Genomic DNA, 57,671 nt, shown 5'->3' on the forward strand with positions numbered 1-57,671 from the left:
CCGGATCAAGGAGCTCAGCGCCTCGCGGCTGGGCCCGACGCGGACCCTGACCGCGGCGATGGGCCGGATGGACAACCCGCCGCCGGTCTTCCTGAGCCAGTCCGCCTCCGGTTACTACGGAAATGCCGGCCAGGCGGTGCTGCGCGAGAACGCGCCGGCCGGCAGCGGCGTGCTGGCCCGGATCTGCGCCGACTGGGAGGCCGCGGCCCAGGAGGCGCCGGCCGGGGTCCGCGTTGTTACCGCGCGCACCGGCGTCGTCCTGAGCCGCAGCGGCGGCGCCCTCGGCCGGCTCCTGCCGCTGCTGCGCCTGGGCGTGGGCGGCCCGCTGGGTAACGGCCGGCAGTACTGGCCGTGGATCACGCTTCCGGACGTGGCCGGCGCTTTCAACTTCCTGCTCACCGCGCCGCTGGCCGGACCGGTGAACGTCTGCGCCCCGGAGAGCGCGGACGTGAACTCGTTGATCTCCCGGCTGGCCGAATCACTCCACCGGCCGGCTCTGTTGCGGGTGCCGGCGCCCGTACTGCGCCTCGTGATGGGCCAACTGGCCAATGAGTTGCTGCTCGCCAGCCAGCGGATGGAACCGGCTGCCCTGGCCGGCGCCGGGTTCCAGTGGCAGCACCCCTCGCTGGCCCAGGCCGCGGCCTGGGTGGCGGCCCGCGGCTGACCGGGCGGCGCCGGAGGCGCCCGTCCTAGCCCCCGGCGGCGCGGAGGACCTCCTGGATCCGCCATTTGCCGTCCACCGGCACCAGCACCAGGCGAAGCCGCTGTTGCGGGACGGCCGCCGCCTCGGCCACCACCGTCCCCGCGGCGTCGCGCTCCCGGTACGACGGCGAGGCCACGCTGAGCGACACCACGGCCCGCGCGGCTGTGCTCTCCGGCTGCCGCTTGACCAGGCTCAGGCGGGCTTCGAAGCCGTCGAGGACGTGGCCGGACACCGCCAGCCGGGAGCCGACGCCGGCGTCTGCTGCCGCGGCAGGGGACGCGGGCGCATTGACCTGTTCCAGAAGCCCGAGGTTCCCCGTGCTCAAGGCGTAGGAACGGAGGCCAGCGAGGCCGCGCACCGCGTCTTCGGGCCGTGGCGCGGCGAGCAGCTTCTGCAGAGCGGCCGGCACGGCTCCGGCCGTCGCGACCTGCGGATCGGTGGCAGCCCCGGTCACCGGTACCGCTGCCGGTCCGGACAGCGGCCGGACCTCAGGGGCCCATTCCCCCACCGCCAGCCTCCCGGCGAGCAGCAACGTCCCGAAGACGCCTGCCGCCGTGAAGAGCACCGCCGTCATGAGGACCGCCAGGCCACGCCGAACGCTCACGCGCCTAATTCCCGGCCGGACGCCCGGCCGAGCTCCCGGCTGGCGGCGCACCGGCGGGGACGCGTGCCGCGCACTTGGTCCGACCGGGGGGTGCAGCGCCACCCGGCGCCGCCAGCGCCACAGCCGCGACGCCCGCCTTTCCCGCGCGCCGGCCGGAAGGGAGCGCCGGGTCAGCAGTTGCGGCAGCACGGTCGAATGCACCGACACGGAAAGATCCACGGGCGCCGCCGGGGCGCCGCGGAAAATCGCCTCGGCCAGCTCCGCGGCCGACGGCCGCCGGCGTCGGTCACTGCACAGTCCCGCCTCGAGCGCGTCCGCGAGCTCCGCCGGAACGGCGGGAACCAGCAGCGGCAGCGGCGGACGCTGGGGTTCCGGCTCCGGCGCCCGGCCGGTGAGGCAAAACCAGCCCAGCGCCGCCACGGAGTAGACATCCCTTTCAGGCTGGAGCCCGGCCCGGACGGCATCCACCGGGGCCGGGTCCCGGAACCCGTCCGTGCCGGCGCCGGAGGCATCCTGCGGCTCCGCCAGCATCCGCCCCACCCCGAGGTCGGCCAGCAGCGGCTTTCCCTGCGCAGTGAACAGCACGTTGCCCGGTGAGACGTCGCCATGGGTAAATCCGGTCCGGTGCAGGTACGCCAGCGCCTGGGCGATCGGGGTCAGCACCGTGACGGTCTCCCCCGGCGCCAGGATGCCCCGGGCCCCAAGGAGTTCGGCCAGCGAGCCGCCGGCGGCGTAGTCGAGCACAAGCCCCAGCCCGGGGCCGCCGCTGGTCCCGTAAGCCACCCGCACCACGGCATGCGCCTTGACGAGGTGCTCATGGTCAAGGGCGGAGAGGATCCGCACCTCACGCCGCACGGCTTCCTCGGCATCCACCGCCCGTCGTCGTTCCCGCTGCGGCTCTCCCGCTGGACCGACGGCGTTGAAGCACTTCAGCGCCACGTCACGCCGCGTCAGGTGGTCAGTGGCGAGCCAGACGGCGGCGCTGCCGCCGCGGCCCAGCAGCCGCCCGACGTCGTATCCGGAAACCTCCGGGGCCGGGGCGGGGTCGGAAGCGGAAGCAGGGGACGCGGACCGTTCGTAATCATCCATGGTTTAGGAATAGCGGATCTTCGATTTCCCTGCAGGAGTTATCCACAGGCATGAGAGCTTCACCACAGAATCGGTGGGCGCGACAGCCGAGGACTAAGCTGGATGCCATGACTCTTGAGTTCTCCCAGCTGGGTCTCGCCCCTGAATTCGTCGACTACACCCGCGGCTGGGACATCCAGCGCGAACTCCACGAGAAAGTCGTCGCCGGAACCGCACCCAGCACCGTTCTGCTGCTCGAACATTCCCCGGTCTACACCGCAGGTAAACGCACCGAGGACCACGAACGCCCTTTCGACGGGACCCCCGTGGTGCCCGTGGACCGCGGCGGCAAGCTGACCTGGCATGGCCCGGGCCAGCTGGTGGGCTATCCCATCATCAAGCTGAAGAACCCGGCCGGCATCCGTGACTACGTCGAACGGCTCGAAGCCGTCATCATCGCTGTCCTGGCCGACTACGGCATCGACGCCGTCCGGATCAAGGGCCGTGCCGGCGTCTGGATCGAGCAGGACGAGAAGGGCCCGGCGCGTAAAATTGCCGCGATCGGCATCCGGGTCCACGAGGGCGTCACCATGCACGGCTTCGCCATCAACTGCAACAATGACCTCGCCCCCTACGGCCAGATCATCGCCTGCGGCATCACCGACGCCGGCGTCACCACGATCGCGCAGGAGACCGGCCGGGATGTCGCCCCGGCAGACCTCGTGTCGCGGATCACCGAGGAACTGCGCAACAATGAAGAAGCCCTAGTTGCAACCCACGAAGGAGCTCTACTGTGACACTGGCACCAGAAGGCCGGAAGATGCTGCGTATTGAGCAGCGCAATGCGGCCACCCCGGTGGAACGGAAGCCCGAGTGGATCAAGGCCAAGGTCCAGATGGGCCCGGAGTTCGTCCAGCTCAAGAACCTCGTCAAGAAGGAAGGCCTCCACACCGTCTGTGAAGAGGCCGGCTGCCCCAACATCTTCGAATGCTGGGAAGACAAGGAAGCGACCTTCCTGATCGGCGGCTCCGAGTGCACCCGGCGCTGCGACTTCTGCCAGATCGACACCGGCAAGCCCTCCCCCGTGGACATGTTCGAGCCCACCAAGGTGGCCCGCTCGGTCCAGTCCATGCAGCTGCGCTACGCCACCGTCACCGGAGTGGCCCGCGACGACCTCGCCGACGAGGGCGTCTGGCTCTACGCCGAGACGGTCCGCAAGATCCACGAGCTGAACCCGGGCACCGGCGTCGAACTCCTGATCCCCGATTTCTCCGGCAAGCCCGAGCACATCGAGGCGATCTGCGACTCCAAGCCCGAGGTGTTCGCGCACAACGTCGAGACTGTCCCCCGGATCTTCAAGCGGATCCGTCCCGCGTTCCGTTACGAGCGGTCCCTGGACGTCATCACGCAGGGCCGCAAGCTGGGCATGGTCACGAAATCCAACCTGATCCTGGGCATGGGAGAGACCCGCGAGGAGATCTCCGAGGCACTGCGCGACCTGCACGAGGCCGGCTGCGACCTGATCACCATTACCCAGTACCTGCGCCCGTCCGAACGCCACCTTCCGGTAGACCGCTGGGTCAAGCCGCAGGAGTTTGTGGACCTGCAGCAGGAGGCCGACGAGATCGGTTTCCTCGGCGTGATGAGCGGCCCGCTGGTGCGTTCCTCCTACCGTGCCGGCCGGCTCTGGGCCACCGCGATGCGCAAGAAGGGCTGGGAAATCCCGGCCGAGCTGGCGCACATCGAAAGCTCCGGCAGCACCCGCCAGGAAGCCAGTTCGCTGCTCGCGGCGCACTCCTGACAGACACCGCACACCATTGCCGCCCAGGGCCGGCACCGGAGCAATCCGGTGTCCGGCCCTGAGCCGTGCATCACGTAGAATTAAGGCACTATGGCGAATTTCCCTGACTCCAGCACGTCCACTTCTTCAGCCGATGAGCCGAAGCGTGGCCTTTTTTCCCGCAAGCCCAAGGAAGCCAAGGCCAAGAAGCCGAGCCGGCTGAAGCAGATCAGGGAAGTCTTCCAGATGACCCGCCGCCACGATCCGATGGTCCCGTGGCTCATGCTGCTGGCGTTCCTCGGCGTCGTCGCGGTCAGCTTCCTGGTCGGGTTCCTGCTGGATAACTGGATCACGGGCCTGATCATCGGCATTCCGCTGGGCATTCTGGCCGCCACCCTGATCCTGTCCCGCCGCGCCGAGCGCGCCGCGTTCGCCCAGATTGAGAACCAGCCGGGGGCCTCGGGCGCCGCACTGGGCACCCTGCGCCGCGGCTGGATCACCGAGGACCAGCCGGTCGCCGTCAACCCGCGCACCCAGGACGCCGTCTTCCGCGCCATCGGTCGCCCCGGCGTCGTACTGGTCAGCGAGGGCCCCAGCCACCGGGTCAAGCCACTGCTCGACGGCGAACGCAAGCGCCTCGCCCGCATCCTGCCCAACGTCACCATCCACGTGATCGAGAGCGGCCGGGGCGAGGGCCAGGTGCCGATCAGCCAGGTCGCCAAGAAGATGGGCAAGATGAAGAACGAACTGACCAAGACCGAGGTCAGCACCGTTTCGAAGCGCATCTCCTCGCTCGGCAACCGCCTGCCGATCCCCAAGGGAATCGACCCCTACAAGGCCCGCCCCGACCGCAAGGCGGCCCGCGGCCGCTAGGGACGCCCGTTGGCCACAGCTTTCCCGGGGCGCCCCGGTTGCCGGCATCTTGCCGGGAGCCGGGGCGGTCCACTTTAACCCCTGCGTTATCCCTGACGACCGACCGTACGACGCCGGGCGCCGGCCCCAGCGCGCGGAACCGCCACGACCGAATCCGGAGACTGCCCCATGAAACTTCCCGCCAAGACCGCCGTGATCAGGATCTTCCGGATCCTGGCCGTCGCCGAAGCCTTCAGCTGGGCAGCACTGCTGGTGGGAATGTTCCTCAAGTGGGTGCTCCGGACCACCGAACTGGGCGTCGAACTGGCGGGGCCGGTCCACGGGGCGTTCTTCATCGGCTACGGCCTGTCCGCCCTGGCGCTGTGGCGGCTGCAGCGCTGGCCGTTCCGGGTGGCGCTGTTCGCAGGGCTCTCCGCGGTCCTGCCGTTCACCACCATCTGGTTCGAACGCTGGGCCGGCTGGCGCGGCTATCTGGCTGAAGGTCCGCACGGAGTCACATCGATCCCGGCCGAGGAAACAACCCGGGTCTAGAGTCAGCAGGGTCCGGTGGGATCACCTTGCGGCACCACGCCCGTCCATTCACCACAAACGGCCGCTTAGTCGGGTGCCATAGCGGCCATTTTCGGCAATTCGCAGCCGCTTTCGGCACAGAACAGCGGCGGATTCGTCCCCGACGCCCAACCCCGCGGCGGCTACATCCGGACGAGCACCGTGTTCATGGCCTTGTCGTGCAGGCCGCGGTGGTCCGGGTCGAAGATGACGGCGGGAATCACCAGGCAAAGCAGCACGCTCCGGACCAGGGCCGGGAGCGGACCCGCCGGACCGCCGCCAAGCCGGATGACGTGGATCCCCATGATCCGGTGCCCGATGCTGTAGCCCAGGGTTCCGACCAGCAGGGCCTGTTCGACGGCGAACACCGCCAGCGTGGCCCAGGAGTTCCCGCCAAAAGCGAAGTTGCTGATCAACAGGGCGATCCCCCAGTCGATGCAGATGGCCAGGATCCGCCGGCCCGCGCGGGCAATCGAGCCGGGGCCGGACTCGGGCAGGCCCAGCCGCTCCCCCGGATACTTGGAGATGCCGGACGTGTCCGGTCCGCTGAGCCACGAGCCTATGTCTTTACGATCAACCACCCCCCAAGCCTATCGTCTCCCGGGCGGCCCTCGGGGGTGTTCACCATCTGGACGCTGGGCGGTCACAGATCAGACCCGGATAGGCCACACTGTGGACAGCGACTAGCTTTAACACGTCAGCGCATTCTGTAACCTGCCCGAAACAAAGCGGACACCGTGGGGAAATCCCGTGTCCTTAGGGTGGTAACAGTTGCTAGCGGCACCGTAGGCGGGGTGAACACTGCGTTTTCCCCGCCGTCGGACTGCGCTGGACCACACGGCCTCACGGCCAGATCTTTCATATGCGTAAGGAGCATAGATGTTCAAGACTGCGGACGAAGTCCTCAAGTTCATCAAAGACGAAGACATCAAATTCGTTGATATCCGCTTCACCGACCTCCCGGGCGTTCAGCAGCACTTTAACGTCCCCGCCAAGAGTGTTGACGCGGACTTCTTCGTCAACGGCCAGCTTTTCGACGGATCGTCGATCCGCGGTTTCCAGGGCATCGCCGAGTCGGACATGCAGCTCATCCCGGACGTCACGACGGCGTTCGTTGACACCTTCCGCATCGAGAAGACCCTCGCGCTGAACTTCTCCATCGTGAACCCGCGCACGGGCGACCCGTACCACCGCGATCCCCGCGGCGTGGCCGAGAAGGCCGAGGCCTACCTGGCCTCCACCGGCATTGCCGACACCGCGTTCTTCGCCCCCGAGGCCGAGTTCTTCGTCTTCGACAACGTTCAGTACCAGTCCTCCCCGCAGGGCAGCTTCTACAAGATCGACTCCGAGGAAGCCCACTGGAACACTGGCCGCGAAGAAGAAGGCGGAAACCTCGGTTACAAGACCCCCGTCAAGGGCGGTTACTTCCCGGTCTCCCCGACCGACAAGCAGGCCGACCTGCGCGACGCCATGTGCATCGCGCTGGATGAGGCCGGCCTTGAGGTCGAGCGCAGCCACCACGAGGTCGGTTCCGCCGGCCAGGCTGAGATCAACTACAAGTTCACCACCCTGACCCACGCGGCCGATGACCTGCAGAAGTTCAAGTACGTCATCAAGAACACCGCCGATGCCTGGGGCAAGTCGGTTACCTTCATGCCGAAGCCGGTCTTCGGTGACAACGGCTCGGGCATGCACTGCCACCAGTCGCTGTGGAACGGCGGCGAGCCGCTCTTCTACGACGAGAAGGGCTACGCGGGCCTGTCCGACACCGCCCGCTGGTACATCGGCGGCCTGCTGAAGCACTCCTCCGCCGTCCTGGCCTTCACCAACCCGACGGTGAACTCCTACCGCCGCCTGGTCAAGGGCTTCGAAGCTCCGGTCAACATGGTGTACTCGCAGGGCAACCGCTCCGCCGGTATCCGCATCCCGATCACGGGCTCGAACCCGAAGGCCAAGCGCATCGAGTTCCGCGCTCCGGACCCCTCCTCCAACCCGTACCTGGCCTTCGCGGCCCAGCTGATGGCCGGTATTGACGGCATCCGCAACCGCATCGAACCGCCGGCGCCGATCGACAAGGACCTCTACGAGCTCCCCGCCGAGGAAGCCAAGGACATCCCCAAGGCCCCGGGCACGCTCGAGGAAGCCCTGGAAGCCCTGGCCGAGGACAACGAGTTCCTGCAGGCCGGCGGCGTCTTCACCCAGGACCTGATCGACACCTGGATCGAGTACAAGTACGAGAACGAGATCCGCCCGCTCTCGCTGCGCCCGAACCCGTACGAGTTCGAGCTCTACTACGGCGTCTAGCCCGCAGACAAAAGGCCGGTCCGGAGGTTCGCGAAACCTCTGGGCCGGCCTTTTTTGTGTCATGTGCCGCTTAGCCGGGCTGTCCAGGCCGGGGTCAAGCCGCTTTGTGCCGCACCCGGAGATAATTAGCCGTCCGTCTCCGCCAATTCGAGGCTACGCTTGGTCCCAGGAACTACATCGAGGAGCGGTGATGTCCCGGTTCCGAAGCTTTATACGCCAACACCTCGTGGCCGACGACCCGGCACCCGGCTACTCCCGCCTGGACCGCCGCGATGGCCTCGGGGAATCGGCGGCGGTTGCGGCAACGCCGGGCGAGCCAGCAGGATCCCCGACGGCGCCCACCCCCGCACCCGCCCCGGCAGACTCCCCGGACGCGGCTCTCGCCGCAATTGAGGAAAGACTCACGGCAGACGAGAACGAATTTGTCGGCGGCGTGGCCGACCAGTCCGCCCGGGACAGGCGCTACCTGCTAGCCCTCGTTGAGGAGCGGCGGACCGTGATTGAGCGGGTGGAGGAATTGGCTGCGCACCTGGACCGCCTCGCTCCCCATGACCGGCACTACTCCCGGCTCATCCGGGCAGCCCTCACCTCAGCGGATGACAACCGGCCCGACGGCGGCGAAACCTCCCACCCGGCGTAGTGGCGTGGCACAATCCGTGGTGTGGATATTGTGGAGTTTCTAGAAGCTCGAATCGATGAAGAAGAAGCAGAGCTCCGGCACGCCCCCGTTCCGGACCACTCGGCGTCTCCCCCGCTCGCCGCGCCAATGCGCGCCGAGTGTGCCCAGAAGCGGGAGATCCTGGCGCGCTGGAAGCGGGCCTCGGCGGACCTCTTCGACAGCACGGACGCCCAGGGCGAACTGGCCATGGCCCGCCGCGCCATGCTCAACATCCTCGCCGCAGGTTACGAGGACCACCCGGATTTCGACCCGGAGTGGGCCGCGACCCACGAATGAGTGCGGCGCGTTCCGCACGTAACATCACAATCAGCAGCCCGGGCGGACTGTCTCGTGGGCCGTTCAAAACCCCCGGTACATGATCCGCTGCGGGCCGGCGTCGCCGCCCAGGTATTGCCCGCGGTCCTCGAATCCGGCCTTGCGGTAGGCGGCCTGACCCGCCGGGTTGGCCTCGTTGACGGACAGGACGACGCCGCGCTGCTCCCCGCCCAGCGCGGACGTGAGCCTGGCGGCTTCACGCACGGCCGCGGCTGCCGCGGCCGCACCGAATCCCCTGCCCTGCTGCCGCCGGTCCACGAGGAAACCGCGCAGCAGCCAGGCGGAATCGTCGTCGGCCCAGCCGGCGGCGCGTGCGGCCCCGGCCTGCAGGGTTGCCACGCCGACGGCCGAGCCGTTGGAATCCATGACATAGGGAAAGCGGCTACCCTCTTCGAGTCCCATCAGCATCATCCGCAGCGGATCCCCGACGAACTTCCGTTGCCCCTCGCCCAGCTCCAGTCCGGCGACCTCCCCGAGCTTGATGGCCCGGGCGTCGTCGTCGAGGTTCTTCAAGGCGATCAGCCACACGTGTTCAGACATATCAGAAGCGTATCCAAAGCCGGGCTGCCCCGCCGTCGGGCAGCCCGGCGGACAACGCCTAGAGGACCTTGGAGAGGAATTCCCGGGTCCGCGGCTGCTGCGGGTTGCCGAACAACTCCTCCGGAGCGCCCTGCTCGCAGATGACGCCGTCGGCCATGAACAGCACCCGGTCGGCCACTTCACGGGCGAAGCCCATCTCGTGGGTGACCAGCACCATCGTCATGCCCTCGCGGGCAAGGTCCTTGATCACCTGCAGCACCTCGCCGACCATTTCCGGGTCCAGCGCGGACGTGGCCTCGTCGAAGAGCATGATGTCCGGGTTCATCGCCAGCGCCCGGGCGATCGCCACGCGCTGCTTCTGGCCGCCGGAGAGCGACGCCGGACGGGCATCGGCCTTCTCGGCGAGACCAACGCGCTCCAGCAGTTTCAGGGCGTTGGCCCGGGCTTCGTCCTTGCCCTGTTTCTTCGACTCCACCGGTGCCAGCATGATGTTCTCGATCACGGACATGTGCGGGAACAGGTTGAAGTGTTGGAAGACCATGCCGATGTGCCGGCGCACCTCGTTGATGTCCACCTTGGGGTCGGTCACGTCGAAACCGTCCACCGTGACGTGGCCGGCGGTGATGTCCTCCAGCTTGTTCAGGCAGCGCAGGAAAGTGGATTTGCCGGAGCCGGAGGGCCCGATCACGCAGACCACCTCGCCTTCGGCAACCTCCGCGTTGATGCCCTTGAGGACTTCATTGGCGCCGAAGGACTTCTTCAGCTCCCGGACGGAAATCTTGCTGGGTGCAGTGACTGCCGTGCTCATTTGTTGAACCTCTTATCCGCAACGTTGGCCAGCTTGGTCAGCAGCATGATCACCACGAAGTACAGGACCGCGACGATCAGCAGGGTTTCGGTGATCCGGAAGTTCCCGGCGTAGATCTGCTGGCCCTGGTAAAGCAGTTCGGCGAAGCCGATGGCGAGCAGCAGCGAGCTGTCCTTGAGCATGATGATGAGCTGGTTGATCAGGGACGGCGTCATGATCTTGAACGCCTGCGGGACCACGACTTTCTGCATGGATTTCGCGTAGCCCAGGCCCAGGCTGCGGCTGGCTTCGAGCTGGCCCGGGTCCACGGACTGGATGGAGCCCCGGACGATTTCGGTGATGTAGGCGCCGGCGTTGAGGCTGAGGGTCAGCACGCCGGCCACCCAGATGTCGATCGGCTGGCCGGTCAGCTGCGGGATGCCGAAGTAGAAGAAGAAGGCCCAGACCAGCAGCGGGGTCCCGCGGAAGATGCTGACGAAGGTGGTGGCGATCCCGCGCAGCAGCGCGCTCGTGGAGATCTTCATGAACCCCATGAAAAGGCCGATCAGCATGGCCAGGGCGAAGGAAATCGCGGTGACCAGGACGGTGTTCCCGAGGCCCTTCATCAGGGCGGGGAAGCTGTTGGCCAGCAGCTCCCAGAAGCTGGACTGGGCGGCCTGCGTGGGGTCCTTGAGGTACTTGTCCAGGATTTCCTGGTACTTGCCGCTGGACTTCAACTCCGCCAACCCGGTGTTGAACGCCTTCAGCAGTTCCGGGTTCTTGCCCTTGTTGACGGCAAAACCGTAGGAGCCGCCCTTTTCCTTCTCGGACACGGCCTTGAGGCCGTTGTTCTGGCTGATCCCGTAGGCCAGCACCGGGTAGTCATCGAAGACTGCGACGGCGTTGCCGGACTTCACGAGTTCGTACATGGTGGCGGACTGGTCCAGGGACTTGACCGTGAAGCCGTACTTGCCGGCGATCGACTTGGCGAACGTCTCGCCCTCGCTGCCGGTCTTGGCGGTGACCGTCTTGCCCTTGAGGTCCTCGTAGCCCTCGATGTCCTTGTTGGACTTGGCGACGGCCATCTGGACGCCCGATTCGAAGTACGGGTCGGAGAAGTCGTAGATCTGCTTGCGGGGTTCCGTGATCGACATGCCGGCGATCACGCCGTCGACCTGGTTGGAGGACAGCGCCTGCAGGGCCGCGTTGAAGCCGAGCGACTTGATCTCGACGGCGAATCCCTGGCTCTTGGCGATCTCACGGATGATGTCCATGTCGATTCCGGTCAGTTCACCGCCGGCGTCACGGAATTCGAAGGGGGCGAACGTGGTGTCCGTGCCGATGACGAAGGTCTTTCCGGAAAGGCTCGACGGCGCGGCGGCCGGCTGGGCCCGATCGACGGACTGGTGCGCTGCGGGTGCGGCCGCGGGGGCCGCGGCGGCACCTGAGGCACCGAAGAGCATGGCGGCGAAGGCCAGCAACGCTCCGACGACCGTGGCCGTCCGCGGCCGGGCGGCCCCGGTCTGCTGGAGTCTGGGCAAGTTAAACAACCCCTAGGTAAGTGCGGCAGCCGGTCCGGAGGACCGGCAAAGTACCCCTCGAGGCTACCCGCATTTGACCGACGGCGAGGCAGATGTCGGCCCGGCCGCCTACTGGCCGTAGAAGACGCGCTCGAAGACGGCCCGTGCCCGCCGGCTGAGCCGCAGGTAGTCCTCCTCAAGCTCGGCGGCGTTGCCGTGGCCGTAGCCGCACCAGCGGGCCACGGCTTCCAGGTCGCGGCGCGAGGACGGCAGCACGTCCGAGGCGCGTCCGGTCCAGATCACGTTGGCGGAGCGGATCCGGCTCGCCAGCCGCCAGGCCCGCAGCAGCAGCACCACTTCCCCGGCCTCCAGCAGCTCCAGGCTGGCGGCTGCTTCGAGGGCCTGGACGGTGGAAGTCGTCCGCAGCTCCGGATGCCTGCCGGCATGCCGCAGCTGCAGCAGCTGCGCGAGCCATTCGACGTCGCTCAGGCCGCCGCGGCCCAGTTTCAGGTGCCGGGCCGGGTCCGCGCCGCGTGGCAGACGTTCGGACTCCATGCGGGCCTTGACCCGCCTGACCTCACGGACATCCTGCTCCGCAACGGTCTCCGGGTAGCGGATGGGATCGATCAGCGCTACGAAATCGGCGGCAAGTTCGTCGTCGCCGGCCATCGGCCGGGCACGCAGCAGCGCCTGGGCCTCCCAGATGAGGGACCAGCGGCGGTAGTACTCGGCGTAGGACTCCAGCGAACGCACCATCGGTCCGCTCTTGCCCTCCGGGCGCAGGTCCGCGTCCACCATCAGCACGCGTTCGGCGAGGATGGCAGGTTTGAGCGGCTGGGTCAGCAGGCTGGAGAGCTTGCCGACAATCCGGGCTGCCTGCTGTTGCGCCTCGTCCTCCGGCACGCCGGGCAGGCCGCGGTGCACATACATGACGTCGGCGTCCGAGCCGTAGCCGATCTCGCGGCCGCCCTGACGCCCCATCGCCACCACCAGCACCCGGGTTTTGAGTGGTTCCCCGGCGGCAACGACCGTCTCGGCCACCCGCAGGGCGCCGAGGACGGCGGCCCGGTCGGTATCGGCCAGGGCCGCGCCCACCTGGTCCTGGTCCAGCAGTCCGGCGCTGTCCGCGATGGCGATGCGCAGGATCTCCCGGCGTCTGATMAGCCGGATCAGGCGCATGGCGCTTTCCGGGTCCGAGTGCCGGGACATCTTGGAGGTGATCTCCAGCCACTGCGCCTCGTAGCTGAGCGGCGCCAGGTCCTTGTCCGAGCCGAGCCAGGCCACGGACTCTGGCGAGACCTCCAGCAGGTCCGAGATGAGCCGGGAATTGGAGAGCACATGGCACAGCCGCTCGGCCGCCGCCGTCGAGTCCCGCAGCAGGCCGAGGTACCAGTGCGTGGTGCCGAGCGCCTCGCTGACCCGGCGGAAGGCCAGCAGCCCGCCGTCGGGGTCCACGCCCTCGGCGAGCCAGCCGAGCAGGATCGGCAGCAGCTGGCGCTGCAGCGCGGCGCGCCGGCTCACGCCGCCGGTGAGCGCCTCGATGTGCCGCATGGCGCCGGGAGGATCGAGGTAGCCGAGCGCGGCGAGCCGGCCTTGCGCGGCTTCGGGCGTGAGCTTGGCCTCCTCGCTGCTCAGCGCGGCCGCGGTGTTGAGCAGCGGCCGGTAAAAGATGCGTTCATGCAGTTCCCGCACGGAACGCTTGGTCTGGCGCCAGGCCTTGAGCAGCGCGTCCGGGTGCGGACGTTCGTTGGAGAACGGGCCCAGCACCGCCTTGGCGAGGGAGCGCAGCGACGCTTCCTTGACCGGCATCAGGTGGGTGCGGCGCAGCTGGAAGAGCTGGATCCGGTGCTCGAGCAGGCGCAGGTACCGATAGTCGCGGTCGAATTCCTTGGCGTCGGAGCGTCCGATGTAGCCGCCGGCGGAAAGCGCAGCGATGGCCGAGGTGGTGTCCCGGCAGCGCAGGGTTTCGTCGGATTTGCCGTGCACCAGCTGGAGCAGCTGGACGGTGAATTCGACGTCGCGCAGCCCGCCGCGGCCCAGTTTGATCTGCCGCTGCTCCTCCTCGGCCGGGATGTGCTCGGTGACCCGGCGGCGCATCGAACGGACCGACTCGACGAACCCTTCGCGGCCCGCGGAGGACCAGATCAGCGGCGCGACGGCGGCCTCGTAGCGGGCGCCGAGCCCGGCGTCGCCGGCGATGGTGCGGGCCTTGAGTAGGGCCTGGAATTCCCAGCTTTCGGCCCAGCGCGCGTAGTAGCTCTCGTGCGAGGCCAAGGTGCGCACCAGGGGCCCGGACTTGCCCTCCGGCCGGAGGTTGGCGTCGACCTCCCAGAGCCCCGGCTCCCGGCCGGTGGACATGATGGCCCGTGAAATCCCCGAGGCCAGGGCGGTGCCGATGGTGTTCGCCCGCGAGTCCTCCAGGGCGCCGGCCTCGATCACATAGATGACGTCGACGTCGGAGATGTAGTTCAGTTCGCGGGCGCCGCACTTGCCCATCCCGATCACGGCCAGACCGATGTCGGCCACGTCCGCTGCGCTGAACTGCTCCGCCGCCTCGGCCCGGGACACGGCCAGGGCTGCCTCGATCGCGGCGCCGGCCAGGTCAGCCAGTTCGGCCCCGACGGCGGGCATGAAGTCCAGCGGATCGGCGGCGCAAATGTCTTTGATGGCGAGCTCCACGAGCCCCCGCCGGTACGCCGTGCGGAGGGCCTCGTACCCTTCCTGCCCGGTCACGGCCGCGACCGGACGGGCGGCCTTCGGGTCGGCGCGGACCGACTGCAGCAGCCGGGTGCGCAACCCGGCGGCGTCGGCTGCCTGCGGCTCGGGGCTGGCCGTCGTGTCGAAGGCGTCCAGGTGCTCGGGGTGCCGGATGAGGAACTCGCCCAGCGCCTCGGAAGCGCCGAGCACCCGGTAGAGCGGCTCGCTGCGGTCCGGCTCGGCCGCGGCCAGGTCCCGCAGCTTCGGGTGTTTCTCGATCAGCCGGACCAGGGACTGCAGAGCCGTGTCCGGGTTGGCGGCCAGCTGCAGCCCGGCAAACAGGGCATCCTCGTCCAGGCCCGCCAGCTCCGGGGCGGCCAGGAACCGCTCGCCCTTGTCCAGGTCGTTAAAACCCGCGGCGATGAGGCGCCGTGCCAGGCTCACCGCGGCCGCCTAAAGGATGGCCAGGTTGCGCTGCAGCTCGTAGGGCGTCACCTGGAGGCGGTAGTCCTGCCACTCGGCCCGCTTGTTGCGCAGGAAGTGCTCGAAGACCTGCTCGCCCAGGATCTGCGGCATGAGCTCGGAATCCTCCATGGTCCGGATCGCGTCGTGCAGGCTGGCCGGCAGCGGATCGTGGCCCATGGCACGGCGCTCGGCCGAGCTCAGCGACCAGATGTCGTCCTCGGCGGCGGCGGGCAGCTGGTAGCCCTCTTCGATGCCCTTCAGCCCGGCACCAAGCAGCACGGCGTAGGCGAGGTAAGGGTTGGCGGCCGAGTCGATGCCGCGGTATTCGATCCGCGCGGACTGGCCCTTGCCGGGCTTGTACAGCGGAACCCGGACCAGGGCCGAGCGGTTGTTGTGGCCCCAGCTCAGGTAGCTGGGCGCTTCTCCCCCGCCCCAGAGGCGCTTGTAGGAGTTCACGAACTGGTTGGTCACGGCAGTGAATTCGGGGGCGTGCTTGAGGATGCCGGCGATGAACTGCCGGGCCGTTTCGGAGAGCTGGAATTCCGCCCCGGCTTCGTAGAAGGCGTTGGTGTCGCCCTCGAACAACGAGAAGTGCGTGTGCATGCCGGAGCCCGGGTGCGCGGTGAACGGCTTGGGCATGAAGGTCGCGTAGGTCCCCTGCTGCAGCGCGACCTCCTTGATCACGGTGCGGAAGGTCATGATGTTGTCCGCGGTCTGCAGGGCGTCCGCGTAGCGCAGGTCGATCTCATTCTGGCCCGGGCCGGCCTCGTGGTGGCTGAACTCGACCGAGATGCCCACCGACTCCAGCATGGTCACGGCGGTCCGCCGGAAGTCCTGCGCCACGCCCCCGGGAACGTGGTCGAAGTAGCCGCCCTCGTCCACCGGAACCGGCGCGCCGTCCGGGCCCGGCTGCTGGGACTTGAGCAGGTAGAACTCGATTTCGGGGTGGGTGTAGCAGGTGAAGCCCATGTCCGCGGCCTTCGCGAGGTTGCGCTTGAGGACGTTGCGCGGATCCGCCGCGGAGGGCTCGCCGTCGGGCGTCAGGATGTCGCAGAACATCCGCGAGGTCGCTTCCGTCTCGCCGCGCCACGGCAGGATTTGGAAGGTGGAGGGGTCCGGCTGGGCCAGCATGTCGGATTCGAAGACGCGGGCCAGGCCCTCGATCGAGGACCCGTCGAAGCCCAGGCCCTCTTCGAAGGCGCCTTCAACTTCGGCCGGGGCGAGGGCCACAGACTTCAGCGATCCCACGACGTCGGTGAACCACAAGCGCACAAAGCGCACGTCACGCTCTTCGATCGTCCGCAGGACAAACTCTTGCTGGCGGTCCATGGTGCCTCTTTCCGGGTCTACGTCCGTGCCCCGGACCCGTCCCGACTACTCGTCCTGGCTGGCGCCCGCAGCTGCTCTCGAATCACTCTACTAAGCATTCCCGGGGATTGCTGGCGTAGCGCACCGGCGTAACACACCGTTAACACAACGGCCGCCGAACCGCCGCTTGGGTGTCCCTCCCGTGGTGCCCGGACGCCCCGTTTGTGACGGCTATCACCGGGCCGGGGGGCCGCCCGGTAGCTAGGACGCCGGGTATCGCACTACGCTCGTGGCATGGCCCCCAGCAACAGCCCCGATTCCAGCACGTCCGCAGAACTCGCCGCACCCTACGGCAACGGCCCCGCAACGGGCGCGGCCGGCGCAGGCCAGGAGCCGGCGCCGGACAGCGCCGCCAAAGACAGCGCCGCCAAAGACACTGCCGCCAAACCCGCCGGCCGCATCCGCACGCACCACCTGCGCCAGGCCAAGCTCAACGGTGAGCGCTTCGCCATGCTGACGGCTTACGACCAGTACACCGCCGAGATCTTCGATGCGGCCGGCATCGAGGTGCTGCTGGTCGGAGATTCGGCCTCCAACAATGTCTTCGGCAATGAAACGAGCCTGCCCGTCACCGTGGACGAGCTGATCCCGCTGTGCCGCGCGGTAACCCGTTCCGCGCGGCGCGCCCTCGTGGTGGCCGACCTGCCCTTCGGCAGCTACGAGGTCTCCGCCCAGCAGGCAGTGGCGACGGGCGTACGGTTCCTCAAGGAAGGGCTCGCGCACGCGGTCAAGATCGAGGGCGGCAAGTTCTATGCCGAGACCGTCCGGGCCATGGTCCAGGCCGGCATCCCGGTGATGGCGCACATCGGCTTCACGCCGCAAAGTGAGCACGCCCTCGGCGGCTACCGGGTCCAGGGCCGCGGCGACGACGCCCAGCGGCTGATCGACGACGCCGTCGCGCTGGCCGACGCCGGCGCGTTCTGTGTGCTGATGGAAATGGTTCCGGCGCCGACGGCGGCCGCCGTGGACGCCGCCGTCGAGGTCCCCACGATCGGCATCGGCGCCGGCAACGCGACCACCGGCCAGGTGCTGGTGTGGCAGGACATGGCCGGGCTGCGCGGCGGAAAGATGGCCAAGTTCGTCAAGCAGTACGCGGATCTGCGGACCACCCTCAGCGACGCCGCGAAGGCCTACGGCGACGACGTCCGATCAGGCCACTTCCCCGGCCCGGAACATTCCTTCTAACCGCAAAGCAACGGGTTCCAGCAGGGGCCGGAGCGGCCGGCACAGCGCTTCAACTTCCACTGCGCCGCGAGCGTGGACTTGCCGGAGCCGGGCAACCCGTGGACCAGGAGGACAACGGGAGCCGGCACGCCGTTACGCGTCGTCGTCGCCCTTTTCCCAGGCCTCGTTGCGGGCCTTGACCTTTTCGAGGGCGTGTTCGGCTTCCTCGCGGGTCTTGTAGGGGCCGATCAGCTGGCTCCAGTCGGACATGGCGTCTTCCTCGATCTCGTGGGTGTTGACGTTGTACCAGTATTCGGTCATCGGGGCTCCTTCTGCGTGTGCCTGGTTCCGGCTGTTTTTCCGGATGCATTTTCCGCTGTATTTTCCGGGCTGCGCCCGGGGGCTTATAGAATCAATCTATGCCTTCCCTCACCTCGACTGCACCCATCGGCACCCTTGTCCCGGGAACAGTCAGCCCGCAGCTTGCCGTGCCGGCGTCCATACCGCGCCCTGAATACGTCGGCAAGCCTGCTCCGGCCAAGTTCACGGGCTCAGAGGTCAAGTCAGCCGAGACCATCGAGAAGATCCGGATCGCCTCACGGATTGCCGCCCAGGCCATCGTGGAGGTCGGCAAGCACATCGTCCCCGGCGTCACCACCGACCAGCTGGACAAGGTGGGGCACGAATTCCTGCTCGACCACAACGCCTACCCGTCCACCCTCGGCTACCGTGGTTTCCCCAAGTCCCTGTGCTCCTCGCTCAACGAAGTGATCTGCCACGGCATCCCGGACAGCACCGTGGTCCAGGACGGCGACATCCTGAACATCGACATCACGGCCTTCATCGGCGGCGTGCATGGCGACACCAATTACACCTTCCTCGTGGGCGACGTCGACGAGGAGTCCAGGCTGCTGGTCGAACGCACCGAAGAGTCCCTGCGCCGCGCCATCCGCGCCGTGGCCCCGGGCCGCGAAATCAACGTGATCGGCCGGACCATCGAGTCCTACGCCAAGCGATTCGGCTACGGCGTAGTCCGGGACTTCACCGGGCACGGCGTCGGTGAGGCCTTCCACACCGGGCTGATCATCCCGCACTACGATGCCGCCCCGGCCTACAACACCGTCATGGAGGCCGGCATGGTCTTCACGATCGAGCCGATGCTCACGCTGGGCACGGTCGAATGGGACATGTGGGCCGATGACTGGACGGTGGTGACGCGCGACCACAAACGGACCGCACAGTTCGAGCACACCCTGCTGGTCACGGAGTCCGGCGCCGAAGTCCTGACCCTGCCCTGATCCCCGCACCGCCTTTCAAAAATCAACAACAAGACCCACCCCGCCCCTGCCACGAACGGAACAACATTGGCCAAGAAGGACGAGAAGTCGAAGAAGAACGCACCGCTGATCGGCATCGACATCGGTGGCACCGGCATCAAGGGCGGAATCGTTGATCTGAAGAAGGGCAAGCTCGTCGGCGACCGGCTCCGCGTGCCCACCCCGCAGCCGTCCACTCCGGAGGCCGTTGCCGAAGTCGTGGCGCAGGTGGTAGCGGAGCTGTCCAAGCGTCCCGACGCCCCCGCAGCCGACTCTCCGGTCGGCGTGACCTTCCCTGGCATCATCCAGCACGGCGTGGTCCACTCGACGGCGAACGTCGACAACTCCTGGCTGAACCTGGACATCGATGCCCTGCTCACCGCACGGCTCGGCCGCCCGGTCGAGGTCATCAACGACGCCGACGCCGCCGGCCTGGCCGAGGCCCGCTACGGTGCCGGCGAAGGCATCTCCGGCACCGTCCTGGTGATCACCCTCGGCACCGGCATCGGCTCCGCCTTCATCTTCGACGGCAAGCTCGTCCCCAACGCCGAACTGGGCCACTTGGAAATCGACGGTTTCGACGCCGAGAGCAAGGCCTCCGCCGTCGCCCGTGAGCGCGACGGCCTGAGCTGGGCCGAATACAGCGTGCTGCTGCAGCGCTACTTCTCCCACGTCGAGTTCCTCTTCTCACCGGAACTGTTCATCGTGGGCGGCGGCATCTCCAAGCGGGCCGACGAATACCTGCCGCACATGTCGTTGCGCACGCCGATCGTTCCGGCCGAGCTGAAGAACGACGCCGGCATCGTGGGCGCGGCCATCGAGGTCGCCCTCACGCACAAGCTGGCCAAGTAGTCCCGGACGCACAACAACCCAACTGACTGGCACTAGGTGTCGTTTTGAACGCTCAAAGCGACAACAACTGCGAGTCAGTTGGGTTGGAGCCGGTGGTGGCCACGGCTTCCCCTCCGCTGCCACCACCGGAACTTGGTTGAGCCTAGAGCGGGCTCTTCTGCGAGCTCTTGCCTTCCAGCCCCTTGGACTCGGCCTCATGGCGGAGCAGGGCGATGGCGGACTCGAAGTCTTCCAGCGATTCGAAGGCCTGGTACACACTCGCAAAGCGCAGGTAGGCCACCTCATCGAGGCGCTGCAGGGGGTTGAGGATCGCGAGGCCCACCTCATGGGCATCTATCTCGGCTGCGCCGGAGGCCCGGATGGTCTCCTCGACTTCCTGGGCCAGCATGGCGAGGTCGTCTTCGGTGACGGGGCGGCCCTGGCAGGCCTTACGAACGCCGTTGATGACCTTGCTGCGGCTGAACGGCTCGCCGACGCCGGAGCGCTTGATCACGGTCAGGCTAGTGGTTTCCACCGTGGTGAACCGGCGTCCGCATTCGGGGCACTGCCGGCGGCGCCTAATGGCGGAGCCGTCGTCGGCGATGCGGCTGTCCACCACGCGCGAATCAGGGTTACGACAGAACGGGCAATACACGTCGGTTCCTCCCCTGTCGCAAGCTGGATCCCTGTAGAGAGCCGAGGCACCACGTTTGGTGCTTCCGGGATCAGTTTACGACTAGATGTTGCTGAATAACAAGCCTGTAATTACTACATGTTGTGGTTGGGCGCTGTTCCGGCGGGACTGCCCGCCAGCCGCCCTAACTGCTGGCCGAGAACCGTGCGGTGACTGCTTCGCCGTGAGCAGGCAGGTCCTCCGCGCCGGAGAGGCTGACGATGTGCCTGCTGACCTCCTCCAGCGCGCTCCGGCTGTAGTTGATCACCTGGATGGCGCGCAGGAACGTGGTCACGTTGAGCCCGGAGGAGAACGCGGCCGTTCCGCTGGTGGGCAGCACGTGGTTGGAACCGGCGCAGTAGTCGCCCAGGCTGACCGGGCTGTAGTCCCCCACGAAGATGGCGCCGGCGTTGCGGATCCGGGCGGCGACGCCGGCGGCGTCCGCGGTCATGATTTCAAGGTGTTCAGCCGCGTAGGCGTCGCAGGCAGCGATGCCCTGCTCAAGGTCCTCGACCAGCACGACGCCGGACTGCGGACCGGACAGGGCCTGCCGGACCCGGGCGCTGTGCTTGGTCGCGGCGGCCTGGAGTTCGAGCTCGCGGCGGACGGCGGCGGCGAGTTCCTCGGAGTCGGTGATCAGCACGGAAGCGGCCTGCGGGTCGTGCTCGGCCTGGCTGATCAGGTCGGCCGCGACGAGGCCCGGGCGCGCGGTGGCGTCGGCCAGGATGGCGATTTCGGTGGTGCCGGCCTCCGAGTCGATTCCCACCACACCCTTCACAAGCCGCTTGGCGGTGGCCACGAAGATGTTTCCGGGTCCGGTGACGACATCGACCGGGTCGATACCGGCGTCGATGCCGGCGGCAGCGCCGGTCCCGGTCCCGGCTCCGGTCCCGGTTCCCGTTCCGGTTCCACCGGGGATGCCGTAGGCGAACGCTGCAATGGCCTGGGCGCCGCCGATCGCATAGACCTCCTCAATGCCCAGCAGGCACGCCGCCGCCAGGATCGTGGGGTGCGGGAGGCCGCCGAAGTCCTTTTGCGGCGGCGAGGCCAGGGCAATGGATTCCACGCCTGCTGCCAGCGCCGGGACCACGTTCATGATGACCGAGGAGGGGTAGACCGCCAGACCGCCGGGGACGTAGAGCCCGACCCGGGCCACCGGGACCCAGTTCTGGCTGACCACGGCACCTTCGCCGAGTTCGACGTCGGTGTCGGCCGGACGCTGAGCGTCAGCGAAGCGGCGTGCCCGGCGGATGGACTCCTCCAGGGCGGCGCGCACTGCGGGGTCCAGGCCGTCCAGGGCTGCCTTGAGGGCTTCGGCGGGAACCCGCGGGTGGGCTTGTTCGACGCCGTCGAAGTTCAGCGCCAGCTCGCGCAGCGCCTCGAAGCCGCGCGTCCGGACCGACGAAATAATGTCCAGGACCTTTTGCTCCGCGTCGGCCACGGTGCCGTGCTGCGCCCGCGGAACGGCGGCGCGGAGCCCGGCGAGGGACAACTGCTGCCCGCGCACGTCCACGGTGCGGAAGTTGAGGGCGGAGGGAGCGGAGGGCACAGGGCTGTCAGCAGTTGGAGTCACTCGTCCATTTTACGCTCCGGCGCGGTGCCCCCGGACGCCGGTTTGGGCTCCGATGAGCCAAACACTGTGGAGAGGAAGATCGCGAGGGCGATGGCAGCAGGCCAGATGACCAGCATGGCGTAGGCCCGGAGCGAGAAGGCGATGCTGGCGCTGGCCGAAGTATCCACCGGAGCGCTCCACCAGGTTCCGGCGAGCACGCCGGTCCCCCAGGCCAGCAGGGCCCCAACGGCACCCGCGGCGACGGCCAGGACCACCGTCGCGGTTCCCAGCCGGGCGGGCCGGTTGCCGGCAATGAAGATCCCGGACAGGCAGCCGGCCAGCAGGAACAGCCCGGCCAGGACAAGGTCCCGCGGCAGCCACGTTTCGGGGTTGCTGCCGGCGGCCAATGCCGGGTCCCGGGTAATGAGGTTCAGCCCGGTCGGCGCCAGCAGCCACCACAACAGTCCCACCGGAACACCTGCAGCGGCGATCACGGCCAGCCCCGTCCACGGCACGGACGCGCCCGGCCGGCCGGGCGCGGCAGGCCAGGGTCCGCCGTCGTGGTCGTGAACGGGCACGTGCACCGCAGGTTGTGTCATGCAACAAACCTTAACAAAGGATCCGGCGGCGCCGGACATTACGCCGCCGCACGGGACGTGACGCCCGGAACCCTCCCGGGCGCCGGCCGAATACCGCAGGCGGCGCCCGCAGGAATACGCTGGCAGTGAGCACCAGTCGCAGAACAGCAGGGAGATGACCCACCGTGGCCTCAGCCGAAGAAGCCTTCGAAGGAACGTTTAAGGAAATGTTCCGCCGCCATGCGGCCGGAGTCGCCATCATCACCGTGAACTACGACGGCGTCCCTTACGGTTTCACCGCAACTTCGGTGGCGTCCCTATCGGCCAAGCCGCCCCGGTTCACCTTCAACATGGCGCGGACCTCCCGCTCCTGGCCCGCCGTCGCGAATTCCGGCTACATCGGCGTGCACATGCTGGGGTTGGGCAATCAGCAGCTCGCCGACCGCTTCGCCCGTTCCCGGGACCGCTTCGAGGGCGACCATTGGGAGCTCGGGCCCCATGAGGTCCCCATCCTCAAGGATGTCTCCGGCTGGCTGATCGGCAAGATCCAGATGCGGCTCTCTTTCGAAAACAACGCGGTAGTGGTCGTCGAGGTGGTCGACGGCGCGATCGGCGGCGAGGGCGCGCCGCTGCTCTACCACGGCGGCAGCTACGGCCAGCCGGTGCCGCTCGACTACGAAATCTAGGCCGCCCGCGGGCCGTTTCGACGGTTCCCTGCCGCCAGGACGCTCAGCGGCGTCGAGCCAGCAGGGAACCGTCGAAACGCGGGTCAGCTGTCCAGGCAGGTCGGGCCGAGCAGCACCTTCAGGTCGCCGAACAGGGACGGGCTGGGGTTGACGCGCAGATGCACGGGCAGGCCCATGACCTCCACCCGGGAATCGCCGTGCAGGTGCAGGCGCACCTCCGATTTGCCCCGGTGGGTCCTGAGGACTTCACCGAGTTCGTTCACCACGGCCTCGGTGGCCTTGTGCGTCGGCATGGTGATCACCAGCGGCCCGTCCAGGCCTTCGCTGAGGTCCGGCACCGAGAGTTCCATGCAGTTCAGGGCCACCGCGCCGTCGTCGCGGCGCTGCAGCCGGCCCTTGACGACGACGATCAGGTCCTCGGCCAAAACCGAGGCGATCGGTCCGTAGACCTGGCCGAAGAACATCACTTCCACAGAGCCGCCGAGGTCCTCGATCTCGGCGCGCGCGTAGGCGTTGCCGCTGGCCTTGGCGATCCGGCGGCTGAGCGAGGTGATCATGCCCGCGATGGTGATGATCGCGCCGTCGTGCGGTCCGTCCTCGGCGATGATCGAGGTGATCGACTGGTCCGCGTGCTGGCTGAGCAGCCCCTCGAGGCCCTGCAGCGGGTGGTCCGAGACGTAGAGTCCGAGCATGTCGCGTTCGAAGGAGAGCTTGTCCTTCTTCTCCCACTCGGGCAGTTCGGGGATCTCGATGCTCAGCGAGGACTCCGACTCGGTGTCATCGATGCCGGCGAACAGGTCGAACTGTCCGATCGCCTCGTTGCGCTTGAGCGTGATGACCGAGTCGATGGCTTCTTCGTGGATCATGGCCAGGGCACGGCGGTGGTGGCCGAGCGAGTCGAAGGCGCCGGCCTTGATCAGGGATTCGATGGTGCGCTTGTTGCAGACCACCGCCGGGACCTTCATCAGGTAGTCCTTGAAGGAGGTGTAGGCGCCTTCGCGTTCGCGGGCGGCCACCATCGCGTCGACGGCGTTGGCGCCGACGTTGCGGATGGCTCCCATGCCGAAGCGGATGTCGTTGCCGACCGGGGTGAAGTTGAGCGCTGACTCGTTGACGTCCGGCGGCAGCACGGTGATGCCCATGCGGCGGCATTCGTTGAGGTAGATCGCCGATTTGTCCTTGTCGTCGCCGACGGAGGTGAGCAGGGCCGCCATGTATTCCGGCGCGTAGTGAGCCTTCAGGTACGCGGTCCAGTAGGAGATCACGCCGTACGCGGCGGAGTGCGCCTTGTTGAAGGCGTAGTCGGAGAAGGGCAGCAGGATGTCCCAAAGGGTCTTGACCGCGGCCATCGAGTAGCCGTTGTCCTGCATGCCCTGGGAGAAGCCGGCGAACTGCTTGTCCAGCTCGGATTTCTTCTTCTTGCCCATGGCGCGGCGGAGGATATCGGCCTGGCCCAGGGTGTAGCCGGCGAGCTTCTGCGCCACCGCCATGACCTGCTCCTGGTACACGATCAGGCCGTAGGTGCCACCGAGGATCTCGGCGAGCGGCTCCTCGAGCTCGGGGTGGATCGGGATGACGTCCTGGATCTTGTTCTTGCGCAGCGCGTAGTCGGTGTGCGCGTTGGCGCCCATCGGTCCCGGGCGGTACAGCGCCAGCACGGCGGAGATGTCTTCGAAGTTGTCAGGCTTCATCAGCTTGAGCAGGGAGCGCATGGGCCCGCCGTCGAGCTGGAAGACGCCCAGGGTGTCGCCGCGGGCCAGCAGCTCGTAGGAGGCGGCGTCGTCCAGGGCGAGGGATTCGAGGTCCAGGTCCACGCCGCGGTTCATCTTAATGTTTTCCAGTGCGTCGGAAATGATCGTCAGGTTCCGCAGCCCGAGGAAGTCCATCTTGATCAGGCCGAGGCCCTCGGAGGTCGGGTAGTCGAACTGCGTGATGACCTGGCCGTCCTGGAAGCGGCGCATGATCGGGATGACGTCGATGATGGGGTCCGAGGACATGATGACGCCGGCGGCGTGGACACCCCACTGCCGCTTCAGGCCCTCGATGCCGAGCGCGGTCTCGAAGACCTTCGCGGCTTCCGGGTCCGTGCTGATCAGCTGCCGGAAGTCCCCGGCCTCACCGTAGCGCTTGGCCTCGGGGTTCTGGATGTCGGCCAGCGGAATGTCCTTGGCCATCACGGCGGGCGGCAGCGCCTTCGTGAGCTGCTCGCCCATGCTGAACGGGTAGCCCAGCACGCGGGAGGAATCCTTGAGGGCCTGTTTGGTCTTGATCGTGCCGTAGGTGACGATCATGGCGACGCGTTCGTCGCCGTACTTGCGTGTTACATAGTCGATCACTTCGGAGCGGCGCCGGTCATCGAAGTCGACGTCGAAGTCGGGCATGGAGACGCGGTCCGGGTTCAGGAAGCGCTCGAAGATCAGGCCGTGGTGCAGCGGGTCCAGGTCGGTGATGCGCATGGCGTAGGCCACCATGGAGCCGGCACCGGAGCCACGGCCGGGGCCCACCCGGATGCCGTTGTTCTTGGCCCAGTTGATGAAGTCGGCCACCACCAGGAAGTAGCCCGGGAAACCCATCGAGGTGATGACTTCGAGCTCGTAGTCGGCCTGCTGGCGGACCTTGTCCGGGATGCCCTGGGGGTAGCGGTAGTGGAGGCCCTTGTCCACTTCCTTGACCAGCCAGGACGTCTCGTCCTCCCCTTCCGGGCAGGGGAAGCGGGGCATGTAGTTGGCGCCGGTATTGAACGACACTTCGCAGCGTTCGGCGATCAGCAGCGTGTTGTCGCAGGCGTCGGGGTGGTCGCGGAACAGTTCCCGCATTTCCTGCGGCGACTTCAGGTAGTAGCCGCTGCCGGAGAAGGCGAAGCGTGAACCGCCGTTGTCATACGTGGGCTCCAGCAGGGTGGAGCCGGACTGGATGGCCAGCAGGGCTTCGTGCGCCTTGGCGTCGTGCTCGTGCGTGTAGTGCAGGTCGTTCGTGGCCACCAGCGGGAGGTTCAGTTCCTTGGCCAGCCGCAGCAGGTCCCCGGTGACGCGCCGCTCGATGTCCAGGCCGTGGTCCATGAGTTCGCAGAAGTAGTTCTCGGCGCCGAAGATGTCGCGGAACTCGGCCGCGGCCTCGAGGGCTTCCCGGTACTGCCCGAGCCGGAGCCGCGTTTGGACTTCGCCGGACGGGCAGCCGGTGGTCGCGATCAGGCCCTCGGAATAGGTATTCAGCAGCTCGCGGTCCAGCCGCGGCCACTTGCCGAAGACGGAGTCCAGGGAGGCGATCGAGGAGGCACGGAACAGGTTCCGCATGCCGACGTTGTTGTAGCTCAGCAGCGTCATGTGCGTGTAGGCGCCACCGCCGGAGATGTCGTCCTTGCGCTGGTTCTCTTCGCCCCAGCGCACGCGGGTCTTGTCCGTGCGCGCGGTCCCCGGCGTGACATAGGCCTCGACACCGATGATCGGCTTGATGCCCTTGTCGGTGGCCCGCTTCCAGAAGTCGAACGCCCCGAAGAGGTAGCCATGGTCGGTGGTGGCCAGGGCGGGCATGCCCAACCGCTCGGTCTCATCAAAGAGTTCCCCGAGGCGCGCCGCGCCGTCCAACATGGAGTACTCGGTGTGGTTGTGGAGGTGGACGAACGAGTTGTTGCTGGAAGTCACCGAATCATTCTAGTGCCGGGCAGCGACACCCACGTGCCCGGCGCGGCGGTAGGTGCGGACCTCCGCTAGGCGTTGCCGGACTCCAGTACCTCGAGGGCATACTTCAGGTCCTGCGGGTACTCGCTGGTCACGGTGACCCGCTCCCCGGTCCGGGGGTGGTCGAAGGACAGCTGCCGGGCATGCAGCCACTGCCGGGTCAGGCCCAGGGTGGCCGCGAGCCGGGGGTCAGCCCCATAAGTCAGGTCCCCGGCGCAGGGGTGGCGCAGCGCCGCGAAGTGCACCCGGATCTGGTGCGTGCGGCCGGTTTCCAGGTGCACCTCCACGAGCGAGGCCTTGCCGAAGGCTTCCAGCACCTCGTAGTGGGTGATCGAGTCGCGCCCGTCCTCGATCACGGCGAAGCGCCAGTCGTGGCCGGGGTGGCGGCCGATGGGCGCGTCGATGGTGCCGGCCAGCGGGTCCGGCAGGCCCTGGACGACGGCGTGGTAGACCTTGTCCACGGTGCGCTCCTTGAAGGCCCGCTTGAGCACCGTATAGGCGTTCTCGGTCTTGGCGACCACCATGACCCCGGAGGTGCCGACGTCGAGCCGGTGCACGATCCCGGCGCGTTCCGGCGAGCCGGAGGTGGAGATCCGATAACCGGCGCCGGCAAGGCCGCCGACGACCGTCGGCCCGACCCAGCCGGGCGACGGGTGCGCTGCCACACCAACGGGTTTATCGACGACGACGAACTCGTCGTCGTCCAGCAGGATTTTTAGGCCTTCCACAACTTCCTCCACAACTTCCAGCGGGTCCCGGCGCTCCGGCACGACGACGTCGAGCTCGCCGCCGGCGCTGAGCTTGAGGGACTTCCCCACGGCTTTGCCATGGCTGCTGACGTTGCCCTCCGCGATCAGCGTGGCCGCCTGCGACCGGGAGATCTCCATCAGCTTCGCCAGCCCGGCGTCCACCCGGACGCCGGCCAGCTCCGCCGGGACGGTGAAGTGCCGGCGTTCCGGCGCATTGGCCGGGCCGGGCTCAGACATTGTGTTCCCGTCCGTTTTCTTCCAGCACAGCCGGCCGGCCGGCGCTGCTGTCCCGGCGCGGGTTCAGCCGTGAGCCGTCAAGCGCCACGCCGCGCAGCGTCAGCAGGCAGATGATGACGACCGAGGACACCACGGCGGAATCGGCGATGTTGAAGATCGCGAAGTTGGGCAGCTGGATGAAGTCCACCACATGGCCCATCGCGAACGAAGGTTCGCGGAACAGCCGGTCGGTGAGGTTGCCCAGCGCGCCGCCCAGCAGCAGCCCCAGCGCCAGCGCCCACCAGGCGGAGCCGAGCTTGCGCAGCTGCAGCAGGATCGCGATGGACACCGCCGCCATGATGATCGTGAAGACCCACGTGACGTTCTCACCGATCGAGAACGCGGCACCGGAGTTGCGGATGTAGTACCAATGCAGCAGAGGCGGCAGCACCGGGATCCGTTCCCCCTCGGTCATGGTCGACGTGACCCAGAGTTTGGTCAGCTGGTCGAACACGTAGGCGAATACCGCGAATCCGGCGAAAAGGGTGAGCAGCAGGGCGCGCCGCGGTTTGCGCGCCGGCGCCGCTGCGGCGTCCGCGGACGGCGAGGGCTGGACGGCGTCCGCGGGCTGGGCGGCGTCTGGGGTTGGTGCTTCAGTCATAGTGCTTTCGTTCCGGTGCCGGGGGTGGCTGGGGGCTTGCTGCTTGCGCGTGCAGGCACCCGAAGGAGGCCGCGAAGGCGGCGGTTAATGCCAAAAGCCGGTGGCCGAGGAGTCCTCAGCCACCGGCTTTCAGAATACTTGTAAAACGTCCTAGTTGGCTTCGACCTCGGGGGCCGCAACCGAACCACGGGCGTCCAGATCACGCAGCTGGCCTTCGATGTAGGCCTTCAGACGGGACCGGTAGTCGCGCTCGAAGCCGCGGAGCTGCTCGACCTTGCGCTCCAGCACGGAGCGCTGCTGCTCGAGGGCACCCAGGATCTTGCGGGACTTTTCCTGCGCGTCGTTGACGAGGCTGCTGGCTTCGATCTGCGCTTCGGCGATGATCTTGTCACGCTGCTGTTCGCCGTCGGCGACGTGCTTGTCGTGCATCTGCTGCGCCATGGCCAGCAGGCCGGCAGCGGACTCGGCGGACGCGGTGGCGGCGACGGGGGCCGGGGCTGCTGCCGGAGCGGGAGCCTTCTCGGCTTCCTTCTTCTTGGCGGCGGCGGCTTCGGCGGCCTTTGCCTCGGCTTCTGCCTTGGCGCGGTCTTCCTTCTCGGCCTTGACGGCTGCCGGCACCTTCTCCACGACGGGAGCGCCAGCAGCGGAGCTGGCGGCCGTGCCGGAACCGGCTTCGGCGAGCTTCTTGCGCAGCTCGTCGTTCTCCTGGTTCAGGCGTCGCAGTTCAACGACGATCTCGTCCAGGAAGTCATCAACTTCGTCCTGGTCGTAGCCTTCGCGGAACTTGGTCGGCTGAAAGCGCTTGTTGACAACGTCTTCTGGCGTCAAAGCCATCTGGTCACCTCGTTGGTCTAGTTAGTCAGTAGGCCTTCCGGCCGTCAAAACTACGGTACCTAAATATGGTCTGGTTCCTCTAATTCAACACCGCAGTGTCAAACCGGAGTTTTTATCTTTTGTGGCAAGCGGACCGGGTCCGTTGCCGGATTACGTGGCGATCGGCTGCGCGTAGGTGAAGTACCTGGCGAAGCCCATGGCCACGGAGACGGCCAGGAAGAGCACCAGGAACGCCAGGTCCAGCGAGATTCCGCCGAGCCGCAGCGGCGGGAGGATCCGGCCAAGCAGTTTGAGGGGCTTGTCTGTGATTGAGTACACAGTGTGGGCGGTGACGAGCGCCACGCCGCGCGGACGCCAACTGCGGGCGAACATCTGCACCCAGTCGAAGATCAGGCGGATGATCAGGGCGACAAAAAAGAGCAGCAGTGCGATATAGACAAGTCCGAAAACAATTCCCATGAGTTAACTCATATCTCCATGATCATTCCGGATACCGCAGTGTCCTGACAGTGGTTGCGCATCCATTCCAACACGTCTATTCCAACACGGAAACCTCAGCACGGATGCCAGGCAGGTACCCCTGCCTGGCATCCGAACGGGAATCCTGGGCTAGCTCTGGTTGAAGAAGGCGGCCTGCGTCTCGCTGACCTTCTTGTCGTCACCGATCACTTCGACGTACGACGGCGAGAGCAGGAACACCTTGTTGGTCACCCGCTCGATGCTGCCGCGCAGGCCGAACACCAGACCTGCGGAGAAATCGACGAGGCGCTTCGCGTCCGCCTCCCCCATGTCGGTGACGTTCATGATGACGGGGATGCCGTCACGGAAGCTTTCACCGATGAGCTTGGCGTCGTTGTAGGACCGCGGGTGGATCGTGGTGATCTGCCGGAGGCCGGTGGTCTCTTCGCGGCTGGCGGCCGCTCGCTTGATGGGTGTCACGGGTGCGCGGTATTCCTCTTCAGCGGCGTAGGGCTCTTCCCTGGGGGCTTCGCGGACGGGTGCCGGCGCGCGGCGCTCTTCGCGGTCGTGCTCCATGGAATCGTCCTCATCCTTGTGCGGTGTGTGATGCTCGGACTCGTAGTGTTCGTCGCCATCAGCGAGCCCAAGATAGATCATTGTCTTGCGCAGACCGCCAGCCATGGTCGACTCCTAATCGTGTCCGTATGGGGGCCGCTTAGTGACTCGACAGTTCTGGAGTCACTTCATTGGAATCCCCGCCATTACCTTCCAATACGTTGAACCTACCGCAAGGCCGGGCGCGGACCGAGAATATCGGAGCCTATTCGAAGGTGTGTCGCCCCGAACCGGATGGCCGCTTCGAGGTCCTGGCTCATTCCGGCGGAGATGGCCGTGGCCTGCGGATGGTCAGAGCGCAGCCGAGCGGAGATTTCCGCCAGCTTTTCGAACGCCCCCTCGGGCGCCGCACCCAGCGGCGCCACGGCCATCACGCCGGCCAGCCGGAGTCCGGCCGCCGCGGAGAGCTGTTCGCCCAGGGCCGGGACGTCCGAGGGCAATGCGCCGCCGCGGTGGCCGTCGGCGTCCTCGTCCAGGCTGACCTGGATGAAGCACTCGAGGTCCCCGCGGCCGGTTCGATCCTGCTCCGCGCGTACCGCCTTGGCCAGGGCGTCGACGAGTTGCGGCCGGTCCACGGAATGCACGGCGTGGGCGTACTTCACGACGGATTTGGCTTTGTTGCTTTGCAGCTGGCCGATGAAGTGCCAGCGCAGTTGCAGTTCCTGCAGCCGGGCCGCCTTGTCCGCTGCTTCCTGGTCGCGGTTTTCGCCGACGTCGGTGACGCCGAGGGCGGCGAGCCGCGCGACATCCTCGGCCGGGTGGAATTTGGTCACCACGATCAGCTGCGGCGCGGCGTCCCGTCCGGCGTCGGCCGCCGCGGCGTTGATCCGTTGCCGCACGGCGTCGAGCCGTTCGCGGAGCTGATCGAGGCGCGGATCTCCTGCCGCTGCCGCCGGCACGGTCATTTGGCTACTCCGGCAGCTTCGTCGCCGGTCCAGACCAGGCCCGCAAACCGGCCCGTGCGGCTGTTGCGCCGGTAGGAGTACAGGCCCTCGTCCTCGCGGGTGCAGCCACCTGAGTATTCGACGGCGACCCCCTCGGCTTCGAGCTGGCTGCGGACCCCGGCCGGCAGGTCCAGCCCCGGGGTGCCCTGGGCGGTCGTGCACCAGGCCGCCGGGACGACTGCCGCGACGTCCGCGCGCATGGCTTCCGGAACCTCATAGCAGTTCCCGCAGATGGAAGGGCCGATCCAGGCACCGATGTCCGCGGCTCCCAGAGCACGCATCCGCGCCACCGCGGCCGGCACCACACCGGCGGCCAGGCCCGGCCTTCCGGCATGTACGACGCCGAGCACCGGCTCCGCGGGGCCGCCCTCTCCCACCAGCACGATCGGCACGCAGTCGGCCACCATGACCGCCAGCGGCTCCCCGGTGGAGACCATGGCGTCGGCGGTTGGCGCATCGGCGGTGGCCGCATCGGCGTGCGCTGGGCCGGAGGCCAGGGCAGTGCCGGCGCTGGAGATGAGGGCCACCTCGCTGCCGTGGACCTGGTTCATGAACCGGAAGCGGCGTGAGCCGAGCCCGGCGGCCTGCTCGAGCATTTCCCGGCGCCGGCGCACCGCGGCCGGGTTGTCCCCGACATGGAGCGCCAGGTTGCCCGCCGCAACGTTGGTGAAGGCCGCCCAGACACCGGGCCGCACCTCAGCTCGCCAGGAGAACACTCAGCACACCGCCACTTCAGGAACCGGAAACATTGAAAAACCCATACCAAACACCGTAACCCCGCCAAAGCACCATGGCACCGCCGGAGGCAGTGCCATGGTGCTGATTGCTGCTTCTTGGACCGATGCCTACTTCAGGAAGTCAGGCACATCCAGGTCGTCCGAGTGGCGGCCGGAGAGATCCGGTTCGACGACGGAGGGCAGGTCCACATCAAAGCCCGAGTCGGCCGGCACGGCCGAGGGGCGCTGCTGGCCCCAGTTGCTGAGCCCGGACGCACCGACGCCGGCGTGCAGCGGCTGGACCGGCGCGGAAGCGGGCGCCTGGGCCGGAGCCGGGGCGGGAGCGGCAGGGCGGGCCGGAGCGGGCTGGGACTGGTCCATCGACGGCGAGGTGGCCTTGACGTCGTCGAACCCGGCCGCGATGACGGTCACGCGGGCTTCGTCGCCGAGGGCGTCGTCGATCACGGCGCCGAAGATGATGTTGGCCTCCGGGTGGGCCACTTCCTGCACCAGGCGGGCTGCCTCGTTGATTTCGAACAGGCCCAGGTCCGATCCGCCCTGGATGGAGAGCAGGACGCCGTGGGCGCCGTCGATGGAGGCCTCCAGCAGCGGCGAGGCGATGGCCAGCTCGGCAGCCTTGACGGCGCGGTCTTCGCCGCGGGCCGAACCGATGCCCATGAGCGCGGAACCGGCACCCTGCATCACGGACTTGACGTCCGCGAAGTCAAGGTTGATCAGGCCCGGGGTGGTGATCAGGTCGGTGATGCCCTGGACACCGGAGAGCAGGACCTGGTCGGCGGAGCGGAAAGCGTCCAGCACAGAGACGTTGCGGTCGCTGATGGAGAGCAGCCGGTCGTTCGGAATGACGATCAGGGTGTCGACCTCGTCGCGCAGGGCGTCGATGCCGGCTTCGGCCGAGCCGGCGCGGCGTCGGCCCTCGAAGGTGAACGGGCGGGTGACGACGCCGATGGTCAGCGCGCCGAGGGAGCGTGCGATGCGGGCCACGACGGGTGCGCCGCCGGTGCCGGTGCCGCCGCCTTCGCCGGCGGTCACGAAGACCATGTCGGCGCCACGGATGACCTCTTCGATCTCGTCGGCATGGTCCTCTGCTGCCTGCCTGCCGACCTCAGGATTCGCACCGGCTCCCAGGCCGCGGGTCAGTTCGCGTCCGACGTCGAGCTTGACGTCTGCATCGGACATCAACAGCGCCTGCGCGTCCGTGTTGATGGCGATGAATTCGACGCCGCGAAGACCGACCTCGATCATGCGGTTGACTGCGTTCACGCCACCGCCGCCGATGCCGACGACCTTGATGACGGCCAAGTAATTCTGCGGAGCTGCCACGTTACGTGTCCCTTGTTCGTGTTCTATTGCGAAAACTGATGGAGTCGAGCTTGAGGCTTTGAACCTTAACCTTCCAGTTGAAGGTTATAGTTATGTCAAGTAACTCATGTCTGTGACGCTATTTCCTATCCAGAGGACATTCAATAACCGGCTCCGCGTGTCGCGGTAATACCGGTGAAATGCCGTCCGTTTCTGCTTTTTTGCTGCCTGGTGGCTGCGCCGGGTCCCGGCGGATGCACCATTTCCACTATCGCCCGCGCACGGCGCGATATAAGTGATGGAGAGCTATCGGGTGACCGGGTGCCGGGGCACGCTGACGTCGTAGATTGCCACTGGGTTTTTGGGATCCGCGGGCGCCTTCAGTAGGGCCGTGAGCACCCTGGCTTTCAGCTCCTTCTCCCCCGCGTTGCCCCAGACGATCGTCTGGCCGTCCACGAGTTTGAGTTCCACGGCGTCCACCGACTTGGCCGAGGCATCGGAGAGCCGGGCCAGGACGTCCGGCGGGAGCGCCCCGAGAACCCCGGTGATGGCGTGGAACAGGTCCTTGGGCAGCGCGCCTCGGCCGCCTTCGATGACCGGAAGCTTTATCGAAGCCGGGTCCTTGGCCTTTCCGAGCTGCACGCCGTCGACGTCGACCAGCTGGTACACCTCGGCCTGCTTGACCAGAGCCACCGGGACGCGCTCGGTGATTCGGACCTGAAGCGTGGACGGCGGCCGGGCCTGGGTGGTGACGGCTTTGACCTGGACCAGCGGCTGCAACAGCCCGCTCACTTCCTCATCGCTGATCTGTGTCAGGGGCTTGCCCTGAAGCGGCGCCAGGGCGGCCTTGACCTGTTGAGTGCTGAGGATCCGGTTGCCCTCCACGGTGACGGTGTGAACGGCAAGCCACGGCGAGTACACGGCCGCTGCCACGATCCCTGCGATGAGCACCGCAATTGCGGCCACCGTCGTGAGGATGATCCGGCGCCGCCGTTTGGCCTTCGGTTCGGGGAAGGCGAGCACATTGCCGCGCTGAGGCTCCGGCGTGCCGGCCCCGGCCGGGTCTCCGGCTGGGGTCGTGCCGGCGGAAGAGGTGCCTGCGTGGTCCGCCTTGGACGCCGAAATGACGTCCTCCTGCCCTGCCGCCGGCCGGTCGGAGGCAGACCCGCGCGGGCCGGTGGGGTACGGGGGCCGGCGCGTGCTAGCCACCGGGCGCCTCGACCGTCAGCGCCTCGACGATGAGCGGGCCGTAGGCAGTGACGTCGCCCGCGCCGGCCGTGAGGACGATGTCCCCCGGAGCCGCGGCCTCGAGCACAGCCTTGACAGCCTCGTCGCCGGGGCCCACCAGCCGTCCGCCCCGGCCGAGGTGGTCCGCGATCAGCTGGCTGGTAACGCCGGGAATGGGATCTTCCCGGGCCGGGTAGATCTCCAGCACCAGCGCGGTGTCAGCGGCGTTGAGGGCCTCCGCGAACTCGTGCGCGAACTCCCGGGTCCGGGAGAACAGGTGGGGCTGGAAGAGGACGTGGACCCGGTGTTCGCCGGCCACCGAGCGAGCCGCGGCGAGGGCCGCCCGGACCTCGGTGGGATGGTGGGCGTAGTCGTCGTAGACGCGCACGCCGCGGCCCGCGCCCTTGAATTCGAAGCGGCGTGAGGCGCCGGAGAAGTTGGCCAGCGCGCCGGCGGCGGTTTCCGGGGCGATACCGAGTTCGAGCGCCACCGCGAAGGCCGCGGCGGCGTTGAGCGCGTTGTGCCGGCCGGGCACTTGGAGTTCGACGGCAAAGCGGCCTGCGGGCGTCGAGATCCAGACGTCGCCCGGTCCGCCGTCGTGCAGCCTCACGTCGGCGTCCGCCGCGGTGCCGTAGAGGAGCACGCGGGTGTTGCCCCGGTCCCGGGTGCGCAGCGCGAGGGCGCGGGCGCCGTCGTCGTCGGCACAGGCCACCAGCAGGCCGTCAGCGGGCAGCAGCTCGGTGAAGCGGTCGAAGGAGGCATAGACGGCCTCCGCCGTGCCGTAGTAATCCAGGTGGTCCGGCTCGACGTTGGTCACGACCGCGATCTGCGGGCGGTAGTTCAGGAACGAACCGTCCGATTCATCTGCTTCCGCGACGAAGACCGGGGAGGTTCCGGTGGCCGCGTTGACCCCCAGGGCGGGGACGTTGGCGCCGATGGCGAAGGACGGGTCCAGCCCGGCGCCCTGCAGGAGCACCGTGATCATCGACGTCGTGGTGGACTTGCCGTGCGTGCCGGCGACCGTGACGGCCGTGTCCTGCGCCATCGTCGCGGCCAGGGCCTCGGAGCGGTGCAGCACCGGTAGCCCGGCGGCGCGGGCGGCGGCCAGCTCGGGGTTGTCCGGGCGGATGGCCGAACCGGCGACGACGGTCTGCGCGTCGCCCAGGTTTGCCGGGTCATAGCCGACGGCGATCCGCGCGCCGGCCGCGGCGAGTTCGGCCATCACCGGCAGGTCTTTGGCGTCGGAGCCGCTCACCGGCACGCCGCGGGCCACCATGATGCGCGCGACGGCGGACATCCCCACGCCGCCGATGCCGATGAAGTGCACGCGACCCAGGGAGTCCTGGGTGCGGACCGCCGGCGGGGTGCCGTTCTGGGCCTGGGTCATTGCTTTACCGCTTCCTGCCTGCTGTTCAAAGTGCTCGGTCGTTCAAAGTGCTCGGTCGTTCAAAGCTGCTGTTCCGGTCGGTTCTGTCCTGGTCACGGAGTTGCGGCGGTGCTGGCCGGGGACTGCGCGGCTTCGAGGACCAGGGCGGCCATCCGCCGGTCTGCGTCCCGGATGCCGAGCTGTTCCGCGGCGGCGGCCATCCGGTCCAGCCGGGCGGGCTCACGCAGCAGCGGGATGATGTGGCCGGCGACCCAGTCGGCGTCGAAGGCGCTGTCTTCGACCAGGAGCGCGGCGTCCGCGTCGACCAGGCCGGCGGCGTTCAGGGCCTGCTCGCCGTTCCCGATCGGAAGCGGGACGAAAACGGCCGGGACGCCGACGGCGGCGACCTCGCAGACGGTTGCGGCGCCGGAGCGCGCCAGCAGCAAGTCGGCGGCGGCGTAGGCCAGTTCCATGCCGTCGACGTACTCCACCTGGCGGTAGCCGGGCGCGGCCAGCAGCTTGCCCTGGGCATCATGGACGGTCTTGCCCCGCCCGGTGATGTGCAGGGTCTGGATGCCGGCCTCGGCCAGGGCCGTGACAGAGGCGGCGACGGCGCGGTTGATGCTCTGCGCGCCGGAGGAGCCGCCGGTGACGATCAGGGTGGGCTTGTCCTGTTCCAGGCCGAGGGCCGTGCGTGCGGCCTCGCGGGCCGCCGTCCGGTCCAGGCCCGAGATTTCGCGCCGCATCGGCATGCCGACGTGCCGCGCCCCGCGCAGCCGGGTCGCGGCGAAAGCTACGGCCACATGCCGGCTGAGCCGGGCACCGACGCGGTTGGCGAGCCCGGGCCGGGTGTTGGCCTCGTGCACCACAATCGGAATCTTGCGGCGCCACGCGGCAAGGTACAGCGGCGTGCAGACGTAGCCGCCGACGCCAACGAGGACGTCTGCCCTGGCTTCGTCGAGGATGGCGCCGGCCTGCCGCACGGCGCCGGCGAGCTTGCCGGGGAGCCGCAGCAGTTCGATCGAAGGTTTGCGTGGAAACGGAACCCGGCTCACCGTGGCGAGCTCCAGCCCCGCGGCCGGGACCAGGCGGGCTTCCATGCCGCCGGGGGTGCCGACGGCGAGGAGTTGCGCCTCGGGCCGGACCTCTAGGATGGCGTTGGCGATGGCCAGCAGCGGGCTGATATGCCCGGCAGTGCCGCCGCCGGCGAGGACGACGGACAGGGACGACTTGGTGTTCATGGTGGGCTAGGTACGCTTCCGTGCGGGATTCTTGGGGGCGGGGGTCCTGGTGCCGGGCTTCCGGCCGGGCGAGCTGGCTGTAATCGGTCCGGCGGCCGGCCTGGCAGCCGGGGCCTTGGCAGACGCCGCCGCGGCCGGACGCCTGGCAGCGCTCCTGGCCCCCGCCCGCTTGCGGAGTACTTTGGCGAAGCCCGCAGGCCCGAACTTGAGCATCCCCTTCGGCTGCATGTTCGGCTCCATCTGGGCCCGGGCCAACGACAACACTACGCCGATGGCACATAGCGACATCAGCAGGGCCGAGCCGCCGTAGGAGATAAACGGCAGCGGTACGCCAATAACGGGGAGCAAGCCGGTGACCACTGCCATGTTGACGGTGGCCTGGCCCAGCAGCCACACCATAATCGCGCCGGCGAGGACGCGGTGGAACAAATCCTGCTGGGCCACCACGACGCGGTAGATGGCCGTGCCCAGGACCGCGAACAGGACCAGGACCACGACGGTGCCGATCAGGCCAAGCTCTTCGCCGATGATGGCGAAAATGAAGTCGTTGTGGGCCTCCGGGATCCAGCTGTACTTCTGCCGGCTCTGGCCCAGTCCGACGCCGAACCAGCCGCCGGAGGCCAGGGCGTAGAGGCCGTTGGTGGACTGGTAGTTTACGTCCGAGCCGTCCGCGCAGGTCTGTCCTGTCCAGGACAGGATGCGGCAAACCCGGTTGGGGCTGGTGATGGCGAGCACCACCGTGCCCACGGCCAGGACCACACCGGCGATGCCGAAGAGGTACAGCCGCACCCCGGCGAAGTACAGGGCGGCGGCCGTGATCATCATGACGATCATGGCCGTGCCGAGGTCGTTGCCCAGCAGGATCAGGCCGATCACCGCGGCCGCCCCCGGGAGCACCACGGGAATCAGGGCGTGCTTGGCCTGGTGGAGGAGCTTGGCCTTGGCGTGCAGCACCGTGGCCATCCAGAGCGCCAGCGCCAGTTTGGCCGCCTCGGAAGGCTGGAAGGTGATACCGCCGACTTCGATCCAGTTCTGGTTGCCCAGCGCGCTGCGGCCCACCAGGAGCACCAGGACCAGCAGGACGAGCGCCCCGAGGATGGCGAACCAGGCGATGCGTTTGAGCCACACCACGTTCACACGGGACAGGACGAACATGACGAAGACGCCGATGGCCGCGAAAAGCCCCTGCTTCAGGGCTGCGGAGTAGGGCGACTCCCCTGCCGCGATCGCCTCCACGCTCGACGCGGAGAGCACCATCATGATGCCGATCGCGGTCAGCGCGAGGGTGGAGCCGAGGATGAGGTAGTACGTGGAACCGTTCCGGGACTTGCCGGTGCCTTCCAGTGCCGACCAGAAGCCGCGGTACCAGCCCCGGACCCGGGCTGCGGGTGTTGGAACCGGTCCGGCGGCCGCGGCTCTTGTGCTCGCCGTCCGAACGGGTGTCCTGGCTGTATTGCTGCTTGGTTTACTGCCTGGGGCGGCCGTCCGCGCCGCGGCGGGACGGGTGGGCGTGCTGACCATTGCTACTCCTCGGTGGTCTGAGCCTGCCCTTCCACGAGCTCGCGGACAGCTTCGATGAAGGCGTCGCCACGGTGAGCATAGGAAGAGAACTGATCCATGGATGCAGCTGCCGGGGCCAGAAGCACAGTGTCCCCCGAGGTGGCCAGCTGTGCCGCCGACGCGACGGCCCGTGCCATCACGGTCTCGCCGTAAATTGGCGAGGGGCCTGCGTCGGCGTGGGCCGTTTCGGCAGTCTGCACGTTTTCAGTGTCACCCTTGGCCTGGCCGATCACGGGGACATCCGGCGCGTGTCGCTGGAGCGAGGCCAGCAGGCCTGACGAGTCCGTGCCGATCAGCACCACAGCCTTGAGCCGGGCGGCGTTGTCCCGGACCAGTGAGTCGTAATTCACACCCTTGGACAGGCCGCCGGCGATCCACACCACGTTCTGGAAAGCGGACAGTGAGGCGGCCGCGGCGTGCGGGTTCGTGGCCTTGGAGTCGTTGATCCAAAGCACGCCTTCGTGGCGGGCGACCGGCTGGATGCGGTGGTCCCCCGGCAGGTAGTTCTGCAGCCCCTGGCGAACGGCGGACGGCTCCACCCCGTAGGCGCGCACGAGGGCGGCCGCGGCGAGGGCGTTGGCAACCATGTGCCGGGGCGCCACGGGTCCGAGGTCGGACATTGCCGCCAGTTCGGCGGCGCTGTCCTTGCGCTCGGGAATGAAGGCGCGGTCCACGAGCAGGCCTTCGACGACGCCGACCATGCTGATCGCTGGGGTGACGGTTGTGAAGCCCACCGCGCGGCAACCCTCGACGACGTCGGCGTCTTCCACCATGCGCTCGGTTTCAATCTGCTCGGCGTTGTAGATGCACGCCTTCTGTGTGCGCTCGTAGACCTTGGCCTTGTCCGCCAGGTAGGAGTCGTAAGAGCCGTGCCAGTCCACGTGGTCTTCGGCGACGTTCAGGCACACGCTGGCGACCGGCGACACGGAGTGGCTCCAGTGCAGCTGGAAGCTCGAGAGTTCGACGGCGAAGACGTCGTAGTCCACCGGGTCGCGGAGGGCGTCCAGGATCGGCGTGCCGACGTTGCCGACCGCGATCGCCTTGAGTCCGGCGGCCTGCAGCATCGATTCGGTCAGGCCGACGGTCGTGGTCTTGCCGTTGGTGCCGGTAATGGTGAGCCAGTCGGCCGTCTTGCGGCCCTCGCGTTCCCGGACCCGCCAGGCGAGTTCGACGTCGCCCCAGATCGGGATGTGTGCCCGTGCGGCGGCGGCCAGCAGGGACTGGTCGGGCCGCCAGCCGGGCGAGGTAACGATCAGTTCGGGCTTCTCGCCGTCGACCCTGGGCACCGACGCGACGGCGTCGTCGCCGAGCAGTACGTCCGCGGCACCGACGATCCGGAGGGTGTCCGCCTGGGCGCGGGCCTTCGCGCTGTCCGCGGCGTCCACCACGACCACCCGGGCGCCGAGTTCGATCAGGGTGTCGGCGGCGGCGAAACCGGAGATGCCGATGCCGGTGACGACCACGCGGAGGCCGGCCCAGTCCGAGTCCCAGCTGGTCAGCGTGTCCAGCCGCGGGGACGTGGCCAGCGGCTCGGGAATGTTCCCGCTCACAGCAGCACCACCCATTCGGCGTAGAAGATGCCCAGGCCCGCGGCGACGAAGAGCCCGCAGAGGATCCAGAACCGGACCACGACGGTCACTTCCGCCCAGCCCTTGAGTTCGAAGTGGTGCTGCAGCGGGGCCATCTTGAAGAACCGTTTGCCCTTGGTGATCTTGAAGTAGCCGACCTGGATGATGACCGAGAGGGTGATCAGGACGAAGAGGCCGCCGATGAAGGCGAGCAGCAGTTCGGTCCGGGACAGGATGGCGAAGCCGGCGACGGCGCCGCCAATGGCCAGCGACCCGGTGTCGCCCATGAAGATCTTCGCCGGCGAGGTGTTCCACCACAGGAACCCGACCAGCGCGGCGCTGAGGATGGCGGCAAGCAAGGCGAGGTCGAGCGGGTCACGCACGGTGTAGCAGCCGGCGCCGGCCTGCCGGGGCGAGCCGCAGGCCTGGTTGCTCTGCCAGATCCCGATGATCGTGTAGGCCCCGAAGACCATCACGGAGGCGCCCGCGGCCAGGCCGTCCAGGCCATCCGTGAGGTTTACCCCGTTGGTCGCTGCGGTGACAATCAGGTTGGACCACAGCACAAACAGGATGGCGCCCAGCACGGTGCCGCCGAACGCGAGGTTCAGCCACGGGACGTCCCGCACCAGCGAGATCTGGTACGACGCCGGTGTGACGTTGTTCTCGTCCGGGAAGTTGAGGGCCAGGACCGCGAAGATGATGCCGACCGCGGCCTGCAGGATCAGCTTGGCCTTGGCATTGAGGCCCAGGCTGCGCTGCGCGGAAATCTTGATGAAGTCGTCCAGGAACCCGACCAGGCCCATGCCGACCATGAGGAAGAGCAGGAGCAGGGCCGAGGCGGACGGCCCCGGCGAACGGGGGTTCATCATCCACATGACCAGGTGCGTGATGCCGTAGCTGACCAGTACCGCGACCACCACCACCGTCCCGCCCATGGTCGGCGTGCCGCGCTTGGTGTGGTGGGAGGTGGGTCCGTCGTCCCGGATGAATTGTCCGTAGCTCTTGCGGACCAGGAAGCGGATGAAGAGCGGGGTCCCCAGGAAGGAGAGCAGCAGGGCCAGACCGGAGCCCATCAGCAGTGCGATCACAGCAGCGCACTCCCTTCAGTGGCGGTTCCGGCGGCGGATTCAGCAGCGTTTCCGGCCGAGCTTCCGGCCGGCGCGTCCGGCGCATGTGGGGGTAATGCTATCCGATCCCCCAGATGGCGCAGCCCGATGCTGTTGGAAGACTTGAAGAGGACGAGGTCACCGGGCTCCAGTTCGGAGCGCAGGATTTCGTAGGCCTCGTCCGCGGTTTCGGCAAACAGGCATTCGTCCCCCCAGGAGCCCTCGTTGACGGCCGAGACGTAGAGCGCTCGGGCCTCGCGTCCGATTACCAGCAGCCGGGAGATGTTGAGCCGGACCACCTGGGTGCCGACGGCGGTGTGCTCCCGGATGGAGTCCTCGCCGAGTTCCAGCATCGCGCCGAGCACGGCCCAGGTCCGGCGGCCACGGCCCAGGTCCGCCAGCGTCCGCAGGGCGGCGCGCATCGATTCGGGGTTGGCGTTGTAGGCGTCGTTGATGATGGTCACGCCGTCGGGCCGTTCGGTGCGTTCCATCCGCCAGCGGCTGGCAGCCGCCTGGGCGCTCAGCGAGGCGGCGATCTGCGCGCCGGGGATTCCGGCGGCGTGGGCCGCCCCGGCCGCGGCGAGCAGGTTGCCCACGTGGTGGGCCCCGATCAGCTTGGCCGAGACGTGGTGCCGCGCGCTCTCGCCCGGAAGCAGGAGGTCGAATTCAGGGCTTCCCCCGGCGTTCAACTCGACGTTTTCGGCCTGGATGGCGGCCTGCTGGCCGCCCCGGGCGGGCTGGGCGGAGAAACCGAGGACCGTCGCGGAGGTCCGCGCGGACATCGCAGCCACCCTCGCGTCGTCCAGGTTCAGCACGGCCGTGCCGTCGGCGGGGAGGGCCTCGACCAGTTCGCCCTTGGCCAGGGTGATGTTTTCGACGCCGCCGAATTCACCGGCGTGGGCCGTGCCGACGGCCAGCACCACACCGATCTCCGGGCGGACCATGTCCGCGAGGTAGCGAATGTGCCCGACGCCGGTGGCGCCCATCTCGATCACGAGGTAGCGGGTCTCATAGCCGGCCTTGAAGACGGTCAGCGGAACGCCGACCTCGCCGTTGTAGGAACCCTGGGGCGCCACCATTTCGCCGTGTTCGGCGAGGATCCCGGCCAGCAGGTCCTTGGTGGTGGTCTTTCCCGCGGACCCGGTGATCCCGATCACGGTGAGTTCCTCGCCGCGGGCTGCGCGGCGGGCACGGATCCTGCGCACCGCTTCAGCAGCGAGGGCGCCCATGGCAAGGACCGAGTCCGCAACGACGACTGCGGGGAAATTCTGCCCGTCAGCGGCGGGGACGTCCCGCTCCACTAGGGCCAGGACGGCACCGCGTTCGAAGGCGGCGGCCACGAAATCGTGCCCGTCGGCGGCCTCCCCCGGCTTGGCCACATAGAGGGAACCCGCCGTGGCCTCGCGGGAGTCGGTCACCACAGAGCCGGGCGTGAGGCCCGGTTCGGCGGCCAGCCGGCCGTTGGTTATTTCGGCGATTTCCGCCGCTGTAAATGCAATCATCTCGGTTTAGGACTCTATCCGCTGGTCATCGAGAACGGTGAATCCTCGTACTGTCAAGGCGGTCCGCAGCTCCACCCGGTCATCGAGCGCCAGGTTGACGCCCTTGACTTCCTGCCAGACCTCGTGGCCGCGCCCGGCAACCAGGATGGTGTCCTCCGGGCCGGCGAGTTCCACCGCCTTGCGGATGGCGGCGTCGCGGGGGAAGACCTCCAGGACCGTGCAGCCGAGGCCCTCCGCGGTTTTGGCCTCGATGGCTCCGGCCATCACGTCGGCGCGGATGGCTGCCGCGTCCTCATCGTGCGGGTCGTCGTCGCTGACGATCACGATGTCCGCAAGCCGGGCCGCAATCGCTCCCATCGCGGGCCGCTTGCCCTGGTCGCGCTGGCCGGTGGCGCCGAAGACGACGATCACCTTGGACCCCGGCGTCTGGGAGCGCACTGCCTCGAGCGCCCGGGCGAGGGCATCCGGGTTGTGGGCGAAGTCGACCACGGCGGCCGGAGCCGTCGCAACGAGCTGCATACGGCCGGGGACGGCCACGGTGAAGGGGTCCGCGCTGTCCAGGGCGGCTTGCACCTCGGCCGCGGAGATACCGGTGGCGAGCACCATGGCCGTGGCCAGGGCGGCGTTGGCGACATTGAAGCTGCCGGGCAGCCCGGTGTGCAGGCGCAGTTCGGTACCGTCCCGGTGGCGCAGGCCGAACTCGGTGCCGAGGCCGCGCGGCTGGGGGTCCACAACCCTCCAGTCCGCTCCCGGAGCAACCGCTTCTGCTGCGTCGGAGCCCGTGGCGAGCGTGGTGACGGGGATGCCGGCGTCGGCGGCCAGCTTTCGGCCCCACTCATCGTCAACGGTCACGACGGCGGCACGGGCGCGCTCTGCCGTGAAGAGCCGGGCCTTTGTCTGGAAGTACTCCTCCATGGTCCCGTGCAGGTCCAGATGGTCCTGGGTGAGGTTGGTGAAGCCGGCGACGTCGAACACCACGCCGTCGACCCGGTGGAAGGAGATGGCGTGCGAGGAGACCTCCATGGACGCGGCGTCCAGGCCGCGTTCGCGCATGAGGGCCAGCAGGGCGTGCACGTCCGTCGACTCGGGGGTCGTCAGGAGGCTGGGGATCGCTTCGCCGCCGGCCAGGATCTCGATGGTCCCGATCAACCCGGTCTTTTTGCCCAGCGCCTGGAGCAGGGAGTTGATGAAGTAGGTGGTGGTCGTCTTGCCGTTGGTTCCGGTGACGCCGAACAGGGCCGGCGCCGCGGAGTGCTCCGGCCGGCTCTGGTAGATCAGCGCGGAGAGGCGCCCGACCAGGCTGCGCGGCTCATCGGCCAGCAGTACCGGCACGGAGATGTCGTTGGAGAGCGCCAGGAGGCGGGCGCCGGCGTCGTCGGTCAGTACCGCGACGGCGCCGGCGTCGACCGCCTGGGACACAAAGTCCGCGCCGTGCCGGGTGGCACCGGGCAGGGCGACGTACAGGTCCCCCGGCCGGACGGCCCGGGAGTTCAGCGAGATCCCGGTGACCGGGACGGCGGCGGAGGAGCCGGGAACGACGACGCCGATCCACTCACCGATGGTTTCGAGCGGCACCGCGGCAACCGCCGTCGGCCGGAACGCCGAAGTGGAGTCCTGGCCGGACGGCGCGGCGGCCGCGTCCTGGGCATTGAGCTCTGACAAGGGGATCTCCGTTTGCGGTACTGGGGCAGCGTGCGCCGCGCGCGGAGGATTGCCCCGCACGCAGGCCCTGCTGCGTGGAACTGGTTGTTGCTGCTGACTCGTGAAGCTGGGTGCTACTTGGCGTACTGCGGCAGCCTGACCGGTTTACCGGTGGACGGCTCAACGTTGTACGTGCGCAGCGTCTGGCTCATGACCGAACGGAACACGGGTCCGTTCGTGATGCCGTAGATGCTGCCCTTGGGCCGTTGCAGGACCACTTCAACAATAAACCGCGGATCGTCCATCGGCGCCATCCCCACCATCGAGGCCGTGTAGCCGCAGAAACCCGACTTGCCGTCGTCGCACGGCGACTCGGAGGTGCCGGTCTTGGCGCCCACGCGGTAACCGTCAATCGCGGCGTCCTTGATCTCGCCTTCGGTGACGGCGCTTTCCAGGATGTCGCGGACCTGCTTGGCGGTGTTCTTGGAGACAACTTGGCGGGTGGGCTTGGCCGGGACTTTCTCTTCGGTGCCGTCCGGGTTGATGTAGCTGTCGATCAGGCGCGGCTGGACCATGACGCCGTCATTGGCGATGCTCTGGTAGGCGCGGACCGTCTGCAGCGTCGACTGGGCCACGCCCTGGCCGAAGAGCACGGTGTATTGCTGGCGGCCGTCCCATTGGTCGGCCGGCGTGAGGATGCCTTTGGACTCGGCGGGCAGGCCGATGTCCGGTGCCTCGCCGATGCCGAACTTTTGCAGCCAGTCGTGCCGTTTTTCCTTGCTGAGCCGCCGGCCCACCATGACCGTCCCGGTATTCATGGAATAGCCTACGATGCCCGCCAGGGTCCTCTTCTCGGTGCCGTGTTCGAAGGCGTCGGTGAACGTCTGGCCGTCCACCGTGTAGCTCGGCGGGATGATGAATTTATCCAGCGGCCGGGCGGTGCCCTCCTCGATGGCGGACGCGGCGGTGATCATCTTCTCCACCGAGCCCGGCTCGTAGGCGGCGGTCACCGCACGGACTCCGCGGTCCTTGGCGGCGACCTTGCCTGGATCATTGGGGTCCGGCGCGTCGGTGTCGGCCATCGCGATAATGTTGCCGTTCTTGGCGTCTGAGACGACGATGATGCCCCACTCCGCGCTGAGTTTGTCCTTCTGGCTTTGGATGGCCTGCTGGGCAAAGTACTGCAGGTCCGAGTTCAGCGTGAGCTTGATGTCCTTGCCGTTGACGGCCGGCGTGAACTGGTCCACGCCCACCGGGATGCGCAGCCCGTCGGCGCCAATCTCGAACAGCCGCTTGCCCGCGGTGCCCTTGAGCACCTCGTCCTGGGTCTGCTCCAGCCCGGCCTGGCCGGTGGTGCCGTCCTTGAGGAAGCCGACGATTCCGCCAGCCACCGAGCCGTTGGGGTAGACCCGCTTGCTGGTGCCCTCGGTGACGATGCCGGGCACCTGGAGTTTGGAGATGCGGTCCTCGACGTCGGGCCTGATGTCCTTCGCCACGATGTAGTAGCGCGACGTCCCGGTCACCGCCGCCTTGAGGTCGTCTTTCTTCATGCCGAGCACGGTCGCGAGCTCTTCGATGCCCTGGTCACGCGGGATCTTGACGACGGTGTCCTTCCCGTCGACCTTTTCGAGCCGCGGGAAGGATTCGGTGTTGGTGTTGACGGTCTGGTCAACCACGACGTTGTAACGGATCACGCTGCTGGCCAGGACGGTGCCGTTGGCGTCAAGGATGCTGCCGCGCTCCGCGGGCAGCTCAATCGGCTTGAGCCGGTTCTTGAGGGCTGCCTCAGCCATGCCGCCGACGTCGAGGCCCTGCACCAGGAACAGCTTCCCGCCCACTACCAACAGGAGCGTGAGCATGATGCCCAGTCCGAGCCGCAGTCGCCGCGTGGCGCTCGGCGTCTTGCCTGTCCGTGCCTTGCCGGTGTTCTGCGCCACGATGTTTCCTTGCTGCTTGCCTGGGCTGGTGGTCGGTCCCGTCGGCTATTTCCCGGGGACCTTCTGCGCGGGGGCGGGAACGGAGCCGCCGTACAGGTTCACGGACAGGGCGGGCGCCCGGACGGCCGGGGCCTTTGCAGCGGGCACGGCCGGTGCACCGCCTGCAGCTGCCGGAATGCTCGCGGCCGGCTTGCGGCTCAGGAGGGGTTCATTCGCCGTGGCGGCCGGAACCACATTGACCTGGCCGGCAACGGCCGGCGCGGCAATGACGGCACCGGGGGCGTCGCCCTTGACGGCGGGCTTGGCCTGGCCGGTCACCGCGAGGGTGGACAGGTCAATCTGGCCCTTGACCGTGGAGGCCACCATGCCCAGCTCCGTGGCCTTGGCAGCCAGGTTCTGCGGGGCGTCAAAATTCTGCACCTGCTGGGTGAGGTCCTGGTTCTGCTTGGTCAGCGTGGACTGCTTGGCCCGCAGCTCCACCAGCTGGTACTGCGCCGAGGAGACGGAGATGTTCAGGACCAGCACCGCCATCAGCGCAAGGGCCAGAATTCCGAAGCACATCACGACGAACGGTGCCCGGCGCTTGCGCGGAACGGAGCGGACGACGGAGAGCGGAGTGCGGGACTTGCGTGCGGGCGCACCCGGGTGCAGGTCCGGGAGGGCACGGGCCGTGGCAGCTGTGGCAACGGGGAAGCTGTTGACGGCGGCGGTGCTCATGCGACTCTCCTGGCTTTGATGCGTTCCACGGCGCGGAGCCTGGCGGAGGCAGCGCGTGGGTTTTCTGCGATTTCTGCGGCGGTAGGCACCTCGGTGCCTTTCGTCAGGGTCTTGAGTTCGGCTTTGTGTTCCTCAAGCTCCACCGGGAAACCGAGCGGGGCCGAGGACTTGGAACCGGCCTGGAAGACTCCCTTGACGATCTTGTCTTCCAGCGAGTGGTAGGACATGACGACGACGCGGCCGCCGAGGGCGATCGAGGCCACGGCCGCCGGAATTGCACGCTCCAGGACCTCGAGTTCCTCGTTGACCTCGATCCGGAGGGCCTGGAAGGTCCGCTTCGCGGGGTGGCCGCCGGACTTGGCGGCACCGGAGGGCACCACGGCGCGGATGGTCTCGACAAGTTCCCCGGTGGTGGTGAAGGGCTTTTCGGCGCGGGCGGCGACGATCCGGTTGGCGATCCGGCCGGCGAACTTCTCCTCGCCCCACTTCCGGATGATCCGGACGAGGTCTTCTTCACTGTAGTTGTTCACGACGTCGGCGGCGGTCTGGCCGCGGCCGGTGTCCATCCGCATGTCCAGCGGCGCGTCGAAGGAGTAGGCGAAGCCGCGTTCGCGCTCGTCGAGCTGCAGCGAGGAAACGCCGAGGTCCATCAGGATGCCGTGGACTTCGGTGAAGCCAAGGTCTTCCAGGACCTCGGGGATTTCGTCGTACACCGCGTGGACCAGGTCGATCCGGTCCGCGAAAGGCTTGAGGCGTTCGCCGGCCAGGGCGAGAGCCTCCTCGTCACGGTCGATGCCGATCAGGTGCAGGTCCGGAAACCGCTGCAGCATGGCTTCGGAGTGGCCCCCCATGCCGAGCGTCGCATCGACGACGACGGGCGTCTCGCCGCGGCGTCGCGCTTCTTCGAAAGCCGGTGCCAACAAATTGATGCACCGGTCCTTGAGGACCGGTACATGGCGTTCGGACGTAGGCTTCGCCTGGTTGGAGTCTTCGCTCATGCCTGCGTCCTTTCGTTGCGGGAAGTACCTGTCGGGTGGTGTGCTTCTTGGTCCAGATCCCCATCCGCGCCTACCCTGCGGCCCGCCTGGCTCCGGGGAAGTGAGCCAGGTGAACTGCCGGATGGGCGGCTGGAGATCTCGATCAAGAAACGGTTGGTGCTGATGGTGCCGGCGCCTGCGGGGCTTCAGAGAATCCCCGGGATGGCGTCGTCGGTTTCCGAGAAGGCTGTTTCCTTTTCGGCCAGGTACTCGTTCCAGGCCTGGGCGTCCCAGATCTCCGCGCGGGTGCCGGCGCCAATGACGGCCAGTTCCCTGCCGAGACCTGCGTATTCCCGGAGCGCCGGCGGAATCGTCACGCGCCCCTGCTTGTCAGGTACCTCGTCGGAGGCTCCAGAGAGGAAAACGCGGATGTAGTCACGAGCCTGCTTGGAGGAGATTGGAGCCTCCCGCATCTGCTCGTGAACCCGGCCGAATTCCGCCTCGCTGAAGACGTAGATGCAACGTTCCTGGCCCCTTGTGAGAACCAGGCCGGCGGCAAGTTCCTCGCGGAACTTCGCCGGGAGGATGATTCGACCCTTTTCGTCCAGACGTGGCGAATGAGTGCCGAGAAACACGGCCCACCGCCTGTCTGTTGTAGGAAGTCCAACGTCCCCTGTGCTGCCACTACCCTCTTACGTCCTCCACATTACTCCACTTCGCTCCCCCGTCAACGACATCGGGGACATTTTGGAGCAATTTTGGGCGAGTTTTCAAACAAATGTCCGTTGCAAATAAAGGGAAGCGTCAAAAGTGGGGCGCAGTGGAGGGATATGCCCCGGGGAGGCCGGGCAGCCGGAAGGGCACCTACGCAGCAGTCGATGCCCGGCTTAACGGCAAAAGACCCGCCGAAGCGGGTCTTTAGGTGCCTACCGGAGGTCGCGGTGGGGCGGAATGGAGGGGCGGTTGCGGCGACGGAACCGGGAACGTGTCAGGCGTCCCCGCGGCGCCTTTCCTCCCACCGCTCCTCCAGGTTGCTCATGAAGGAACTGCGCGGCTTGCCCGGCTTCCGGCCGGCGGCTCCGGACTTGGATTTGCCGCCCGCGCTGCGCATGGTCGCGAAGTAAACGCCGGCACCCATGACGACGAAGCCAAGGACACCCACGATGATGCTMTGCAACGAGACGCCCAGCAACAGCAACAGGATGCCAGCGAGGGCACCGAGGACCCCGATGACCAGATGACGGGTGGACCAGGAGCGACCCGGATCCGAGCCCATCGAGCTGGCAAACTTGGGATCGTCCTCGTGCAGCTGCTTCTCAAGTTGCTCAAGCAACTTCTGTTCGTGCTCCGAGAGCGGCATCACGACCTCCTTAAGTCGACCAACGTCCAGATTTGACGCGGTCCTTGTCCCTAAAACCCTAACGACCGGGATGGCCGGCTGGTTCCTTGTTTCCCGTCATTGGTGAAATAAGGATCCGCGGTTCCCTGAAAGGTGTTTAGTTGGCATGGCCGGCAACCCCGAAAGTTCGATCCAGTCGTTCGAAAACTATGTATATCTAAGGATAGATTGTTGCGCCCTGTTCTGAAAGACGCTAGGCCCGGCTTCGCGGCGCCTGCCCGCCCCTTGGACGCAGCCCCGCCAGTGCCGACCGGGACGGCCTGCGCCCGTGCACTGCCAGCTCACTCGGCGGCGGGCCCCGGGTCAAGCAACCGGGCCGGGAGAACCGACTTGTTGCCGAACTTGCGGGTGACGCGGTCCAGGGCCTGCTCGGCGGCGCGCCAGTTGTCATCCCGGCGGTCCAGGCTGAGTTGCAGCGGCGCCTGGGCGGCTTCCTCGAGCTGCTCCGCCCGGATGCCCACGAGGCGCACGGTCATGGGCCGCGGGCCAACGGACTCGAGCAACTGCACGGCGACGCCGTAAAGCAACTGGGCGCTGTCAATGGGGGTGCTGACGGTGCGGCTGCGGGTAATTGTGGAGAAGTCCGCGTAACGCAGCTTCAAGGCAACCGTCCTGGCATGCATCCCGGCGCTCCGGAGCCTTTCCGCCGTGCGGTGCGAAAGCCGGAGCAGCTCGCGGTGCAGCAGGGCGTCGTCGGCGGTGTCCACCGCAAAGGTCTCTTCCGCCCCGATGCTCTTTTCCAGTCGGACCGGCGTCACCGGCCGGGGGTCGATCCCCCACGACAGCCGGTACACGTGCTCCCCCGTGGCGCCGAGGATCTTGCGCAGTGACGGCAGCGGCGTTGCGGCGACGTCGGCGACCGTCCGGATCCCCATCCGGGCGAGCACCTCCACAGTCTTGGCACCGACTCCCCAGAGGGCGTTGACCGGCAGGGTGTGCAGGTAGGGCACCGTCTCGTCCGGACCGATCAGCAGCAGGCCGTCGGGCTTACACCGGGTCGAGGCGATCTTGGCGACGAACTTGCTGGCCGCGATCCCCACCGACGCCGTGATGCCCAGCTCGCCCTCGACCCTGCGCCGGATCAGTTCGCCGATGTCCCGGGGCGGACCGAGCCGCCGGATGGCGCCTCCGACGTCGAGGAAGGCCTCGTCGACGCTCAGGGGTTCCACGAGGTCGGTGATCGATCCGAAGATGGCCATGATCTGTCCCGACACCTCGTAGTACAGCTTGTGCCGCGGTTCGATGATGACGGCGGAAGGGCACATCCGCGCCGCCACCGCCATGGGCATCGCTGACTTGACCCCGAACTTGCGGGCCTCATAGGAAGCCGAGAGGACCACCGAGCGGTCCGCCGGATAGCCCACGATCACCGGGCGTCCCTTGAGCTCCGGACGGGTGCGCAGTTCCACCGAGACGAAGAAGGCGTCCATGTCCACGTGCAGGATGCTGCTGCGCCGGAGTTCGCGAAGGCCCGCCTCGCTGTATTGTGTCCCGCTGTGTTTATCGATGTGATTTTCCCTGTCCGGCCCCACGCATCAATCCTATGCGCAGGTACTGACTAAACTGGAGGCTGGATCCGGCGTCAACACCAGGAGGAATGTCCCCGTGAAGGTTATTGGAGAGCGCAAACGCGCCGTTACGGCCGTTGCCGCCGCCGGCGCCTTGCTGGCCCTGGCCGCGTGCACCCCGGGCCCGGGAGCCCCGTCGCCTTCGGCGTCTGCGTCTGCGCCGGCGGCGCAGTCCACCGCCCAGCCCTCCACCACGGCCCCTCCCAGCCCGTCCGCCGAGCCCGGCACCTCCGCCACTGTGGGTGCCCTGGTTGCGGGCTTCCCCAAGAAGCTGCTGCCGGTCATGCCGGGCGCACAGGTGGAATCCAGCAGTTTCGACAAGAACGGTGCTCCCGCGACCGTCGCCCTGGTGGCGAAAATCACCTCGCCGGCGGCGGGAGTGGTCGCGTACTACAGCAAGAAACTGGAAAGCCAGGGCTTCAAGGCAGTCCCCGGCGGCACCGTCGGTTCGGTGGCGTCCAAGGACTTCCTGCGCGGGGACAATGAAACCGTGAATCTCGCCGTCGTCGAGGCCGCCGGGGTCTCCACCTTCACGATCGGCGCCAACGTCGCCGCCGAGTCCGTCAAGTGAGCCTGGCCGAACAACTGCGGGTTGAGCAGACGGACTTCGTGGCCGCCGTCGCCGGCAAGCTGACCGACTTCCTCACCGCCCGCACCACGGTGATGTCCGCCATTTCCCCCGACATCGACCCGCTGATGGGGTCCATCTCCAACCTGGTCACCGGCGGCAAGCGCCTCCGGGCCCTGATGTGCTACTGGGGCTGGCGCGGGGCCGGGGGCGGCGCCGGAGCCCGCGAAGTGGTCACGGCCGGCTCGGCGCTGGAGCTGTTCCAGGCCGCGGCACTGATCCACGACGACATCATTGACCGCTCGGACACCCGCCGCGGCGGCCCCAGCGTGCACCGCCGCTTCAGCGAACTGCACGCGAGCCAGGGCTGGGCCCTGGATCCCGAGCGCTTCGGCCACGCGGCGGCGATCCTGACCGGCGACCTGTGCCTGTCCTTCAGCGAGGAATCGTTCACCGAAATCGGCGACCGGGCCGCCTCGGGCAGCCAGGCCCGGCTCATCTTCAACCTGATGCGCGCCGAAGTCATGGCCGGCCAGTACCTGGACATCCTGGAAGAGGTGGCCGGGCCGCACCGCGACCGTGCCGGCGCCGTCAGCCGCGCCCAGTCGATCATCCGCTTCAAGTCGGCCAAGTACTCCACCGAGCATCCGCTCGCGCTGGGCGGCGCCCTGGCCGGCGCCTCCGACGAGTTGCTGCGCGGCTACTCCGCGTTCGCCCTCCCCCTGGGCGAGGCTTTCCAGCTCCGCGACGATGTCCTGGGCGTCTTCGGCGACCCGGTCACCACCGGCAAACCGGCCGGTGATGATCTCCGCGAGGGCAAGCGTACGGTGCTGGTGGCCTTCGCCCTCGACCAGGCCGCGCCGGCGGAATCGAGCTTTCTCGACGCGAAGCTGGGCAGCCCGGACCTGAGCACCGCCGACGTCGAGGAGATCCGCCGCATCATTGTCGACTGCGGGGCACTGCAGGCCACGGAGGTCCTGATCGAGGAATTCGGCCGGGCCGCCTTCGACGCCTTGGACCTGCTGCCGCTGGAGGAGCTGCCCAAGACCGCGCTCCGGAAACTGGCTGAGGCCGCCGTCAGCCGCACCGCCTAAACGCAAGGCCAAAACACGCAGGCAGACGAAAACGGAGACGAAAAAGGCCGTGGACAGCGGGATCCGCCGTCCACGGCCTTTGCCGTATTACCAGAGCTTACTTTTGGGCCGTACTACCAGGCCATGGTCTGTGCCCGGCGGCGGATTTCGGTTTTGCGCCCTTCGCGGAGGGCATCGATCGGACGGCCGCGCAGGGACTCGTCCGGCGTGAACAGCCAGGTGATGAGTTCTTCGTCCGAATAGCCGGCGTCGGCGAGGACAACAATTGTGCCCTTCAAGCTCTCCACCGGGTGGCCGCCCTGGATGAACGCCGCGGGCACGGAACGGATCCGCCGGTCGCCGATCCGCACTGCCGCCAGCGCGCGCTCGTCAAGCAGCGCATGAACCTTAGTGATGGAAACGTTCAGCAGCTGGGCTACGTCGGGCAGGGGCAGCCATTCGCCTACAAGGCTTTCTACAGTACTCACGGATCAAGATTGCCATGCCGGGGCGGAATGCGCCTAGTCAGCCACGACCCAATAATGCGACCGCTTAACCCGGCGTATAAAAGGGACTGCGAAATGGCCGCCGGCGCGGACGCCTTCGCGGGCCCCGGCCGGGGCCCCTGGGCCGACACTCCCAATAGCCGCGTTGCAGAATGTCAAACAGTTCTTGTGCTAATTCGCAATTCATGAGAGATTCGCATAGATCACATTTGTAACTGCAGTATCTTCAGTCACACTGGTAACACCAGTAACACTGTCCGTGCTGCAGGGTTCGCCGCTGAGAAGAGGATCTTTCCCATGACGACGTCACGTTCGCCAAAGCCCAACCCGAGGCCCGGCCTCCCGCTGATTGCGGCGACGACGGCGGCTCTCCCCGCCGTCATGCTCTCCTCCTTGGCGATCGCACAGCCCGCTGCTGCCGAATCCCGCCCCCGGGCGATCCCGGCGACGCTGGCGGCGGCCATGAAGGCGCAGGGTCAGGCCGCCGCGGCACTGCCCTCGGCCCGGATTCCGGCAACCGAGGTTGCGGTAGCGCTGCCGACCGCGTTCCGCCCCGCCAAGGTCGCCGCACCGGCCCAGTACACGATCGTCCGCGGCGATACGATCAGCGCGATCGCCCACAAGTTCGGACTGAGCACCCAGTCCGTCCTTACGCTGAACAAGCTCCGCGCCAACTCCGTGATTTACCCTGGCCAGAAAATCAAGCTCACCGGCGGCCCCGCCGCGAAGGCAGCTCCGGCCAAGGCAGTCCCGGCGAAGGCTGCTCCGGTCCGGTCCGCCGGCAGCGTTTACACGGTCAAGTCCGGCGACACCCTGAGCGGCATTGCCGCCCGCCACGGGGTCAAGCTGTCGGACGTGTTCAGCCGGAACGGGCTCAACATGCGCTCGGTAATCCACCCTGGCCAGCGGATCAACATCGGCGCCGCCGCGGCAGCACCCGCGCCGGTCCGGACCGCGGCGCCGAAGCCCGCCCCCAAGCCCGCCCCGGCCCCAGTCAGCTCGGGGTCCTACACGATCAAATCCGGTGACACGCTCTCCGGTATTGCCGCCCGGCACGGCGTAAAGCTCTCCGCCGTCCTGTCGGCGAACCGGCTGACCATGAGCAGCATCATCTACCCCGGCCACAAGCTCGTCATTCCCGGTGCCGGCACCGGGACCTTGAAGCCCGCCTCAAGCCAGCCCGCGGCGACCGTGACCCCGCTCGTGCCCAGCACGTTCCTGGGGTTCAGCTACCCGAAGGCTGTCGTCAGCTCCGCCAACCAGAACAAGGCGCTGCTGAATGCCTCGCCGGTTCCCACCCGCGAGCAGATGAAGCAGATCGTGGCGGACACCGCACGCCGGATGGGTGTGGCGCCGTCGCTGGCCATGGCGTTCGCCTACCAGGAGTCCGGCTTCAACCACCGCTCGGTGTCCCCCGCGAACGCGATCGGCACCATGCAGGTCATTCCGTCCTCCGGAGGGTGGGCCTCGGAACTCGTGGGCCGCAAGCTGAACCTGCTGGATCCGTACGACAACGCCACGGCCGGCATCGCCATCATCCGCCAACTGGTCGCGACCAGCAAGAACCTGGACTACGCCATCGCGGGGTACTACCAGGGCCAGTACTCGGTGAGCACGAAGGGCATGTACGAGGATACGAAGGCCTATGTGGCGTCGATCAAGGCGCTGCAGAAGACCTTCAGCTAGAACCGCCAGCATCGCACGGGGCTGAGACCTCCGTCGCGTAACGATACGGGTCCGGGTTGCATGTCAATCCGGGCCCGTTTCCGTGCAGAGCTTAGGATCAAAGGGTGCAGGAATACACATCGGACGCTCTCGTCGGGACCCTGGTGGACAACCGGTACCTGATTCGATCCAAGCTGGCCCGAGGCGGGATGTCCACGGTGTACCTCGCCACCGACCGGCGGCTCGAGCGGGACGTGGCGCTCAAGGTCCTGCATCCGCACATGGCCGGAGACCCGCAGTTCCTGGACCGGCTGGGCCGCGAAGCCAAGGCCGCCGCCCGGCTGTCGCACCCGCACGTGGTGGGCGTCCTGGACCAGGGCGACGACGGCCCGCTGGCCTACCTGGTGATGGAATACATCAAGGGGCACACGCTGCGGGACGTGATCAAGGAAAAGGGAGCCCTCACGCCGAGGCTTGCCCTGGCGCTGATCGACCCGGTCGTGGAAGGACTCGGAGCCGCCCACGCGGCCGGCCTCATCCACCGCGACGTCAAGCCCGAGAACGTGCTCATCGCCGACGACGGCCGGATCAAGATCGGCGACTTCGGGCTGGCGCGGGCGATCACGACGACGACCAGCACCGGCGCCCTGRTCGGGACCGTCGCCTACCTCTCCCCCGAGCTCGTGCTGGGCCAGCAGGCCGACGCCCGCAGCGACATCTATTCACTCGGGATCATGCTCTACGAGATGATCACCGGTCGCCAGCCGTTCGACGGCGAGGTTCCCATCCAGGTCGCCTACCAGCACGTGAACTCGACCGTCGGGCCGCCGTCGGCCCTGGTCCCGGGGCTGGCCGAAGAACTCGACGAGCTCGTGCAGTGGTGCACGGCGAACGACCCGGACAAGCGCCCCGTCGACGGCAATGCATTGCTCTTCGAACTTCGACACATCCGCACCAACCTCAGCGACGCCRACTTGGACCTGCGGCCCCCGGCCGCCCTTGCGGCGCCCGTTGCCGGCGCCGCGGCGGCAGGCCCCGGCGGTTCCACACCCGGGCGGCCCGCGACGGAACCCCGCCCGGCCGCCGCTGAGGCACACACGGAATTCCTCGGTGGCCTCCAGCAGCCCACGGAAGTCATCAACCGCGGCAGCAACCCCACCACCGTCCTCGCCGGCAGGTCACGGCCCGGCGCTTACGGTCCGCTCGCCGCGCCGGAGGAACGAGAGTTTGGCGCCTATCCTGAGGATGCTCCGGACGGCCGTCCGGAGCCGGCAAGCAAGCGTGCACAACGCAAGCAGGACCGCGAGGAGGAAAAGGCGCGGCAGCGTGCTGCCGCGACCCCCAGCCGAAGCCTGCGGGCGGGCAACCCGCGGCGCCGGGGCCTGGCCTGGATCCTGGTGCTGGTCCTGGTGGCGCTGCTCGCGGCCGGCGCCGGTTGGTTCTTCGGCATGGGCCCGGGGTCTCCGGGGACCATTCCGCAGTTGGCCAACAAGACCGTGGCCGAAGCACAGCAGCTGCTCCGCACTGCCGGTTTCGAGTCGACCACCCGGGACGTCTTTGACGACGACGTGTCCCCTGGCCTCGTGGTCGGCTCGGAGCCGCAGGCGGGTCAGGTGGTCCGGAAATTCCAGTCCGTCTCGCTGGCCGTTTCGAAGGGTCCGGAGCTGTTTCCCCTGCCCCAGCTGACGGGCAAGTCGCTCGATGCGGCGAAGACGGCCCTCAATGGCGCCGGCATGGCGCTGGGCCCCGTCACCGAGCGCTACGACGAGGCCGCGGCGGCTGGAACCGTGCTGGCCCAGAAGCCGGGCGAAGGCACCCCCGCCAAGCACGGGACAGCCGTGGGGCTGACGGTCTCCAAGGGGCCGCGGCCCATCCCGGTGCCCGAGCTGCGCGGCAAGGACCAGGAGACCGCGGTGAAAACGCTGGAAGCCGCCGGGCTCAAAGCCGTCGTCGCCCCGGAAGCCGTTTTCGACCGGGAGGTGCCAAAGGGCGCGGTTGCCGGCCAGGACCCGGCCACCGGGAATCTCACCAAGGGCGGTGCCGTGACCCTGACGATCTCCAAGGGGCCGAAATTCGTCCAGGTCCCGGACGTGTTCCGCAAGCCGGAGGAGGAGGCGGTGCAGGCCCTCAAGGATGCCGGCTTCGAGGTGAAGGTCAACTACGCCTTCGGTTCATCCGTGCTGGGCCTGGTGGCCGGCCAGGACAAGACCGGGCGGCAGCCCGAAGGCTCACTCGTCACGATCACCGTGACCTGACTTCTGCCAAATAAGTAAGAGCTCCGCCCCGGCTGGAAACAGCCGGGGCGGAGCTCTTACTGCCTGTGGCGTCGCCGCCTGCGGCATCGGCCCGTGTCGGCCGGCGCGGCTTAGCGCTTGGCGAGGGCTCCCGCCACCAGGAACGCCATTTCGAGGGACTGCATGTGGTTCAGCCGCGGATCGCAGACGGATTCATAGCGGTCCAGGAAGGCGTCCTGATCGATCGGGTCGGCGCCGCCGAGGCACTCGGCCACGTCGTCGCCGGTCATTTCCACGTGCAGGCCGCCCGGAACGGTGCCGAGGCCGTGGTGCACCTCGAAGAAGCCGCGCACCTCGTCGATGACGTCGTCGAAGTTGCGGGTCTTGTAGCCGTTGGGCGAGGTCACCGTATTGCCGTGCATCGGATCGGTGACCCAGAGGACCTGGGCGCCGGAGGCGGTGACGCGCTCGACGATGGGAGGCAATTTCTCGCGGATGTTGCCGGCGCCCATCCGGGTGATGAAGGTCAGGCGGCCGGGTTCCCGGTTGGGGTCAAGCTTGTCGATCAGG

52 protein-coding genes (2 of these 52 only partly in view) are annotated in these 57,671 nt (G+C 67.8%); 16 read left to right on the forward strand and 36 right to left on the reverse strand.

Annotation, left to right across the window (positions count from 1 at the left end; all coding sequences use genetic code 11):
* A protein-coding gene (locus tag AC1DGE_RS10565; RefSeq protein ID WP_476917431.1) for a TIGR01777 family oxidoreductase crosses the window boundary here: on the forward strand, positions 1-664 show its 3' portion. Its footprint begins 230 nt before the window's first position; only the last 664 of its 894 coding nucleotides appear in the window; its start codon lies off the left edge, out of view; its stop codon occupies positions 662-664.
* Between the two features lie 25 nt (positions 665-689).
* Here AC1DGE_RS10565 and AC1DGE_RS10570 read toward each other — a convergent pair whose 3' ends face one another.
* Entirely contained in the window at positions 690-2,396 is a 1,707-nt protein-coding gene (locus AC1DGE_RS10570; protein ID WP_476917432.1) for a serine/threonine-protein kinase, read from the reverse strand.
* Between the two features lie 107 nt (positions 2,397-2,503).
* On the opposite strand from AC1DGE_RS10570, the gene lipB reads away from it, so the two are divergent.
* The 4 genes from lipB to AC1DGE_RS10590 all read left to right on the forward strand — a co-directional run bounded on the left by lipB (position 2,504) and on the right by AC1DGE_RS10590 (position 5,559).
* On the forward strand, positions 2,504-3,172 hold the full coding sequence (gene lipB, locus AC1DGE_RS10575; RefSeq protein ID WP_441418858.1) for a lipoyl(octanoyl) transferase LipB: 669 nt from the start codon (positions 2,504-2,506) through the stop codon (positions 3,170-3,172).
* The gene (gene lipA, locus AC1DGE_RS10580; protein WP_175321644.1) at positions 3,169-4,176 is read left to right on the forward strand and encodes a lipoyl synthase; all 1,008 of its coding nucleotides are present in this window, start codon (positions 3,169-3,171) and stop codon (positions 4,174-4,176) included. Before lipB ends, lipA begins: the two co-directional genes overlap by 4 nt.
* A 90-nt stretch (positions 4,177-4,266) precedes the next feature.
* Positions 4,267-5,028: a DUF4191 domain-containing protein gene (locus AC1DGE_RS10585; protein ID WP_175321643.1), complete on the forward strand. Its 762-nt coding sequence runs from the start codon at positions 4,267-4,269 to the stop codon at positions 5,026-5,028.
* A gap of 168 nt (positions 5,029-5,196) precedes the next feature.
* Positions 5,197-5,559, forward strand: coding sequence for a DUF3817 domain-containing protein (locus tag AC1DGE_RS10590; RefSeq protein ID WP_476917433.1), 363 nt, complete (start codon positions 5,197-5,199; stop codon positions 5,557-5,559).
* A 161-nt stretch (positions 5,560-5,720) separates the two neighbouring features.
* On the opposite strand, the gene AC1DGE_RS10595 is transcribed toward AC1DGE_RS10590, so the two are convergent.
* Complete coding sequence (locus tag AC1DGE_RS10595; protein ID WP_441418860.1) at positions 5,721-6,158, reverse strand: RDD family protein; 438 nt, start codon at positions 6,156-6,158, stop codon at positions 5,721-5,723.
* 298 nt (positions 6,159-6,456) lie between these two features.
* On the opposite strand from AC1DGE_RS10595, the gene glnA (AC1DGE_RS10600) reads away from it, so the two are divergent.
* From glnA (AC1DGE_RS10600) to AC1DGE_RS10610, 3 genes are all read left to right on the forward strand, one after another.
* Positions 6,457-7,881, forward strand: a complete 1,425-nt coding sequence (gene glnA, locus AC1DGE_RS10600; RefSeq protein ID WP_138769611.1) for a type I glutamate--ammonia ligase — start codon at positions 6,457-6,459, stop codon at positions 7,879-7,881.
* A gap of 190 nt (positions 7,882-8,071) precedes the next feature.
* On the forward strand, positions 8,072-8,521 hold the full coding sequence (locus tag AC1DGE_RS10605; protein WP_441418861.1) for a hypothetical protein: 450 nt from the start codon (positions 8,072-8,074) through the stop codon (positions 8,519-8,521).
* A 21-nt stretch (positions 8,522-8,542) separates the two neighbouring features.
* Positions 8,543-8,836, forward strand: coding sequence for a DUF6221 family protein (locus AC1DGE_RS10610; RefSeq protein ID WP_476892740.1), 294 nt, complete (start codon positions 8,543-8,545; stop codon positions 8,834-8,836).
* A gap of 63 nt (positions 8,837-8,899) precedes the next feature.
* On the opposite strand, the gene AC1DGE_RS10615 is transcribed toward AC1DGE_RS10610, so the two are convergent.
* The 5 genes from AC1DGE_RS10615 to glnA (AC1DGE_RS10635) form a co-directional block, all read right to left on the reverse strand.
* Complete coding sequence (locus AC1DGE_RS10615; RefSeq protein ID WP_441418863.1) at positions 8,900-9,415, reverse strand: GNAT family N-acetyltransferase; 516 nt, start codon at positions 9,413-9,415, stop codon at positions 8,900-8,902.
* A 58-nt stretch (positions 9,416-9,473) separates the two neighbouring features.
* Complete coding sequence (locus AC1DGE_RS10620; protein ID WP_441418864.1) at positions 9,474-10,223, reverse strand: amino acid ABC transporter ATP-binding protein; 750 nt, start codon at positions 10,221-10,223, stop codon at positions 9,474-9,476.
* Positions 10,220-11,665 carry an amino acid ABC transporter substrate-binding protein/permease gene (locus AC1DGE_RS10625; RefSeq protein ID WP_441418934.1) on the reverse strand — a complete coding sequence of 482 codons (1,446 nt, stop codon included), beginning with the start codon at positions 11,663-11,665 and terminating at the stop codon, positions 10,220-10,222. Before AC1DGE_RS10625 ends, AC1DGE_RS10620 begins: the two co-directional genes overlap by 4 nt.
* Before the next feature lie 186 nt (positions 11,666-11,851).
* The gene (locus AC1DGE_RS10630) at positions 11,852-14,863 is read right to left on the reverse strand and encodes a bifunctional [glutamine synthetase] adenylyltransferase/[glutamine synthetase]-adenylyl-L-tyrosine phosphorylase (RefSeq protein WP_476892741.1); all 3,012 of its coding nucleotides are present in this window, start codon (positions 14,861-14,863) and stop codon (positions 11,852-11,854) included.
* A 9-nt stretch (positions 14,864-14,872) separates the two neighbouring features.
* Positions 14,873-16,213: a type I glutamate--ammonia ligase gene (gene glnA / locus AC1DGE_RS10635; protein WP_138769615.1), complete on the reverse strand. Its 1,341-nt coding sequence runs from the start codon at positions 16,211-16,213 to the stop codon at positions 14,873-14,875.
* 273 nt (positions 16,214-16,486) lie between these two features.
* Between glnA (AC1DGE_RS10635) and panB the strand changes: the two genes are divergently transcribed.
* Positions 16,487-17,437, forward strand: coding sequence for a 3-methyl-2-oxobutanoate hydroxymethyltransferase (gene panB / locus AC1DGE_RS10640; protein ID WP_441418866.1), 951 nt, complete (start codon positions 16,487-16,489; stop codon positions 17,435-17,437).
* Between the two features lie 132 nt (positions 17,438-17,569).
* Here panB and AC1DGE_RS10645 read toward each other — a convergent pair whose 3' ends face one another.
* Positions 17,570-17,737, reverse strand: coding sequence for an SPOR domain-containing protein (locus AC1DGE_RS10645; protein WP_175321618.1), 168 nt, complete (start codon positions 17,735-17,737; stop codon positions 17,570-17,572).
* A gap of 98 nt (positions 17,738-17,835) precedes the next feature.
* Between AC1DGE_RS10645 and map the strand changes: the two genes are divergently transcribed.
* Together map and ppgK are read left to right on the forward strand one after the other, a co-directional pair.
* Positions 17,836-18,714 carry a type I methionyl aminopeptidase gene (gene map, locus AC1DGE_RS10650; RefSeq protein WP_441418867.1) on the forward strand — a complete coding sequence of 293 codons (879 nt, stop codon included), beginning with the start codon at positions 17,836-17,838 and terminating at the stop codon, positions 18,712-18,714.
* A 66-nt stretch (positions 18,715-18,780) separates the two neighbouring features.
* On the forward strand, positions 18,781-19,584 hold the full coding sequence (gene ppgK / locus AC1DGE_RS10655; RefSeq protein WP_441418868.1) for a polyphosphate--glucose phosphotransferase: 804 nt from the start codon (positions 18,781-18,783) through the stop codon (positions 19,582-19,584).
* 142 nt (positions 19,585-19,726) lie between these two features.
* Here ppgK and nrdR read toward each other — a convergent pair whose 3' ends face one another.
* The 3 genes from nrdR to AC1DGE_RS10670 all read right to left on the reverse strand — a co-directional run bounded on the left by nrdR (position 19,727) and on the right by AC1DGE_RS10670 (position 22,387).
* Positions 19,727-20,218, reverse strand: a complete 492-nt coding sequence (gene nrdR, locus AC1DGE_RS10660) for a transcriptional regulator NrdR (RefSeq protein ID WP_175321615.1) — start codon at positions 20,216-20,218, stop codon at positions 19,727-19,729.
* 163 nt (positions 20,219-20,381) lie between these two features.
* Positions 20,382-21,809, reverse strand: a complete 1,428-nt coding sequence (gene hisD / locus AC1DGE_RS10665; RefSeq protein WP_476917434.1) for a histidinol dehydrogenase — start codon at positions 21,807-21,809, stop codon at positions 20,382-20,384.
* Entirely contained in the window at positions 21,806-22,387 is a 582-nt protein-coding gene (locus tag AC1DGE_RS10670) for a hypothetical protein (RefSeq protein WP_441418870.1), read from the reverse strand. Before AC1DGE_RS10670 ends, hisD begins: the two co-directional genes overlap by 4 nt.
* A 206-nt stretch (positions 22,388-22,593) precedes the next feature.
* Between AC1DGE_RS10670 and AC1DGE_RS10675 the strand changes: the two genes are divergently transcribed.
* A complete protein-coding gene (locus tag AC1DGE_RS10675) occupies positions 22,594-23,052 on the forward strand; it encodes a flavin reductase family protein (RefSeq protein WP_175321743.1) in 459 nt (152 codons plus the stop codon).
* A gap of 83 nt (positions 23,053-23,135) precedes the next feature.
* Here AC1DGE_RS10675 and dnaE read toward each other — a convergent pair whose 3' ends face one another.
* From dnaE to dinB, 23 genes are all read right to left on the reverse strand, one after another.
* Entirely contained in the window at positions 23,136-26,693 is a 3,558-nt protein-coding gene (gene dnaE / locus AC1DGE_RS10680) for a DNA polymerase III subunit alpha (RefSeq protein WP_441418871.1), read from the reverse strand.
* A 65-nt stretch (positions 26,694-26,758) separates the two neighbouring features.
* Positions 26,759-27,715 carry an RluA family pseudouridine synthase gene (locus AC1DGE_RS10685; RefSeq protein WP_476917435.1) on the reverse strand — a complete coding sequence of 319 codons (957 nt, stop codon included), beginning with the start codon at positions 27,713-27,715 and terminating at the stop codon, positions 26,759-26,761.
* On the reverse strand, positions 27,708-28,355 hold the full coding sequence (lspA, locus tag AC1DGE_RS10690) for a signal peptidase II (protein ID WP_476917436.1): 648 nt from the start codon (positions 28,353-28,355) through the stop codon (positions 27,708-27,710). Before lspA ends, AC1DGE_RS10685 begins: the two co-directional genes overlap by 8 nt.
* A 150-nt stretch (positions 28,356-28,505) precedes the next feature.
* The gene (locus tag AC1DGE_RS10695; RefSeq protein ID WP_441418874.1) at positions 28,506-29,189 is read right to left on the reverse strand and encodes a DivIVA domain-containing protein; all 684 of its coding nucleotides are present in this window, start codon (positions 29,187-29,189) and stop codon (positions 28,506-28,508) included.
* 150 nt (positions 29,190-29,339) lie between these two features.
* Positions 29,340-29,648, reverse strand: a complete 309-nt coding sequence (locus AC1DGE_RS10700; protein WP_441418875.1) for a YggT family protein — start codon at positions 29,646-29,648, stop codon at positions 29,340-29,342.
* A 150-nt stretch (positions 29,649-29,798) separates the two neighbouring features.
* Complete coding sequence (locus tag AC1DGE_RS10705) at positions 29,799-30,329, reverse strand: cell division protein SepF (RefSeq protein ID WP_175321607.1); 531 nt, start codon at positions 30,327-30,329, stop codon at positions 29,799-29,801.
* A 101-nt stretch (positions 30,330-30,430) separates the two neighbouring features.
* Positions 30,431-31,168, reverse strand: coding sequence for a YggS family pyridoxal phosphate-dependent enzyme (locus tag AC1DGE_RS10710; RefSeq protein ID WP_476892747.1), 738 nt, complete (start codon positions 31,166-31,168; stop codon positions 30,431-30,433).
* Complete coding sequence (locus AC1DGE_RS10715; RefSeq protein ID WP_476917437.1) at positions 31,165-31,923, reverse strand: purine nucleoside phosphorylase YfiH/LACC1 family protein; 759 nt, start codon at positions 31,921-31,923, stop codon at positions 31,165-31,167. The genes AC1DGE_RS10710 and AC1DGE_RS10715 overlap by 4 nt, the downstream gene beginning before the upstream one ends.
* A 129-nt stretch (positions 31,924-32,052) precedes the next feature.
* Entirely contained in the window at positions 32,053-33,267 is a 1,215-nt protein-coding gene (gene ftsZ / locus AC1DGE_RS10720) for a cell division protein FtsZ (RefSeq protein WP_175321604.1), read from the reverse strand.
* 285 nt (positions 33,268-33,552) lie between these two features.
* A complete protein-coding gene (locus AC1DGE_RS10725; protein WP_476917438.1) occupies positions 33,553-34,455 on the reverse strand; it encodes a cell division protein FtsQ/DivIB in 903 nt (300 codons plus the stop codon).
* Entirely contained in the window at positions 34,448-35,860 is a 1,413-nt protein-coding gene (murC, locus tag AC1DGE_RS10730) for a UDP-N-acetylmuramate--L-alanine ligase (protein ID WP_476917439.1), read from the reverse strand. Before murC ends, AC1DGE_RS10725 begins: the two co-directional genes overlap by 8 nt.
* Positions 35,861-35,952: 92 nt before the next feature.
* The gene (gene murG, locus AC1DGE_RS10735) at positions 35,953-37,080 is read right to left on the reverse strand and encodes an undecaprenyldiphospho-muramoylpentapeptide beta-N-acetylglucosaminyltransferase (protein WP_476917440.1); all 1,128 of its coding nucleotides are present in this window, start codon (positions 37,078-37,080) and stop codon (positions 35,953-35,955) included.
* A 6-nt stretch (positions 37,081-37,086) separates the two neighbouring features.
* On the reverse strand, positions 37,087-38,601 hold the full coding sequence (ftsW, locus tag AC1DGE_RS10740) for a putative lipid II flippase FtsW (RefSeq protein ID WP_441418881.1): 1,515 nt from the start codon (positions 38,599-38,601) through the stop codon (positions 37,087-37,089).
* Between the two features lie 2 nt (positions 38,602-38,603).
* On the reverse strand, positions 38,604-40,205 hold the full coding sequence (gene murD, locus AC1DGE_RS10745; RefSeq protein ID WP_441418882.1) for a UDP-N-acetylmuramoyl-L-alanine--D-glutamate ligase: 1,602 nt from the start codon (positions 40,203-40,205) through the stop codon (positions 38,604-38,606).
* Positions 40,187-41,296: a phospho-N-acetylmuramoyl-pentapeptide-transferase gene (mraY, locus tag AC1DGE_RS10750; protein ID WP_476917441.1), complete on the reverse strand. Its 1,110-nt coding sequence runs from the start codon at positions 41,294-41,296 to the stop codon at positions 40,187-40,189. The genes murD and mraY overlap by 19 nt, the downstream gene beginning before the upstream one ends.
* Complete coding sequence (locus tag AC1DGE_RS10755) at positions 41,293-42,816, reverse strand: UDP-N-acetylmuramoyl-tripeptide--D-alanyl-D-alanine ligase (RefSeq protein ID WP_441418883.1); 1,524 nt, start codon at positions 42,814-42,816, stop codon at positions 41,293-41,295. The genes mraY and AC1DGE_RS10755 overlap by 4 nt, the downstream gene beginning before the upstream one ends.
* A 6-nt stretch (positions 42,817-42,822) precedes the next feature.
* Entirely contained in the window at positions 42,823-44,478 is a 1,656-nt protein-coding gene (locus AC1DGE_RS10760) for a UDP-N-acetylmuramoyl-L-alanyl-D-glutamate--2,6-diaminopimelate ligase (protein ID WP_476917442.1), read from the reverse strand.
* Positions 44,479-44,591: 113 nt separating this feature from the next.
* On the reverse strand, positions 44,592-46,394 hold the full coding sequence (locus tag AC1DGE_RS10765) for a peptidoglycan D,D-transpeptidase FtsI family protein (protein WP_476892755.1): 1,803 nt from the start codon (positions 46,392-46,394) through the stop codon (positions 44,592-44,594).
* A gap of 45 nt (positions 46,395-46,439) precedes the next feature.
* Positions 46,440-47,111, reverse strand: coding sequence for a cell division protein FtsL (gene ftsL / locus AC1DGE_RS10770; RefSeq protein ID WP_441418886.1), 672 nt, complete (start codon positions 47,109-47,111; stop codon positions 46,440-46,442).
* Positions 47,108-48,109: a 16S rRNA (cytosine(1402)-N(4))-methyltransferase RsmH gene (gene rsmH / locus AC1DGE_RS10775; RefSeq protein WP_476917443.1), complete on the reverse strand. Its 1,002-nt coding sequence runs from the start codon at positions 48,107-48,109 to the stop codon at positions 47,108-47,110. Before rsmH ends, ftsL begins: the two co-directional genes overlap by 4 nt.
* Before the next feature lie 185 nt (positions 48,110-48,294).
* Positions 48,295-48,723 (reverse strand): division/cell wall cluster transcriptional repressor MraZ, encoded by a 429-nt coding sequence (gene mraZ, locus AC1DGE_RS10780; protein ID WP_056740915.1) that lies wholly within the window; start codon positions 48,721-48,723, stop codon positions 48,295-48,297.
* Between the two features lie 353 nt (positions 48,724-49,076).
* The gene (locus AC1DGE_RS10785; RefSeq protein WP_476917444.1) at positions 49,077-49,448 is read right to left on the reverse strand and encodes a DUF3040 domain-containing protein; all 372 of its coding nucleotides are present in this window, start codon (positions 49,446-49,448) and stop codon (positions 49,077-49,079) included.
* 320 nt (positions 49,449-49,768) lie between these two features.
* Positions 49,769-50,995: a DNA polymerase IV gene (gene dinB, locus AC1DGE_RS10790; protein WP_476917454.1), complete on the reverse strand. Its 1,227-nt coding sequence runs from the start codon at positions 50,993-50,995 to the stop codon at positions 49,769-49,771.
* A gap of 97 nt (positions 50,996-51,092) precedes the next feature.
* Between dinB and AC1DGE_RS10795 the strand changes: the two genes are divergently transcribed.
* Entirely contained in the window at positions 51,093-51,626 is a 534-nt protein-coding gene (locus AC1DGE_RS10795; protein WP_441418889.1) for a hypothetical protein, read from the forward strand.
* On the forward strand, positions 51,623-52,717 hold the full coding sequence (locus tag AC1DGE_RS10800) for a polyprenyl synthetase family protein (protein WP_476909497.1): 1,095 nt from the start codon (positions 51,623-51,625) through the stop codon (positions 52,715-52,717). Before AC1DGE_RS10795 ends, AC1DGE_RS10800 begins: the two co-directional genes overlap by 4 nt.
* A 113-nt stretch (positions 52,718-52,830) precedes the next feature.
* Here the strand turns inward: AC1DGE_RS10800 and AC1DGE_RS10805 are convergent, their stop codons facing one another.
* Positions 52,831-53,184, reverse strand: a complete 354-nt coding sequence (locus tag AC1DGE_RS10805) for an Rv2175c family DNA-binding protein (protein WP_476917445.1) — start codon at positions 53,182-53,184, stop codon at positions 52,831-52,833.
* A 315-nt stretch (positions 53,185-53,499) separates the two neighbouring features.
* Here AC1DGE_RS10805 and AC1DGE_RS10810 point away from each other — a divergent pair, with 315 nt between their 5' ends.
* Positions 53,500-54,888: a lytic transglycosylase gene (locus tag AC1DGE_RS10810; protein ID WP_476917446.1), complete on the forward strand. Its 1,389-nt coding sequence runs from the start codon at positions 53,500-53,502 to the stop codon at positions 54,886-54,888.
* A 104-nt stretch (positions 54,889-54,992) separates the two neighbouring features.
* Positions 54,993-57,122 (forward strand): protein kinase domain-containing protein, encoded by a 2,130-nt coding sequence (locus AC1DGE_RS10815; protein WP_476917447.1) that lies wholly within the window; start codon positions 54,993-54,995, stop codon positions 57,120-57,122.
* A gap of 110 nt (positions 57,123-57,232) precedes the next feature.
* Here AC1DGE_RS10815 and AC1DGE_RS10820 read toward each other — a convergent pair whose 3' ends face one another.
* A protein-coding gene (locus AC1DGE_RS10820) for a class II 3-deoxy-7-phosphoheptulonate synthase (protein ID WP_441418894.1) crosses the window boundary here: on the reverse strand, positions 57,233-57,671 show its final stretch. The gene runs 1,010 nt beyond the window's last position; only the last 439 of its 1,449 coding nucleotides appear in the window; its start codon lies off the right edge, out of view — the gene reads right to left on this strand; it ends in the stop codon at positions 57,233-57,235.

The sequence above is a fragment of the Arthrobacter sp. 05N425 genome (assembly GCF_056397125.1).

Bases quoted from the DNA above. Each gene is read 5' to 3' on its own strand.
- AC1DGE_RS10625 (WP_441418934.1), bottom strand. From the start codon at position 11,665: ATGCTCTTCGGTGCCTCAGGTGCCGCCGCGGCCCCCGCGGCCGCACCC.
- AC1DGE_RS10710 (WP_476892747.1), bottom strand. From the start codon at position 31,168: ATGACCGTGCCGGCGGCAGCGGCAGGAGATCCGCGCCTCGATCAGCTC.
- rsmH (WP_476917443.1), bottom strand. From the start codon at position 48,109: ATGAGCGAAGACTCCAACCAGGCGAAGCCTACGTCCGAACGCCATGTA.
- ftsW (WP_441418881.1), bottom strand. From the start codon at position 38,601: ATGGTCAGCACGCCCACCCGTCCCGCCGCGGCGCGGACGGCCGCCCCA.
- AC1DGE_RS10570 (WP_476917432.1), bottom strand. From the start codon at position 2,396: ATGGATGATTACGAACGGTCCGCGTCCCCTGCTTCCGCTTCCGACCCC.
- AC1DGE_RS10620 (WP_441418864.1), bottom strand. From the start codon at position 10,223: ATGAGCACGGCAGTCACTGCACCCAGCAAGATTTCCGTCCGGGAGCTG.
- glnA (WP_138769611.1), top strand. From the start codon at position 6,457: ATGTTCAAGACTGCGGACGAAGTCCTCAAGTTCATCAAAGACGAAGAC.
- AC1DGE_RS10685 (WP_476917435.1), bottom strand. From the start codon at position 27,715: ATGTCTGAGCCCGGCCCGGCCAATGCGCCGGAACGCCGGCACTTCACC.
- murG (WP_476917440.1), bottom strand. From the start codon at position 37,080: ATGAACACCAAGTCGTCCCTGTCCGTCGTCCTCGCCGGCGGCGGCACT.
- AC1DGE_RS10645 (WP_175321618.1), bottom strand. From the start codon at position 17,737: ATGACCGAATACTGGTACAACGTCAACACCCACGAGATCGAGGAAGAC.
- AC1DGE_RS10695 (WP_441418874.1), bottom strand. From the start codon at position 29,189: ATGGCTTTGACGCCAGAAGACGTTGTCAACAAGCGCTTTCAGCCGACC.
- map (WP_441418867.1), top strand. From the start codon at position 17,836: ATGCCTTCCCTCACCTCGACTGCACCCATCGGCACCCTTGTCCCGGGA.
- murD (WP_441418882.1), bottom strand. From the start codon at position 40,205: ATGGGTGGTGCTGCTGTGAGCGGGAACATTCCCGAGCCGCTGGCCACG.
- lipB (WP_441418858.1), top strand. From the start codon at position 2,504: ATGACTCTTGAGTTCTCCCAGCTGGGTCTCGCCCCTGAATTCGTCGAC.
- AC1DGE_RS10700 (WP_441418875.1), bottom strand. From the start codon at position 29,648: ATGGGAATTGTTTTCGGACTTGTCTATATCGCACTGCTGCTCTTTTTT.
- AC1DGE_RS10755 (WP_441418883.1), bottom strand. From the start codon at position 42,816: ATGATTGCATTTACAGCGGCGGAAATCGCCGAAATAACCAACGGCCGG.
- AC1DGE_RS10615 (WP_441418863.1), bottom strand. From the start codon at position 9,415: ATGTCTGAACACGTGTGGCTGATCGCCTTGAAGAACCTCGACGACGAC.
- AC1DGE_RS10705 (WP_175321607.1), bottom strand. From the start codon at position 30,329: ATGGCTGGCGGTCTGCGCAAGACAATGATCTATCTTGGGCTCGCTGAT.
- AC1DGE_RS10605 (WP_441418861.1), top strand. From the start codon at position 8,072: ATGTCCCGGTTCCGAAGCTTTATACGCCAACACCTCGTGGCCGACGAC.
- ftsL (WP_441418886.1), bottom strand. From the start codon at position 47,111: ATGAGCACCGCCGCCGTCAACAGCTTCCCCGTTGCCACAGCTGCCACG.
- AC1DGE_RS10675 (WP_175321743.1), top strand. From the start codon at position 22,594: ATGTTCCGCCGCCATGCGGCCGGAGTCGCCATCATCACCGTGAACTAC.
- AC1DGE_RS10810 (WP_476917446.1), top strand. From the start codon at position 53,500: ATGACGACGTCACGTTCGCCAAAGCCCAACCCGAGGCCCGGCCTCCCG.
- AC1DGE_RS10585 (WP_175321643.1), top strand. From the start codon at position 4,267: ATGGCGAATTTCCCTGACTCCAGCACGTCCACTTCTTCAGCCGATGAG.
- panB (WP_441418866.1), top strand. From the start codon at position 16,487: ATGGCCCCCAGCAACAGCCCCGATTCCAGCACGTCCGCAGAACTCGCC.
- AC1DGE_RS10590 (WP_476917433.1), top strand. From the start codon at position 5,197: ATGAAACTTCCCGCCAAGACCGCCGTGATCAGGATCTTCCGGATCCTG.
- lspA (WP_476917436.1), bottom strand. From the start codon at position 28,355: ATGACTGAAGCACCAACCCCAGACGCCGCCCAGCCCGCGGACGCCGTC.
- glnA (WP_138769615.1), bottom strand. From the start codon at position 16,213: ATGGACCGCCAGCAAGAGTTTGTCCTGCGGACGATCGAAGAGCGTGAC.
- AC1DGE_RS10670 (WP_441418870.1), bottom strand. From the start codon at position 22,387: ATGACACAACCTGCGGTGCACGTGCCCGTTCACGACCACGACGGCGGA.
- murC (WP_476917439.1), bottom strand. From the start codon at position 35,860: ATGACCCAGGCCCAGAACGGCACCCCGCCGGCGGTCCGCACCCAGGAC.